Origin of the sequence: Roseovarius salis (assembly GCF_044472985.1) — a bacterium.
Taxonomy (GTDB): Bacteria; Pseudomonadota; Alphaproteobacteria; order Rhodobacterales; family Rhodobacteraceae; genus Roseovarius; species Roseovarius salis.
Genome location: NZ_JBISDG010000033.1, coordinates 1 through 43174 on the forward strand (window position 1 = coordinate 1; position 43174 = coordinate 43174).

General features: G+C 65.6%; 43 protein-coding genes and 1 pseudogene. 12 read left to right on the forward strand and 32 right to left on the reverse strand.

What is annotated here, in order from left to right; genetic code table 11:
• Positions 1 to 861, reverse strand: an 861-nt coding sequence (locus ACH13J_RS13460) for a P-loop NTPase (protein ID WP_397543858.1), incomplete at its 3' end; no start/stop codon positions are given.
• Positions 848 to 1447, reverse strand: coding sequence for a MarR family transcriptional regulator (locus ACH13J_RS13465; RefSeq protein WP_397543859.1), 600 nt, complete (start codon positions 1445 to 1447; stop codon positions 848 to 850). The genes ACH13J_RS13460 and ACH13J_RS13465, both read right to left, overlap by 14 nt.
• A gap of 85 nt (positions 1448 to 1532) precedes the next feature.
• Here ACH13J_RS13465 and ACH13J_RS13470 point away from each other — a divergent pair, with 85 nt between their 5' ends.
• Positions 1533 to 2393 carry a sigma-70 family RNA polymerase sigma factor gene (locus tag ACH13J_RS13470; protein WP_397543860.1) on the forward strand — a complete coding sequence of 287 codons (861 nt, stop codon included), beginning with the start codon at positions 1533 to 1535 and terminating at the stop codon, positions 2391 to 2393.
• Between the two features lie 9 nt (positions 2394 to 2402).
• On the opposite strand, the gene ACH13J_RS13475 is transcribed toward ACH13J_RS13470, so the two are convergent.
• Positions 2403 to 3206: a cobalamin-dependent protein gene (locus ACH13J_RS13475; RefSeq protein ID WP_397543861.1), complete on the reverse strand. Its 804-nt coding sequence runs from the start codon at positions 3204 to 3206 to the stop codon at positions 2403 to 2405.
• A gap of 197 nt (positions 3207 to 3403) precedes the next feature.
• On the opposite strand from ACH13J_RS13475, the gene tspO reads away from it, so the two are divergent.
• Positions 3404 to 3862 carry a tryptophan-rich sensory protein TspO gene (gene tspO / locus ACH13J_RS13480; protein WP_397543862.1) on the forward strand — a complete coding sequence of 153 codons (459 nt, stop codon included), beginning with the start codon at positions 3404 to 3406 and terminating at the stop codon, positions 3860 to 3862.
• Positions 3863 to 3884: 22 nt separating this feature from the next.
• Here tspO and ACH13J_RS13485 read toward each other — a convergent pair whose 3' ends face one another.
• From ACH13J_RS13485 to ACH13J_RS13520, 8 genes are all read right to left on the reverse strand, one after another.
• Positions 3885 to 4625 (reverse strand): CbiQ family ECF transporter T component, encoded by a 741-nt coding sequence (locus tag ACH13J_RS13485; protein ID WP_397543863.1) that lies wholly within the window; start codon positions 4623 to 4625, stop codon positions 3885 to 3887.
• Positions 4619 to 6199, reverse strand: a complete 1581-nt coding sequence (locus tag ACH13J_RS13490) for an ATP-binding cassette domain-containing protein (protein WP_397543864.1) — start codon at positions 6197 to 6199, stop codon at positions 4619 to 4621. The genes ACH13J_RS13485 and ACH13J_RS13490 overlap by 7 nt, the downstream gene beginning before the upstream one ends.
• Entirely contained in the window at positions 6183 to 6767 is a 585-nt protein-coding gene (locus ACH13J_RS13495) for an ECF transporter S component (protein ID WP_397543865.1), read from the reverse strand. Before ACH13J_RS13495 ends, ACH13J_RS13490 begins: the two co-directional genes overlap by 17 nt.
• A 63-nt stretch (positions 6768 to 6830) precedes the next feature.
• On the reverse strand, positions 6831 to 7421 hold the full coding sequence (locus ACH13J_RS13500; protein ID WP_397543866.1) for a YkoF family thiamine/hydroxymethylpyrimidine-binding protein: 591 nt from the start codon (positions 7419 to 7421) through the stop codon (positions 6831 to 6833).
• Between the two features lie 313 nt (positions 7422 to 7734).
• Positions 7735 to 8151, reverse strand: a complete 417-nt coding sequence (locus ACH13J_RS13505) for a hypothetical protein (protein WP_397543867.1) — start codon at positions 8149 to 8151, stop codon at positions 7735 to 7737.
• 66 nt (positions 8152 to 8217) lie between these two features.
• Complete coding sequence (locus ACH13J_RS13510) at positions 8218 to 8724, reverse strand: alpha/beta hydrolase family protein (protein ID WP_397543868.1); 507 nt, start codon at positions 8722 to 8724, stop codon at positions 8218 to 8220.
• Positions 8725 to 8766: 42 nt separating this feature from the next.
• Positions 8767 to 9975: a serine hydrolase gene (locus ACH13J_RS13515; protein WP_397543869.1), complete on the reverse strand. Its 1209-nt coding sequence runs from the start codon at positions 9973 to 9975 to the stop codon at positions 8767 to 8769.
• 35 nt (positions 9976 to 10010) lie between these two features.
• Positions 10011 to 10646 carry a hypothetical protein gene (locus ACH13J_RS13520; RefSeq protein ID WP_397543870.1) on the reverse strand — a complete coding sequence of 212 codons (636 nt, stop codon included), beginning with the start codon at positions 10644 to 10646 and terminating at the stop codon, positions 10011 to 10013.
• Positions 10647 to 10781: 135 nt separating this feature from the next.
• On the opposite strand from ACH13J_RS13520, the gene ACH13J_RS13525 reads away from it, so the two are divergent.
• Positions 10782 to 11585: a LytTR family transcriptional regulator DNA-binding domain-containing protein gene (locus ACH13J_RS13525; protein ID WP_397543871.1), complete on the forward strand. Its 804-nt coding sequence runs from the start codon at positions 10782 to 10784 to the stop codon at positions 11583 to 11585.
• Between the two features lie 308 nt (positions 11586 to 11893).
• On the opposite strand, the gene ACH13J_RS13530 is transcribed toward ACH13J_RS13525, so the two are convergent.
• Entirely contained in the window at positions 11894 to 12304 is a 411-nt protein-coding gene (locus ACH13J_RS13530) for an Rrf2 family transcriptional regulator (protein WP_397543872.1), read from the reverse strand.
• A 106-nt stretch (positions 12305 to 12410) separates the two neighbouring features.
• On the opposite strand from ACH13J_RS13530, the gene ACH13J_RS13535 reads away from it, so the two are divergent.
• From ACH13J_RS13535 to ACH13J_RS13555, 5 genes are all read left to right on the forward strand, one after another.
• Positions 12411 to 13619, forward strand: coding sequence for a GTP-binding protein (locus tag ACH13J_RS13535; RefSeq protein ID WP_397543873.1), 1209 nt, complete (start codon positions 12411 to 12413; stop codon positions 13617 to 13619).
• Positions 13616 to 14251, forward strand: coding sequence for a DUF1826 domain-containing protein (locus ACH13J_RS13540; protein ID WP_397543874.1), 636 nt, complete (start codon positions 13616 to 13618; stop codon positions 14249 to 14251). The genes ACH13J_RS13535 and ACH13J_RS13540 overlap by 4 nt, the downstream gene beginning before the upstream one ends.
• A complete protein-coding gene (locus ACH13J_RS13545) occupies positions 14251 to 14541 on the forward strand; it encodes a DUF6525 family protein (RefSeq protein WP_397543875.1) in 291 nt (96 codons plus the stop codon). The genes ACH13J_RS13540 and ACH13J_RS13545 overlap by 1 nt, the downstream gene beginning before the upstream one ends.
• Positions 14541 to 15620 carry a GTP-binding protein gene (locus tag ACH13J_RS13550; RefSeq protein ID WP_397543876.1) on the forward strand — a complete coding sequence of 360 codons (1080 nt, stop codon included), beginning with the start codon at positions 14541 to 14543 and terminating at the stop codon, positions 15618 to 15620. Before ACH13J_RS13545 ends, ACH13J_RS13550 begins: the two co-directional genes overlap by 1 nt.
• A 251-nt stretch (positions 15621 to 15871) precedes the next feature.
• Positions 15872 to 16807: a LysR substrate-binding domain-containing protein gene (locus ACH13J_RS13555; protein ID WP_397543877.1), complete on the forward strand. Its 936-nt coding sequence runs from the start codon at positions 15872 to 15874 to the stop codon at positions 16805 to 16807.
• Between the two features lie 2 nt (positions 16808 to 16809).
• Here the strand turns inward: ACH13J_RS13555 and ACH13J_RS13560 are convergent, their stop codons facing one another.
• Positions 16810 to 18126 carry an MmgE/PrpD family protein gene (locus tag ACH13J_RS13560; protein ID WP_397543878.1) on the reverse strand — a complete coding sequence of 439 codons (1317 nt, stop codon included), beginning with the start codon at positions 18124 to 18126 and terminating at the stop codon, positions 16810 to 16812.
• A gap of 203 nt (positions 18127 to 18329) precedes the next feature.
• On the opposite strand from ACH13J_RS13560, the gene ACH13J_RS13565 reads away from it, so the two are divergent.
• Positions 18330 to 18740, forward strand: coding sequence for a hotdog fold thioesterase (locus ACH13J_RS13565; protein ID WP_397543879.1), 411 nt, complete (start codon positions 18330 to 18332; stop codon positions 18738 to 18740).
• A gap of 9 nt (positions 18741 to 18749) precedes the next feature.
• Here the strand turns inward: ACH13J_RS13565 and ACH13J_RS13570 are convergent, their stop codons facing one another.
• The 12 genes from ACH13J_RS13570 to ACH13J_RS13625 all read right to left on the reverse strand — a co-directional run bounded on the left by ACH13J_RS13570 (position 18750) and on the right by ACH13J_RS13625 (position 34435).
• Entirely contained in the window at positions 18750 to 20609 is a 1860-nt protein-coding gene (locus ACH13J_RS13570) for a hypothetical protein (RefSeq protein WP_397543880.1), read from the reverse strand.
• Positions 20606 to 21073, reverse strand: coding sequence for a hypothetical protein (locus ACH13J_RS13575; RefSeq protein WP_397543881.1), 468 nt, complete (start codon positions 21071 to 21073; stop codon positions 20606 to 20608). The genes ACH13J_RS13570 and ACH13J_RS13575 overlap by 4 nt, the downstream gene beginning before the upstream one ends.
• 20 nt (positions 21074 to 21093) lie before the next feature.
• Positions 21094 to 23313, reverse strand: coding sequence for a flotillin family protein (locus ACH13J_RS13580; RefSeq protein WP_397543882.1), 2220 nt, complete (start codon positions 23311 to 23313; stop codon positions 21094 to 21096).
• 33 nt (positions 23314 to 23346) lie between these two features.
• A complete protein-coding gene (locus ACH13J_RS13585; protein ID WP_397543883.1) occupies positions 23347 to 24036 on the reverse strand; it encodes a bacteriorhodopsin in 690 nt (229 codons plus the stop codon).
• Between the two features lie 9 nt (positions 24037 to 24045).
• Complete coding sequence (locus ACH13J_RS13590; protein WP_397543884.1) at positions 24046 to 25464, reverse strand: ABC transporter permease subunit; 1419 nt, start codon at positions 25462 to 25464, stop codon at positions 24046 to 24048.
• On the reverse strand, positions 25461 to 26798 hold the full coding sequence (locus ACH13J_RS13595) for an ABC transporter permease subunit (protein ID WP_397543885.1): 1338 nt from the start codon (positions 26796 to 26798) through the stop codon (positions 25461 to 25463). The genes ACH13J_RS13590 and ACH13J_RS13595 overlap by 4 nt, the downstream gene beginning before the upstream one ends.
• A gap of 42 nt (positions 26799 to 26840) precedes the next feature.
• Entirely contained in the window at positions 26841 to 27794 is a 954-nt protein-coding gene (locus tag ACH13J_RS13600; protein ID WP_397543886.1) for an alpha/beta fold hydrolase, read from the reverse strand.
• A 12-nt stretch (positions 27795 to 27806) separates the two neighbouring features.
• Positions 27807 to 28211: a hypothetical protein gene (locus ACH13J_RS13605; protein WP_397543887.1), complete on the reverse strand. Its 405-nt coding sequence runs from the start codon at positions 28209 to 28211 to the stop codon at positions 27807 to 27809.
• Between the two features lie 13 nt (positions 28212 to 28224).
• Positions 28225 to 30390, reverse strand: coding sequence for a YbhB/YbcL family Raf kinase inhibitor-like protein (locus ACH13J_RS13610; protein ID WP_397543888.1), 2166 nt, complete (start codon positions 30388 to 30390; stop codon positions 28225 to 28227).
• Between the two features lie 103 nt (positions 30391 to 30493).
• Positions 30494 to 31690 carry an ABC transporter substrate-binding protein gene (locus ACH13J_RS13615; RefSeq protein WP_397543889.1) on the reverse strand — a complete coding sequence of 399 codons (1197 nt, stop codon included), beginning with the start codon at positions 31688 to 31690 and terminating at the stop codon, positions 30494 to 30496.
• 490 nt (positions 31691 to 32180) lie between these two features.
• Entirely contained in the window at positions 32181 to 33275 is a 1095-nt protein-coding gene (locus ACH13J_RS13620) for a CoA transferase (RefSeq protein WP_397543890.1), read from the reverse strand.
• Positions 33275 to 34435 carry an acyl-CoA dehydrogenase family protein gene (locus tag ACH13J_RS13625; RefSeq protein ID WP_397543891.1) on the reverse strand — a complete coding sequence of 387 codons (1161 nt, stop codon included), beginning with the start codon at positions 34433 to 34435 and terminating at the stop codon, positions 33275 to 33277. Before ACH13J_RS13625 ends, ACH13J_RS13620 begins: the two co-directional genes overlap by 1 nt.
• A gap of 278 nt (positions 34436 to 34713) precedes the next feature.
• Here ACH13J_RS13625 and ACH13J_RS13630 point away from each other — a divergent pair, with 278 nt between their 5' ends.
• Positions 34714 to 35496 (forward strand): ion channel, encoded by a 783-nt coding sequence (locus tag ACH13J_RS13630; RefSeq protein ID WP_397543892.1) that lies wholly within the window; start codon positions 34714 to 34716, stop codon positions 35494 to 35496.
• A 54-nt stretch (positions 35497 to 35550) separates the two neighbouring features.
• Here ACH13J_RS13630 and ACH13J_RS13635 read toward each other — a convergent pair whose 3' ends face one another.
• The 4 genes from ACH13J_RS13635 to ACH13J_RS13650 all read right to left on the reverse strand — a co-directional run bounded on the left by ACH13J_RS13635 (position 35551) and on the right by ACH13J_RS13650 (position 38467).
• Positions 35551 to 35832 carry a hypothetical protein gene (locus ACH13J_RS13635; protein WP_397543893.1) on the reverse strand — a complete coding sequence of 94 codons (282 nt, stop codon included), beginning with the start codon at positions 35830 to 35832 and terminating at the stop codon, positions 35551 to 35553.
• Positions 35833 to 36006: 174 nt separating this feature from the next.
• A complete protein-coding gene (locus ACH13J_RS13640; RefSeq protein ID WP_397543894.1) occupies positions 36007 to 36807 on the reverse strand; it encodes an enoyl-CoA hydratase in 801 nt (266 codons plus the stop codon).
• Positions 36808 to 36833: 26 nt separating this feature from the next.
• Positions 36834 to 37283: an OsmC family protein gene (locus tag ACH13J_RS13645; RefSeq protein ID WP_397543895.1), complete on the reverse strand. Its 450-nt coding sequence runs from the start codon at positions 37281 to 37283 to the stop codon at positions 36834 to 36836.
• A 41-nt stretch (positions 37284 to 37324) separates the two neighbouring features.
• A complete protein-coding gene (locus ACH13J_RS13650) occupies positions 37325 to 38467 on the reverse strand; it encodes a glycine cleavage T C-terminal barrel domain-containing protein (protein WP_397543896.1) in 1143 nt (380 codons plus the stop codon).
• Positions 38468 to 38742: 275 nt separating this feature from the next.
• Here ACH13J_RS13650 and ACH13J_RS13655 point away from each other — a divergent pair, with 275 nt between their 5' ends.
• Positions 38743 to 39795 carry a hypothetical protein gene (locus tag ACH13J_RS13655; RefSeq protein WP_397543897.1) on the forward strand — a complete coding sequence of 351 codons (1053 nt, stop codon included), beginning with the start codon at positions 38743 to 38745 and terminating at the stop codon, positions 39793 to 39795.
• Here the strand turns inward: ACH13J_RS13655 and ACH13J_RS13660 are convergent.
• The 3 genes from ACH13J_RS13660 to ACH13J_RS13670 all read right to left on the reverse strand — a co-directional run bounded on the left by ACH13J_RS13660 (position 39767) and on the right by ACH13J_RS13670 (position 42618).
• Positions 39767 to 40753, reverse strand: coding sequence for a ribose-phosphate diphosphokinase (locus ACH13J_RS13660; protein ID WP_397543898.1), 987 nt, complete (start codon positions 40751 to 40753; stop codon positions 39767 to 39769). The two genes, ACH13J_RS13655 and ACH13J_RS13660, sit on opposite strands and share 29 nt — an antisense overlap.
• Positions 40750 to 42114 carry a nicotinate phosphoribosyltransferase gene (locus ACH13J_RS13665; protein WP_397543899.1) on the reverse strand — a complete coding sequence of 455 codons (1365 nt, stop codon included), beginning with the start codon at positions 42112 to 42114 and terminating at the stop codon, positions 40750 to 40752. The genes ACH13J_RS13660 and ACH13J_RS13665 overlap by 4 nt, the downstream gene beginning before the upstream one ends.
• A gap of 81 nt (positions 42115 to 42195) precedes the next feature.
• The gene (locus ACH13J_RS13670; RefSeq protein ID WP_397543900.1) at positions 42196 to 42618 is read right to left on the reverse strand and encodes a DUF2267 domain-containing protein; all 423 of its coding nucleotides are present in this window, start codon (positions 42616 to 42618) and stop codon (positions 42196 to 42198) included.
• Between the two features lie 183 nt (positions 42619 to 42801).
• On the opposite strand from ACH13J_RS13670, the pseudogene ACH13J_RS13675 reads away from it, so the two are divergent.
• Positions 42802 to 43174, forward strand: a pseudogene (locus ACH13J_RS13675) (dienelactone hydrolase family protein); the annotation flags it as partial.

Here is a 43174-nt window from a genome sequence, read left to right on the forward strand (position 1 = left end):
CGGCCCGCCGGGGGCGGCCTGCGCAGGCGCGGGTCTGCCCGAGCCGTCCGAAAGCGTCCAGGCGAAGGGTGTCGCGATCCCGTCTGCCTGCTGTCCCTGTCCCCCCAGCGCGGCGGCGATCTGGCGATAGGCCGCCGCGGCGGGGCTGTCGGGCGCGTCGCGCACCAGCGGTCGCCCCTCGTCGCCGCAATCGACCACGTTCGGGTCGAGCGGCACCTTGCCGAGGAATTCGACGCCCAGGTCCCGCGCGATGGCCTCGCCGCCGCCTTCGTGGAAGATGTGGGTGACGGTGCCGCAGGAGGGGCAGGTGAAGCCGCTCATGTTCTCGATGACGCCGAGGACGGGGACGTTGACCTGCTCCATCATGCGCAGGCCGCGCCGGGCGATCTTCAGGCTCACATCCTGCGGCGTGGTGACCACCACGGCGCCCGACAGCGGAAACGCCTGCGCCAGCGTCAGCTGGATGTCGCCCGTGCCCGGCGGCAGATCCAGCAGCAGCACGTCGAGCGCGCCCCAATCCACCTGCCTCACGAACATCTGCAGGTACTTGGTGACCATCGGCCCGCGCAGGATCGCGGGCGCGTCGTCGTCGGTCAGCATCGCCATTGAGATGACCTTGACGCCCTGCGCCTCGGCCGGGATCACCTTCTGGTCCGGCGCCATGGCGGGCTTTCCCGCCGGAATACCCAGCATGCGCGGGATCGACGGGCCGTAGATATCGGCATCGACCACGCCGACGGACAGCCCGGCGTCCGCCATCGCCACGGCGATGTTGGCCGTGACTGTCGATTTTCCCACGCCGCCCTTGCCGCTGCTGATGGCGATCATGCGGGGCGCGTTGGCCGTCTCAGCCTGCGGCATCTCGATCTCCCTCGTTGTTATTCCCAGGCAACGGCGTGTAGCTCGCGCAGAGCTTGGTCGTTTCGTCGGCTGCCAGTTCCGCCGCCATGCAGGCGCAATAGGCGGCGTCTCCCGTCGTGCCGAAGTGACAGCAGTCCCGGCACGTTCCGAACGAGGGCACGTCTCGCTTCGCGGCGAGCGCGGAGGCGAGCCCGGACAGCGTGGTCAGGACCCGTGCGCTCTCGGAATCATCCAGACCGTCGATCAGACCGACCAGGACCCTCAGCGGATCGTGGTCGAGCATCGCGCGGCCCTTGTCGGTCAGGTTGAAACAGACGCTGCGCCGATCCCGTTCGGAGCGGGTGCGGGAAACCAGCCCCCGGTGCTCCAGCGACTTGATGATCTGCGAAGCGGTGCCGCGCGTCGTGGCCTGAAAGCTGGCGAAAGCCGATGGTGTCCGGGTGCTGCCATTGACCCGCGCGAAGAAGCGCAGGCAGGTCCATTGCGCCGCTGTCAGTTCGGAGCGCGTATCCTCGCTCTGGACCGCGCGCCCCAGATGCACGAGCAGCTCCGCAATCCGGTCCGGTGTGTGTGGCTCACTGATCATGCTCAACTGATAGCGAATCGAAACTGCTTTGACAATCGCTCGCGACCCAAACTAGTGTCGAAGCGACATCAAATGCATCATCGCAATGAACAAGCCATTCACGAACCGCGCCCATGGCGCCCGTCGCATACGCACTCCGGACATGCTGTCTGCCGAGGTGGAGCGCGACCTTGTGCGGGCCTGGCATAACCACGGCGACCGACGCGCTCGCGACCGCTTGCTCCGGGCCTTCACCCCGTTGGCCATATCGGTCGCGAGGCGTTTCAATCGCGGTACGCGCGAGCCCGATCCCGATCTGGTCCAGCAGGCCCATATCGGGCTGATGAAAGCCGCCGATCGCTTCGACCCCGAAAGGGACATCCGTTTCTCGACCTACGCGGTCTGGTGGGTGCGCGCCGAAGTGCAGGCTTATGCGCGCGCGAATATCTCGGTCGTGCGACGCCCGAACTCCGCCAAGGCGCGTGCGGCGGCGTCCAGGATCGCCGCGCTCGACGCCGAGATATCGGCCGATCCGGGGGTGGACCCTGGCGATGCGACGGGCCGGCTTGCGGATGCCCTCGGCGTGGATCGGGAGAAGGCGTTGGATCTACGTGCGCAGGTGACCGGAACGGACCAGTCCCTGAACATGCCGACGCTCGAGGAGGGGGGCGAAGAGCGCATCGCCCTGCTGGTCGACCCCGACAGCCTCGACGGGTCCGCACCGGTCAAACGCCTCGAGGCGGAAGCGCTTCGGCGCGTGCTTGTCGAGGTGCTTGCCACGCTGCCCGACCGGGAACGCGAGATCATCGTTGCCACGCAGGTGGCGGACCCACCAGCGACGCTCGAAGGCCTCGGGGCGAGATATGGTGTCTCTAAGGAGCGGATCCGTCAGCTTCGGGAGCGCGGGTTCGAACGGCTTCGCGCCGCGCTTCGTCGGCGCGGCCTCTCGTTGGAGAACCTTTTCTGAGGTGGGACGTCAGTCCCGAAGACGGATCAGGCGCTCCAACTCGCGGCATGCAGAGGGTGCGTCATCGAAGACCAGATCGATGTCCACGAGATCGTGCAGCCGGGCCGCATCGACGTTTTCTGCGGGAGCGATGCCGATGATCGCCGATGGCATTGCGATGCGCATCGCCACAACCAGACGCACCAGTGCATCCAGCCGCTGTTCCGTGCTGAGCGAGAGGCCGATGATGTGCGGCTGCGTGTCCTCGACATGTGCCACGAGCGCGTCATGGTCGGTGTCGGTCCGCAGATCGATCTCCCAGCCCGCCTCGCGAAAGAGGTCCGCGGCGACGGTGATCCCGATCCCGTGTTCCTCGCCGGGCACCGTCGCGAAGAGCGCACAGCGCCGGCCGTCGAATGCAGGACGCGCGCTTGGGGTTTCGGCCCGCAACGCCCGCATCAGGGCGTAGAGATGCCCAGTTCCGTAGGTGACATCGAGAAAGGAATACCTGTCCTCGTCCCATCCCTGGCCCAGCCTGCGCGCCGCCGCGATGATGTATCCGAGGTAGATCCCCTGTCGGGTCACGCCCTCGTCCCGCCGATCCTCGATGAACTGCAAGGCCGCGGCCGGGCTTGGCTGGACGAGCGTCTCACAGAAGGCGTCGATGCTTTCGTCGCTGATCTCGGGCGCCTCGAAGGTCGGATCGTTCGATCGTGCCGACGCCATTCGTCGCATGATGTCGGTGGCCAGGACTTCGACGGCGTCCTGTGCAAAGGCATCTCGCTTCGTGTCGAAAAGCGACACCGTGCGTGTAAATACTTCAGCATCGAACACGGGCGAACGCCCCTGGAACTCTATCGCTTCAACTCAGTGTACCTTGGCATGCGATTCGTTCAATAGAGCCAACGGCGTCCCGTCTTCTCTGCCTGCGCTCGCTTTGAGCTCCGCGTGCTGCTACGTCGGATATGCAACTCGGACGCTTGTCGGTTTCACAAGCCGCAGGCGTCAGGATTCGTGCTCACGGGGACCTCATGACGCTATTTCCACTTTACCTGGCGATCTGCGCCGTTCCGGCTGCGGCAGGTCTGCTGTTCAAGCCCGGAGCCTGGTATCGCGACCTCGACAAGCCCGGATGGACGCCGCCCGACAAGCTTTTCCCGGTGATATGGGCGGTCCTTTACATGCTGATGTCATGGGCGGCGGCACGGGTGGCGATGCAGCCCGGCAGCGCCTTCGCCCTCGGCCTCTGGTCCTTGCAGATCGCCATCAGCACGCTCTGGTCGGCGGTGTTCTTCGGGTTGCACCGCATTCGGGCCGGTGCGGTGATCATCGCGCTTCTCTGGGTGGCGGTTCTGGCCACGACGCTGGCGTTCCTGACGCATGACACAGTTGCCGCGCTGATGATGGTCCCGTATCTGGCTTGGGGCACTTTTGCGCTGGCGCTCAACATCTCGGTCATGCGGCGCAATCCGCAGGCCGCGACGGCCTAGCGGATGGTGCCGCGCTGCCCCGTCAGAAGGCCAGTCGACCGCTGACCCATACCATGAGCAGCAAGGCAACAAGCCCTGTCGCAAGGACGATGGCATCGCTGCGCGTCATCGGCGGCTGCGGCAGGGTGGTCCGGACGCGATCAAGCTGCAGACCGCGCGCCTCGAAAGACAGGGCGGCGCGCGTGGCGCGGCGGATGGCGTAGGCCAGAAGCGGGATCGCCAGCGCGATCGCCTCCGTCGGCACCGGGACCCGCCGCAGGGGCCGGCCCAGTCGCATCGCGCGCGCCATACGCAACTGCAACAGTTCGGCGCGGAGATCGGGCACCATGTGCATGGCCTGAAGCAGCGCGAACCCCATCGGCGCAGGCAGGCGCAAATGCTGCATCAGCGCGCGCACAAGCCGCCCGGGATCCGTCGTCAGCGCAAAGACGGCCGAGGCCATGCCACATGCGAGCACCCGGAAGAACAACACGAGCCCCGGTGCCACGTCGGGACCGCCACCCTGTTCCTGCGCCATCTGGATTGCGAAGCCGGACTCCGCGCGGAAAAGGACCGATGTGGTGAAAAAGCCGAAACCGAACAACGCGAACGGCACCATCAGAAGCAGCAGCCGCCGCAACGGGATGCGGGCGTCGATCAGCAGAAGAAGCGTAGCAAACATGAAAAGCAGGAGCTGAAAGGACAGGCGAAATACCACCAGAGAGGCGAGGATCAGCGCAAGGCAGAGCGCGAGCTTTGGCAGCGGATGAAGCGTACTCAGCATGTCGCGTCCAGCCAGTTGAGCACGGGAGCCGCTTCCGGCGGGAGGAGCCCCGCGCGCGTCAACCGGGCCGTGTCGCGCATCAGATCAGGGCATTTGCCGCAGAATTTGACGCCACCGCGATCCACGAGCACTGCGCGGTCCGCGACCGCCAGCGCGAAATCCATGTCATGCGTGATCACGGCGATCCCGCGGGCCTCGCGGGCCAGTGCCCTGATCCGCCGCGCGAGCGCTGCCTCGGTGCCGCCGTCCAGCCCGGCTGTCGGCTCGTCGAGGATCAGAAGCGGCCATCGCCCAGCCTCGGCGATCAGCGCCACAGCGAGGCGGCGCTTCTGGCCCTGCGACAGGGTGAAGGGGTGCTGGTCGGCGACCCGGTCCAGCGACCAGTCGGCAAGGATGCGCCCTGTCCGCTCGGGCCCGTGACCAAGCCCCTCGATCTCCGCGCGCACGGACTCCCGGCTGAAATGGGCCTCCGGGTTCTGGAACGCGACCGCGCCCGGTGGCCCCTTTCGCGTGCCCGCCCGCAGCGGAACAAGGCCCGCAAGACACCCTGCCAGCGTCGACTTCCCGGCGCCGTTGGGACCAAGAATCGCCAGGACCTCGCCCGCTAGCAGCGAAAGCGACACGTCGCGCAGCACCACGGGTCCGAAAGGCGGTGCGCAGGCCGTCCTGTCGAGGGTGACCAGCTCCGGCCCCGTTTCGATCGGGTCGGGCAGGATCGCCGCGCGGAGCCGGTCTGCATGGTCGGATGCGACGCGGCGCAATGCGCCCGAGAGCGGCGGGCTCGGGTCGATCAGGTCCGGCAATGCGATATGAAGCCGGGTTGCCAGCGGAAGGGCGATGCCGGCCTCGGCCAGCGCCGCGCCATGCCGCTCCACCACGGCGCGCGGTGGTCCTTCGACCATGACACGCCCGCCAGGGCCGAGGGCGATACAGCGGTCCACATGACCGAGGATCGGGCCGGGCTTGTGCTCCACCACCATGGCAGTGCAGCCCGGCGCCAGCAGGAGCTCGCCCATCCGGCGCGCCGCTTTCGGTGCGAGGCTGGCCGCAGGTTCGTCGGCCAGTGTGACCGGCGCGCCCTGCGCGAGCAGCGCGGCCAGCGCCACCAGTTGCCGTTCGCCGCCGGACAGCGCGGTGATACGGCGGTCCGCCCAGGCCTCCGGGATCCCGGCGCGCCGCATGCTCAGGGCTACGACCTCGTGAATACTGGCCGGGTCGACACCGCGGTTCTCCGGGCCAAACGCGATCTCGTCGCGCACGGTGAAGCCGGCCAGTGTTTGCGCCGCATCCTGGAACAGGTAGCCGCAGGTATCGGCCCAATCCGCCGGGCGCCGGCTGTCGACCGGGCGCCCTTCCAGCTGGATCGTGCCGTGCCGCTCGCCGCCGATAGAAGCGGGAAACAGCCCGGTCGCGGCATGCAGCAATGTGGATTTTCCTGCCCCCGACGGCCCCATCAACAGCACACGCTCACCCGCGCGCAGATGAAGAGACACCGGGCCCACCGCGGGCGCCTTCGCCGCGTCGTGCCGCAGAGAGACGTCGTGGTAGGCCAGCGCCTCAGGCACCGGCGGCACGCGCGTCGCGGTCGATGGCAAGGCCGGACAGGACGCCGGTGCGATACAGCGCCTTGACGATGACATGGGCCAGCAGGCCGCCCAGCAGCGCGCCCGAGGCGAGACGCAGCGTGAACATCGCGATCAGGAGTCCCGGCTCCAGGCTGCCATAGTCGAAGCGGATCCAGGTATAGGCGAAGGAAAAAACTGCGGCGCCCATGCCGGCGGCCATCAGGACGGTGACGGAATAGCGCCGCCAGCGTGTCGCAGCGAAGACCGCTTCGGCGCCAGCGCCCTGCACGAGCCCTGTCAGCAGCAAAAGCAGCCCCGCCGGACTGCCGAGCAGCACCTGCACCGCGGCCGCCATGACTTCAGAGATCAGGGCAACGCCGGGCTTGCGGATGATGGCCGCCGCGATCATCGACACGATGAACCAGAAGCCCATGACGACATCCATCGTCACCGGCCCGAAGATCGCCTGAAGCACGAGCCAGACCTGCACCCAGCCCAGATAAAGCACGCCGAACACAGCGCCCAGCACGGCGACGATCAGGGTTTCACGAAGAGTCCAGACGGATTGGTCGGGCATGGGAGCCTCCTTTGTCGTATCAGTTGGGATCGAGGAAGGCAGGCCGTCAGGCGGCCCGCGGGATCAGCGGTCGCTCGGCGAATTCGCCGAAACGGTCACGTCCATCGCCAGATGGCCGGCCTCGGCGCCGAAGCCCGTGAAGGCCTGGCCCAAGGTCTCGAAGACGGGGCCGGCGTCGCCGCGCAGGGCGGTGCAGAAGTTCTTGGACCGGTCGAACACGCCCGAATCCTTAAGGAACGCGATGCAGCCGTAGATCTCGTCCATGTGGTGGTCGATGCCGAGCGGATAGAGCGACAGCTGCGCTGCGACCGTCTGGTGCTGCAGCGGCGCGGCTGCGACGGCTTCGCGGCAGGCCGCGACACGGTCCGCAAGGCCCGCATCCCGCGGCGGTCCGGCAACAGGCGTGCACATGGGGTCGTCCGGTTCGCCCGGACAGCCACGTGAGACCGTCGCGTGCATCGTCGTGTGCACGCCCGACCGCGACGCCGCGCAGAACAGATCGCGCATCGCGGGAAACAGAATATCCGGAGGGCCGACCATCAGCGTCGACAGGGAATCCGTCTCGAGGCGCAACCGGTCGCGCCAGGGATCAAGCGACCCGATCGCCCCGAGGATGATGTCGACGAAGTCGTCCGACATCGGGTACAACGACAATTGTGCTCCGGAAAACATGCTCACCTCGCTCCGCTGGCATTACCCAGATCAGCTTGAGGGTCCGAGGACTTGCGCCCTGCATCTCAGCCCCGGCACTACGGAGCTCCCCTGTTGTTATTTGGCTATTGCAAATCCGCCATCTGAAGTCAACGGGCAGGCGCTGGAACGGCATGGCTTTCGATCTCAAAACAATCGGGCTCGGCGTATGGTCGACGAGAACTTGACGATCGTGGAGAGGTTGAGCGACCGCACGGTGATGCGGAGGCAGGCCCGGGTGCACCGTCGATCGCACGCGTCTTGCTTCCTCTGGCTGTCATCGCTTTGGAAGGCCGAGATTTTCAACGAGAAACTCGACGACCTCTTGGTTCAAGCGCGCGTGGAACGCGCCCCGGTCGAATTCCGGGGCGTCGGTGCAGGCCATCTGCCAGACGCGCGGGTTCGCCTGTTCTAGCGCGGGGTTGCAGGACGGGCGGAAGGCGAAATGTCCCGCCGCCGCGACGACATGGGCCTCGGACGGCGGCGTCAGCGTGGCGGCGAGCGGGCCGATATTGGTCTCCTCCGGCACGCGTGCGTCCTCTGCCGCGCCCCAAAGCTGGATCGCGACATCGAGGTCCACGACCTGGGCCGGATCGAACCCGAAGCCGAAGCCGGGCGCGGCGGCGACCACGGCTTGTAGCCCTGACAGGGGCGCAGGGAAGGCACCGGCGGCATCGACCACATCTGCTGCCATGCCGCTGTGGCAGACGAATTCTTCCAGTGTGGCGGCGCAGTGCGCGGCAATGCGGTCTTTTGAAGTCTACCCACCGGCGGCGGCCAGCACACTGTGGCCACCGGCGGAGAAACCGAAAGCGCCTATGCGCGTGCCATCGACATGGCCGGCGTCCGGCCAGCCGTCGCTCATGTAGTCCACGACGCGCGCGAGGTGTTGCGGGCGTTCGGTGATCCAGCGCGACGGCGGTGCTGTTTCGTCCCCGTCGGAGTTGCCAGGATGGTTAAGCGCCACGGCGATCATGCCCGCATTGGCCATGGCGCGGACCAGCGGGGCGTGACCGCCAAACCATCCGCCGTCGCCATGCGAGAGAACCACCAGCGGCAGGTCGCTGCCTGCGACGGGCGCGTGCATCGCGACGGCCTGTCCGAAGGGGGTGTTCGGTTCATCGGGAGTGGCGGCGTCGCTGGGATACCAGACCGCAGCCTCGATGGGCGGCATGTCGGCGGTGCCGCGGATCTCCACGAACTGGAAGCCGGTGGCCAGCGCCGGGAAGGCCGTGAAGATGAGAAGTGTGGCAAGACGAAGGGGCATGGGCTGTCCTTTCCGGTTGGTTGCGACGGGGTGCGGTCTGGCTCAATCGTCCGCGGCGGCCTGCGCGATGGCGCGGAAGGCGGCGACGCTCTCGTGGTCGTTGTCGTCGAAGAGTGGGTCGGCGCTGGTCTTGACGATCACCACCTCGCGGGCGGGATCGACGTAGATGTACTGCCCCCAGACGCCGATGGCGAGGAAGTCGCCCTGCGGCTCCTCCGGGATCCACCATTTATAGCCGTAGCCGAAGGTCCAGTGGCTGGCCGGGTTCTCGCCCGGTTGCAGGTGTGGCGCGGTGGGCGCGACCGAGGCCGCGACCCAGTCGGCCGGCACGATCTGCCGCCCCTCGCGTACGCCGCCGTCGAGGTAGAGGCGCCCGAAGCGGGCATAGTCGCGCAAGGTCGCGTTCACGCAGCAGAGCGCGAATTCGCGGCCCGCACGGTCGGTGCTCCAGGTCGCGTCGGCCTCGGCCCCCATCGGGCCCCAGAGGCGACTGGCGAGGTAGTCGGCGACGGGCATGCCGGTGGCCGCCTCCAGCACCAGCCCCAGCGCCATGGAATCGGAGCTGACGTAGTCGTTGTAGGTGCCGGGGTCGCGCACACGCTCGAGTCCTGCCAGCGTCTCCTCCGCTGGCACGCCCATCGCCATCGCGCGGATGAACAGCATGTTGATGTCGGACAGCGGGTTCTCGTAGTCCTCGTCGAAGGCAACGCCCGAGGACATTGTCAGCGCGTCCTCGATCGGAACGTCGTCGTAACCTGAGCCCGCGAGCGCCGGGACATAGGCGCCAATTGGGTCGCGGATGCTGGCGATGTGCCCTTCTTCCACCGCGATGCCGATCAGCGCCGAGAGCACCGATTTCGCCATCGACCAGGAGGTGAAGGGCGAGCTCGCGTCGGCGCCCTGCCGATACTCCTCGTGGGTGATCGCGCCCTCGCGGACGACCAGCAGGCCGGTGGTCTCGGTCCGGTCGAGGAAGGCGGCGAGGTCGTGGGCCGCGCCCTCGAAGGCATAGGTCTCGGGCAGCGGTGCCGGCGCACGGTCGAAGGTCCAGACATCCTCGCCGCGCGGCACGGGCCGGTCGGGGAAGACCCGGTCCATGGCGCGGAAGTTCTCCACCCGGTAGCCTTCCCAGAAGAGTGTGATGCCGGCCCAGGCCGGTGTTTGCCGCAGCCAGAGAAAGGCCGCGAGAATCAGGATGGCGAGCGTGGCGAAGGTCCACAGCGCGATGCGGGTCAGCCGGCGTGCAAGCATGGTCGTGTCTCCTTGCAAGGGGTGAGGTCTGCGGGTCAGGCGGCGACGGCGCCGCGCGTCACGCGGGCGCTCCACCAGAAGATGACGGGTGTGATCAGCGCGGTCGGCCCGAGCCACACCACCAGGTCCGGCAGGAAACCGAGGTTGACGACGCCCGCGGCGGTGATCGTGGCAATGGTACCGCCCAGCATCCGGCTCAGGTGCCGCGCGATGCGCGCCTTGCCGCTGACAGGCCCGCGCGCCCAGTCGCGCCAGTCCGCCAGCGCCAGGCTCAGCCCGATGGAGCCGAAGGCCAGCAGGATCACAGGCTGCGCGCCGCTGCCAGCTAGCACGCCCTGCGCGCCCCAGCCCAGCATCCCGATCCCGGCCAGAGCCATCACCGCGCCGCCCGCATGGTCGAGGCGCCGGGGCCGCCCGTCGCGCACCATCGCCGCGCGCCACCCGGTGAAGACGAGGTAGAGGCTGAACACCCCAACCGCGAAGAGGAACGGGTTCGGGTGCACGACCGCCAGCACCAGCGCGCTGACGCCGACGACCAGCATGGCCAGCGTGTAGATATTGCCCGAGCGCCGGTGCAGCCGGCCGCCCTTGGCGCTGCCGACGGCGATGCCGGCCGCGGCGAGCGCCGCGACGCCGGCCAGGATGTGCAGGAACAGGATCGTCTGGATCATGGGTCGATACCTCCGATGCGGGGATGTGCAGGCTTCATGATGTGACGGCGGTAGCGAAGCCGCGCCGGACCGGGCCAGCGAAGTTGCGGAAACGGTTGGGAAATTGCGCGAACGGCATGCTAGGGTCCGTTCACGATGCGCGAACGACTTGCCCGCCTTTCCCTGCGACTGGGCCCGCCGATCGGCGTGGGCCTCGTGCTGGGACTGATCGGGCCGTTCGGGACGTTCGACCTCATGCCGACGGCGCCAAGGCTGGCCTATTGGCTCGCGGTCATCTCCGTGAACTGGCTTCTGGCCGATGCCGTCCTGCGGCGGCTGGATGCGTTGGCGGGCGACCGGATGCCGATACCGCGGCTCACGGTGCCGCTTGTCGGCGCCTGCCTCGCTGCCGTGCCCGCGACCGGGGTGGTGGCGCTGGCAAACGGGCTGTCGGGGATCGGCTGGCCCGATAATGTCGCCGTCCTGTTCGGGCGGGTGCTGCTGCTGCTCGCCGCGATCTCGCTGCCGGCCTACACGTGGGAGGACATGCAGGAGCGGATCGCGGCCATGCCCGATCCCGCACCGCCCGAAGGCGCATCGTCAGGTGGCCAGCCTGAGGAGATCGAGGCCCGGCAACCGGGTGCGGACAGCCTCTCGCTGTTCGCGGCGCGCCTGTCCGCGCCGCTCGGGGGGCGGCTGCTCTGCCTCGAGATGCAGGACCACTACCTCAAGATCCATCATTCCGGCGGATCCGAGATGATCCTGTGCCGCATGGAGGACGCCACGCGCGAACTGGGAAGCCTCGGCCAGCGCGTCCACCGCTCATGGTGGGTGGCCGCCGATGCCGTGGAGGGCGTTGAGCGCGAGGGCCAGCGCATCCTCCTGCGCCTGACGGATGACCGACGCGTGCCTGTGGGTCGCTCGTTCCGCCCTGATCTCAAGGCCGCGGGCTGGCTGTAAAAGCCGCGGCTCTCCGCCCTTATTCTCGTTACGCTCTGGTCGAGCGGCTGCGCGACGGGCGCTTCTGACATCGGGGCATGGGGGCACGTCCGTCGGTCGTCGTGTACAGCCAGGAGTTCCAGGTGCGGGCTACCAGGTTACCGGTGAAGCTGCCGGAACGTTCGGCGATCACAAAAATGCGGGCGAACCGATTTGCGGTGCGGGTGCAAGCCACGTGCCGCTGGGCGCGAGAGCTACGCTTGCGCAGTACTCGAAAAGTGTCCCCTCACGCTATTCAATAAGTGTCTCGTGCTTCAGAATGATGAAAGTCATTCAGCGGTTTCGCGGATTTCGAAGATCGTCGTTTCCCCGAGCTTCTCGACAAGAGACCGCTCGACTTCCGCCATCACGCTGGAGACGCGGTGATGAAAGGCATGCGCTACCTTGCAGTCGTGAGTCGTGTCGTCGGCTTCCGCTGAAGCGAGGCGTTCGTCGAGCGCGAGGTAAACGTCTGCCAGAGTGATTTCCTTTGGCGACCGTGCGAGGCGCCAGCCGCCGGAATGGCCACCTTCCGACACGAGAAGACCGGCCTCGCGCAAGCTGCCCAGGACGCGACGCACGACGACCGGGTTTGTCCCCGCATGTGCGGCGATGTCGGCAGACTTTCGGACGCGATCCGGCTCTCCGGCCATGTGGCCCAGCGTGTGAAGGGCGAGTGACAGGCGACTGTTGCGTTTCATGGCTTGGCTTTCGATCTCATGGTTCTTCCGTAACTGTGACGGTTGCGCATATCCAGTAACTTGAGTAGTTACACAATCTGAATCAGTCACCCCGGAAAGCATGCCCATGTCCGACGACCGCCTTCCTGTCACCGTTCTCTCCGGCTTTCTCGGGGCCGGCAAGACGACGCTTCTGAACCGCGTGCTGAACAACCGCGAGGGGCGGCGCGTCGCGGTGATCGTCAACGACATGTCGGAGGTGAACATCGACGCCGATCTCGTGCGTGCCGACAGCCCGCTGTCGCGCACCGACGAGACGCTGGTGGAGATGTCGAACGGCTGCATCTGCTGCACGCTTCGCGATGATCTCCTGCAGGAGGTGCGCCGGCTCGCCTGCGAGGGGCGCTTCGACTACCTGCTGATCGAATCCACCGGCATTTCCGAGCCGCTCCCCGTCGCCGCCACTTTCGACTTCCGCGATCCCGAGGGCGAAAGCCTGTCGGACGTGGCGCGGCTCGACACGATGGTGACGGTCGTCGATGCGGTGAACCTGCTGCGCGACTACTCCAGCCACGATTTCCTGCGCGACCGCGGCGAGACGATGGGCGAGGAGGATGACCGCACCCTGGTCAACCTCTTGGTCGAGCAGATCGAGTTTGCCGACGTGGTGATCCTGAACAAGGTCGCCGACGCCGGCCCCGAGTGCACCGATGCCGCGCGCAAGATCATCCGCAGCCTGAACGCCGATGCGCGCATTATCGAGACCAACCATTCCGACGTTACCGCCGAGACGATCCTCGACACCGGTCTCTTCGATTTCGAGAAGGCAAATGAGCATCCGATGTGGGCGAAGGAGCTATACGGTTTCGCCGACCACGTGCCCGAGACCGAGGAATACGGCGTCGCCTCCTACGTCTATCGCGCGCGGCAACCGTTCGAGCCGGAGAAGATCCTCGCTGTCCTGAATGGCGACATGCCCGGCGTCATCCGCGCCAAGGGGCATTTCTGGATCGCGACGCGCCCCGAGTGGGTCGCGGAATTCTCGCTCGCCGGCGCGCTGTCGTCCGTGAAGCCGCTCGGCACATGGTGGGCCGCCGTCCCCCAAGAGCGCTGGCCCGACCACGACAGCGCGCGGGCCTATATCGCGCAGCACTGGGTGGAGCCCTGGGGCGACCGGCGGCAGGAGCTTGTCTTCATCGGCGCGGGTATCGACTGGCCGCGCCTGAAGGCCCGTCTCGATGCCTGCCTGCTGCCCGAGCTCCTGGCGCCAGCGCCGGATGCGCTCCCGGACCTGCCCGATCCCTTCCCGATCTGGCGGCGTGCGGAGGCGGCATGACCCTCGTTCGAGAGATCGTAAGTGATGTGGCGATTGGCGTTGGCGTCGCGGACAGGCCCGAGGGGCTCTCGGCGCTGCATCGCCCCGGCTGCGCCGCCGCGATCTGGCGACGGCAGCCCTTGCCGGGGTTCCAATCGTGGATCGACGGGCTCGATCCGGACGTCCTGCCAAGGGCCCGGGTGATCCTGCGGCCCGACGCCGTCCGCAACGCCGCGTCGGAGGTCTGCGAGGCGTGTGGCACCCCCGTCGGCGCGGAGCGAGACCGTCTCGTGGACGACATAGCGGCGCTCGCCGACATCTTTGCCGTGCTGATGCAGGCGCGCTGGCTGCGCCTGCGGCTCGACGTGGTGACGACGAATGCCTGCTGGAAGTTTCATATCGACGCCGTGACGGCGCGGCTGGTCTGCACCTACCGGGGCACCGGCACGCAATACGGCACCTCGACCGACGGAGCCGAGCCGCGCCGGATCTTCACCGTGCCGACAGGCGCCCCGATCGTGCTGCGCGGCACGCGCTGGCCCGAACGCCCGCGCTCGGGGCTACTGCACCGCTCGCCCCCGATCGAGGGTACCGGCGAGACGCGGGCGGTGCTTGTCCTCGACCCTGTCGACGATCCGGAGGAGGCGGTCTGATGCGCGGCAATCGCGGCCAGACAAGCCTCAAGCTCAAGCGTCGCACCGAAGACCCGATGCGGGACTATGACCGGCTGCCGCCCGAGCTGCGCGCCTGGCTCGCCGAGGCCGTCCTGCCTTGGCGGCCCCGATCCGTGCGCCGTGCCTTCGACCGCGCCGTCGCGCGGACGCGGAACCGCGCGCGCGCCCTCGAGGAGCTCGACCGGCTTCAAGAACGGCTGGTGGCGAAGGACGCGCGGGCGGTCTGGGGTGACGCGCATCCCTGTGTCTCGACCCCCGGTGGCCGATGATGCGCATCCCGGTCACCATCCTCACCGGCTTCCTCGGCGCCGGGAAGACCACGCTCTTGAACCGCCTGATGACGCAGCCGGGCTTTGGCGACACGGCCGTCATCGTCAACGAGTTCGGAGAGGCGGATCTCGACGGGCTGCTGGTCAACCATGTCGAGGACCGCGCCTTCGCCTCCACCACCGGATGCCTGTGCTGCACCGTCTCGGGGGATGTGCGGTTCACGCTCTTGCGCCTGCTAGACGAGGCGGATCGTGGCGTCGGACCGATGTTCAGCCGCGTCGTTATCGAGACGACGGGACTTGCGGATCCCGGTCCGATCCTGCGCACCTTCATGTCGACCCAGCGCATGCTGGACCGCTTCGCGATCAACGGCGTAGTGACGCTGGTCGATTCCGTGAACGGTGCTGATGCGATTGACCGGTTCGAGGAAGCGCAGCGCCAGGTCGCCGTCGCGGACCTGATGATCCTCACGAAAGGCGACCTGGCGGGGGACCACGATGCGCTGCGGCAAAGGCTCGCGACGCTGAACCCCAACGCGCGTCACCTGACGGCCGAGGAGACGACGGCGGGCGCCATGTTTTCTCTGGCCGCGTTCGACCCGGCCGGACAGCCGCCCGACGTGCGCGCCTGGCTGCGGTTCGACGCGTCCGAAGCGCATGGCCACGAGCACCATCACGATGACGAACACCACCACGATCACTCCCACGACGTGAACATCCACGGCGCGACAACGGCCTTTTGTTTTTCGGCGGAGGAGCCGATCGCGCCAGCTGCGCTAGAGACTGCCATCTCGGCGCTTCAGGCGTCGCTCGGCGCCGATCTGCTGCGTATGAAGGGGCTGATCGAAATCACCGATCATCCCGCCACACCCTGCGTGCTCCATGTCGTCGGACATGTCGCGAGCCCGCTGCGCAGGCTCGACGGCTGGCCCAAGGGGATCGATGCGACGCGCGTCGTGATGATCGTCGCCGGCCCCGGCCGCCATGCCGCCCCTGAGATGCTCACCCGCTTCCTGCCGGAACTGAGCCCCTTCAGTCCAAGCAAGTCGAGCCGACAGCTTGAGCCGTCGAAGAAATAAAAACAATGACTTAGGGTGGAGAACGTTGAATCCTAGTCCCGTCCCCTCCGCCATTCATCCCGACATCGAAAAAGTCGCGAGGTTCCTGCTGGTTTTCTGGCGCGCTGGACACGTTCGTCTTGCACGTGATCGAGGGCTTCGCGTCAAGTTTCTTCGTCATGCGCCGGGTTCCGGTGGCCACGTATCACTGGACAAAGTCATCCGCTGTTGCTTCGATAATTCCGGGCCATGGCCTTACCGGGGCAACGTGCGTGGACTCTCGACAACTCAGATACTTCCGCCAGATCGTCGAGCATGGCTCGATGAGCGCCGCCGCGCGCAATCTCGGGGTGGCGCAACCCTCGCTGTCCCAGCTCGTCCGGTCGCTGGAGTCGACCGTCGGCACGGAATTGCTGCTGCGCTCCTCCGGCGGGGTTTTCCCAACCGAAGCCGGCGAGCGGCTGAACGATTATGCCGCCCGGATCGAGCGTCTGCTCGAGGATGCCCGCTCGGAGGTGATGGGGATCGGGGCCGTCCCCGCCGGGCGGGTGACCTTCGGGATGCCGCCGTCGATCTGCATGGCACTGTCCATCCCCATGTCCGAAACGCTGCGGGTGGAGTTGCCCGATATCCAGTTCTGCGTCACCGAGGCGATGACCGGCCACCTGCGCGAATGGGTCATGAGCGGCGAGATAGACATGGCGATCCTTTACGACAACACCGGGCTTGGCGACTGCACCTCCTCGTTCCTGCTGACCGAGGATCTGTGGTTCTACTCGGCCGCCGATGACTGGCCGTTCGATACCCCGCCCGGCGCGCCGATTGACCTCAAGGACGCGATTTCCAAGGACCTCGTCCTGCCGTCAAAGCGCCACGGCTTGCGGATCTTCATAAACCGCGCGGCCCGGTCCGAATGCTCCGAGCCCATCACCGTGACGCTGGAAATGGATTCCCTGCCGCAGATCAAGTCACTCGTGGCGCGCGGCAGCGGATACACCATCATATCACCCGCCGCGGTTCTGGATCTGGTCGAGGACGGCAAGCTGCTTGGCAGCCCAATCCGCAACCCGCGGCTTAGCCGGAAACTCTACCTCGTCCGCTCGTCCGTGAGCCGCATCACGGCCGCAAGTCGCGCGACGGAAGAAAGCTGCCGGGAAGTGATCGGCGATCTCGTGACCCGGGGCATCTGGCAAGCCAACCTTGCCTGAGGCTATCCACGCGGCATGATGCGGCCGAGCGCGCGCGCGCGCAATCCGTCGAGACCGTCGAGAAGCGCCCAGATCTCGCGCCCTGTGTCCCCGAGCACTGCCTGCGCCTTGCCGCGCAGCCTCCGGGCGAGAACATCCTCGTCCAGCGGCACGTCAAGATCGTGGCGCAACCCTATCTCGCGGCCGTCCGCGAGCGTCAGCAAGACGTCCGCCTGTGCATCGCTCAGTGCCGGGTCGGCATCCACCGTTACCCTGTCCGCGAAAGCGGCAAGCGCGGGATCGGAAGCCAGCGCGTCGGAGTAGAGGCGATCGCTGCCGGTTTCGTCACCGCGCAGAACCATGCCGGCCAGCCACTTGTAGGAAAATTTCACCTCCAGCCCGGTCCGCGGCGACGGGTTGTTGCAGACCTTCAGCCATCGCGGCGCCGTCCGCAACCGCAACGATGCCACGTCGTCAAGGGTCACGCGATGATCGGCCCGGGCGCTTATCAGGGCTTCGATCATCGCGTGCAGGCCATGGCAGCAGGCATGCAGCTTGTACTTGTTGTCCTCGAACAGAAAGGTCGCGGGCGGCGGCGACGCCCAGCCGGCGTCCGGATCGGCCTTGGGCGTGTGTGTCTCGACAAAGCCCTGCATGCCCATCAGCCCGTCATCCGCCGATGTGAAGCCACCCCGCGCAAGCTGTGCGCATTCGACCCCGTTGGCGGCCGCGATCCCGGCGTTGTACGGCTTGCCCATCGTGCCGAACTGGGATTTCAGCCCGGATGCCCGCGTCGCGCAAAGCCCGAGGGCCGCGCGCAGTTCCGTTTCGGTCAAACCGTAAAGGCGGCCCGCCGCAAGCGTGGCGCCGAAGGCGCCTGCCGTCGCCGTCTGGTGAAAGCCCAGATTGTAATGCGCCGCACCCAGAACCATACCGATCCGTATTGCGGCCTCGGCACCGACAAGAAACGCCTCGATCACCGCCCGGGCATCGGCATCGATGTCCTCTCCCACCGCCAGCGCCGCGGGATAGATCCCCACGGAAAGGTGCCCGACATGGGCGAAATGGGTGTCGTCGTAATCGAGGGCATGACTGGTCGCCCCGTTGACCAGCGCCGCCATGCGCGGTGGGGCCTTTTGCGCCCCGCAGACCGACGCGACGGGCTTGCCGCCCTCCTCGGCCGCGAGCGCCCGCAATTTGCCTGCGACGGGTTCGTTGCGCCCGGCGACACAGCAGGTCGTCCAGTCCAGCAGCGAATAGCGGGCCAATTGCAAGGCGCGGCGCGGCATCTCTTCACCGGGCATGCGGGCCAGCCGGGCCAGATTGTCGATGAAACTCATGTGCAGGCTCCCGCGGTCAGTGTGGTACCGGGCAGGCAATAACACGGGGCCGCGGGGCGGAGAAGGCGCGGGACATGCCCCATTCGCGGACAACCGCATGGCATAGGCTGGTATTATGTCACGCCCCGCCGGAGCGTGTCGGCTCTGGCCGTCGGCCAAGCCGTGCGGCTATACAAGACGCAAACAGCTAGGAGATGACTTCGATGACGGCGCCCGATGATCCCGACCTGCTGCCCGCCTATCCAAGGGCGCTTGGGGTGGAACTCGGCGACTGCACGCCCGAGCGCGTCACTGGCAGCCTGCTCGTCACCGCCGATCACGGCAACCGCAACGGCGTGATGCATGGCGGCGCGATAATGGCTTTCGCCGACAGCCTCGGCGGCGTAGCAAGCGCCCTGTTGATGACCGGCGACGACAAGACCACGACGCTGGAGAGCAAGACGAACTTCCTGCGCCCCGTCGCCATCGGCGAGCGTATCACGGCCCGGTGCGAGCCAATCCATTCGGGACGCAAGACACAGGTCTGGAAGACCACCGTTTTCCGCCAGGACGGCAAGCCCGCCGCGGTAACGATCCAGACGCAGATGACGCTCAGCTGGCAAGGGCCGGCCTGAGACCGGCCCTTAAGAGGCCTTCTTCGTCACGCGCTCGAGCCCGGCCGCCAGCCAGTCCGGCGTGCGCCGGTCCTCGGGCTCGCCGAGGGTTATGGGCCTGATCCGCTCCGACGAGGTGCGTCCGAACCCGATGCGGTATGCGAACCACCAGACGAGCACGACCCCAAGCAACCAGAACAGGATCTGCCAGACCCAGAGCGACGGCACGCCCAGCTCTGCCTGCCGCTCGGTGAAAATAGGGTCACTGAAGAAAGTGTTGCCAAGAATCGCCCCCGGCCCGTAGGCAAGAAAGCCCCACAGCAACATGAGCGACCACAACAGCGCGCGTCCGCCGGTCTGTTTCGGCGGAAGCGCGGCGGCCATGGCATCGTGTAGCCGGTCGCGCTCGAACCTGTCGGGCGCGCGCAGGGTCGCGGCCGAGCTCAACAGGACGAAAGCAAGGTTGAACACCAACCCCCAGGCGGCCGAATGGATCGTGAGCGGCCAGCGCCCCCATGGCAGTTCGACGAAAAGCGCCTCGAACAAGACGAGCCCCAGAGGTTCGGTGAACACGACGACGAGACATCCTATGGCCAGTCCCGCCAGCACGGCGCCGCGGCTGATGATGCGAAGAAAGCTCAGCCCCAACAGCGCGGGCAGGAGTTGGACCGAAAGGGGCAGCGCCACGCTGCCGGCAATGGCGCAAACCAGGGGGGCGAAACCGGCCGCGAGCGCGACGAAGAAAAAGGCAAAGCCGAGTGCGATGCGGTGGCCCAGACGTGCACCACGCGCACCGAGATGCGGGAACAGATAGGTCAGCACGAGCTCTCGCATGATGAGTATGGCCCCGCTCGTGACGAAGAAACTGACCGCGAGCAGGGCACCGACCATCATCATCAGCAAGAGCCCCGCACCTGCCAGCGGCTCGACCTCGAACATCGATCCGGCCAGCGCAAGCGGTCCGTCGGGCATCCGCGCAGCCAATACCGGAGCGGCAAGAACGAAACAGCCCGCCATGAATCCCGCCAGCAGCCAGACGGTCGACACGCCCAGCCCCCTGCCCCCGGGCGCCGTCTGACCAAGATACAGCACCCCGGGGCTGAACACGATGCCCAGCAAGGCGACGATGGCCGAGACGATCCCGGCCGCGGTGAATATGCCGCCGGCTGGCATGGCCTTGCCCACGCAGGCAGAGTTCTGCAGCACGCCCGGTATGCGATCCCACAGCATGCCCTCGTCCACGGCAATCCGGCGGAAGGGGTATCCCGGCCCGGCCGAGGTCACCTCGTTGAACACCGCGAGGGACGGCAGAAGAAGTGCGAGAAGGATGGAATACATGGCAAGGATCATCACGGTCGCCCGCCAGCCCCCGATGATCGCGGGGAAAGCCAGCGCAATCGCGATCAACCAAACGCCTGCCGCCCGCGGAACGAGTCCCTCCGTGGAGGCGTCCAGCAGAACCGCCACCGAGGACAGGATATGCCCGGCAAAGGGCAGCGCGAATAGCAACGTGATCCCCATGACAACGACCCTGAGCGCCACGGAGTCGTAAAAACGGCCCAATGCCTCCCCGGGGGTCGAAAGCCCGGCCACCCGCGTGGCGAGCCATAGCCGGTTCCAGACCAGCAAGGCGGCAATGGCAACGAGCACGAACCCGGCAGCAACGTGCGAGGCCTGCAGACCAAACCGTCCGATCATGGCGAAATGCCGCTCTACCCCGAGCGCGGCCGCCGCCAACCCGGGCAAAAGGAACATGACGGCCCAGCCGGGCAAGCGATGCCCGGCGTCGGCAAATGCCTGCGGCGGCGCGCCGAGCCGCGCCGTGCGGGCGGCAAGATAAACGCCATAAAGTGCCAGCAGCACCAGGAGACTGAGAAGCAGCGGGGTCACCTCCGCCCTCCCCTGTGCGGCAGGCGCGAGGCAGGCCGCAGGTTGTTGTCGCGGATGACGTCGAACCGCTCGAAGGCCCCGCGCGGCCCGAAGGCGATCAAGAGATAGACGACCACCGTGACGACCAGAGACACCAGGCCAAGCCCGACCGGGAGCACGACACTCCGGGTGATCTCGGCGGGGGCAAGAAGCACCGTCAGCAGCAGCGTCACGATCGCCGCCGCAAACACCACGAGGCCGAGCGCCGTCTCGCCGCTGGTGAAGCGCGTCTTGAGGACGGTATTGATGATGACATGACCGACGAACCCGAGGATGATCCCTCCGAATCCCGCGCCGATCCACCAAGCGCCGCCGCCCGTGACGCCCTTGTGGAGCAAACCGGCGGCCAACAGGGCCGCCGGTGACCAGACCGCCATCACCAGCCCGTGCCGGTCGAGACGGTCATAGAGTTGGCTCTCGCTCATCGGGTCGTCACCTTGCGTTGTCAGTCATCCTTGGCCCCCGGTTTTTCAGCCCCGGGCTTCGTCTCGGGGAAGTTCCGGAACGACATGCCGCCGGCGGACCCGAGGTTCTTGAGCGGAAGCCCGATTTCCTCCATCAGGCCGTCCACGAACGCCACCTGCGTGCGATACTTCATGGCCGAGTTGACCACCGAGTCGGAGACGCTGCCGCCGCCGGCCGGGCCGCCCTCCCCGGTTCCCGCGCCGCCATGGGTCTCGGACGGGCTGTTGAGCCCGGGCAGGCCATCCACCTGCAGTATCTTGATCGAGTCGATGTTCTCCATCGGCTTGACCTGCTCGCGGATGATCTCGGGCAGTCGGTTGACCACGGATTCGAGGATCGCGCTGCGGCGCGCTTCGTCATTGCGCATGTTCTCCGCCTCGTTGAGCTTGCGGTGGCCCTCCGCGTCGACGCCGTAACGGCATTCGGCGGCGCGGGCCTCGGCCATTTCGCCCTCGGCCCTCTGTTCACTCGCGCTCTTTTCGGCCTCGGCCTGCTTCACCAGCCGGATCGTTTCGCGCTGCGCGCGTGCCTCGGCCTCGATGACCTCGATTGTCTTGGCGCGATTGGCCTTCTCCGAGGCGCGCGCGGTATCGACCTGTTCTTCCGTCTGGGCGAGGACCTTTTGCGCCTCTGCCTCGTTGGTGCGGGCCACCGCCTCGTCGATCGCCTTGTTGACCACCGCGATCAGACGCTCCTTCTCGGCCAGGTCGATCTCCATCTGGCGCTCGATGTCAAAGCGCTCGATATAGCGCCGCGCGGCCACGCGCAGCTCCTCCACTTCGCGGTCGGCAACGATGCGCGCGTCCTCCACCTCGCGGAAACTCGCCGTTTCGGCCAGCTTGATCTTGTGTTCGCGCTGGATTTCGCGCGCCCGGATGTTTTCCTCCGTCTGGACGCGCTCGCTTTCCACGGCCAGTTTCTTGGCCAGAACGGCCCGTTCCTGTTCGGTCTGCGACTCCTCGACGGAGATGCTGACCTCCTTTTCGCGGGCCACGCCGGCCAGTTCGATGAACTTTTCGGTATTGATCCGGGCATTCTCGATCTCTTGGCGGGACAGGTATTCCGCATTCTGGATCTCGGCGTTGCTCTTGGCCTCGTATGTCGCGACTTCCAGACGCGACTTGATCTCGGCCTGGCGCACCTCCTGCTCGCGCTCGATCCGTTCGGATTCCACTTGCCTGCGGGTCTGGATGCGTTCCGTCTCCAGCCGGGTCTTGGCGGTGATGTCCGCAAGCTCGGTATCGCGCTGGCGCTCGATCTCGAAGGACTTGATCTCGTTGTCACTGCGGATGCGCGCCTCGTCGATGGCGCGGGACTTGGCGATCTTGACGCGCTCGGCTTCTTCCTCGGCCCTGGTACGCGCCTGCGTGATCGCGATTTGCGAAGTGGAGCGTTCCGCCTCGATCTCGGCGGCCTGCTGAGATCTGCGGGTTTCAAGATCCCGGCTCTGGTCTAGCCGGACATATTCGAGGTCGCGGTCAATCTCGATAACGCGCTGTTCGGCCTCGAAATCGCGCGTCTTGATCTGAACCTTGGTTTCGTTCTCGATCTGGTTGCGCAACTTGCGGCGCTCCTCGGTTTCGCGCACGATGAGGGTAAGACCCTCGGAATCGAACGCGTTCGACGGGTCGAAAACGGAAATGTCGGACTGGTTGAGAGCGGTCAGCGACGCAGTCTCGAGTTCCAGCCCGTTCTTTTCGAGAACACCCTCGAGCAACCCTGTGACCTGCCGGACGAAACCGCCCCTGTCCTGGTGTATCTCGTCCATCGTCATCGACGCCGCCACCGAGGACATCGCGTCCACCAGCCGCCCCTGGATCACCTCCTTCAACGCCATGGGGTCCTGCGTGCGGGCCCCCAGCGTACGCGCCGCCGCCGACACCCCTTCCTCGGTCGCAACCACCCTGACGAAGAACTCGGTCGTTATGTCGATCCGCATCTTGTTCTTGGTGATGAGCGACTGTTCGCCTTGCCGGCGTATCTCGATCGGGATCGCGTTCATGTTGACGACGGTGATGTCGTGGATGATCGGGATCACGAGCGCCCCGCCGCCCATGACGACGCGCTCGCCGCCCGAGCCAGTACGGACGAAGCTCTGGTCCTTCGAGGAATGGCGGTAGAGCCAGTGCAGCAGGTATACCCCGACTGCGATCAGGATCGTGACGAGAATGACGATTGCGATGATATCGGCACCGGTCATGACGTTTTGTTCCTTCCTTAGCGCCGGAGGCGGTCAGTAACGGTCCTGGCCGGCCACGGCCACGACGATGAGAGACGGAATGATGAGGTTTACCATGTCGAAGGTACTGTAGAGCACGATGATGCCGCCGGACTGGCCGACCCCGATCACCACGTCGACGAAATGCAGTATCGGGTAGATCGCCCAGCCGACCGTCATCAGAAGCCGAATCCAGAAATAGCCGAGCTTGACCGCGCGCGACGCCTTGCGCACGGCCTCGGCCATCGCGCCGAAATACATCTCGCCGAGAATGTACAGCCAGAACCCGATCGACAGGAGCGCCCCGAGCGTGGGATTGAAGAAACCGGCATCGCCCAACCATCGCCCGAACACCATCAGGAGTGCCGCACCGGTTGTCCGCCAGAAGACACCGACCGGGACGCTGCCCTGCGTTCTCGCGTAGAAATACATGGCCGCGACCTGAAGCGGGTGCACGGTGTACCACGCCGAGAAGCGCACCCCCGCGCTGGCCTCTCCGCCGGACAGCCAGTAGCCCGCCGCACCGGCATAGTAGACCGCCGTCACGAGGCAGGCCGTCCCGACGAGGCCCTCGGGCACCCGCCATCGCTCGTTCGACCAACTGAGACCGACATAAGAGATCATGGCCGCGGAGAGGCTCATCAGCGCGAGGCCGGTCAGGGCGGTGGCGACCACGTCGGCCGAAGTGAAGAGTGAAGTGAACATCGCGATTCCTCAGACGGTGGCCCGGATGTGCGGTGACCGCCCGTAAAGGGCGACCATCGGCAGGATCAGCAGACCGAAGATGAACTGTTGCCATTCGTACTCGAGCCCGATGCCCTGCAGGAAAGACGTCAGGACCTGCAGCACGAGAACACCGATCACGGTGAAGCCGTAGCCCCCGCTTCCGCCGAGCAGCGACGTGCCCCCGATCACGACAGCGGCAAGGGTTGTGAAAAGATACGGATCCCCGACACCGATGAACGCGCCCCCGGACCATCCCAGTAGCAGCGAGCCGGTCAGAGCTGCGAACACCCCGGAGATGGTGTAGCATCCCACCCAGTACTTGAACTCGCTGACGCCGATCAGGCTGGCCGAGCGGCGGTTCCCGCCGAGCGCATAGAGGTTGCGCCCCCACGCCGTTGTCCGCAGACCGATGATCAGCACAACCGCGATGATGATCCAGATCGCGATGGTGGGCGGGAAATTCATGCCGATGAACCGCCCGTTCATCGCGGCGAGGTTGGACAACCATTTCGGCACCGTGCCAAACACGTTGCCGGCAAACTGGGAGCCGATCGATGTCATGATCTGGGTAAAGCCCGCCAGCGCGAAACCCGAGCCCAGCGTCACGATCAGGGCCTGTCCCTGCAGTCTGTAGCTCATGATGCCGTTGAGCAGCCCCACGACACCGCCCAGCACGAGGATGAAACCGAAGGCAACGAAAGATGGCACGCCAAGCGTGATGAGAAACAGAAGCGCGATGTTCGACGAGCCGATCACGAAGGGAATCGACAGGTCGAGCCCCCCGAGAAGGGCCACCATTGTCTGCCCGACGCTGGCGATCCCCAGAAAGGCGGCAAAGAGCAGGATCGCCTTGATGTTCGGACCCGAAAGAAAGCCCTCTATCGAGAACGCGGATATCACGATCAGGGCAAACAGAACGATTAGCCCGATGAAGGCGCTTCGGCCGGAGGCGAAAAAGCCCGAAACCTTGAACGCGAAGACCAGGATGAGTTCCAGCACGAGAAAACCGATCAGGTTCTTGATCGAACGGAACTCGGGGATCGCCGCAGTGACCAGCAGGTAGAGGACCAGCAGGCCGGACATGGCCAGGATCAGGACGCGGTTGTTGCGCCACAGCGTACGCACGCGCCCGCTGCGTTCCTCCTGCTCTGACTCTGTCTGCTCCGCTTTCGCGGCTGCCTGCGCCTCGAAAGACGCCGCGATGTAGTTGAGCAGCAGGAACAACACCATCGCCGTGACGATGGTGAACAGGATGACGCGCTGCGCCGCCATCTCCTGCGCGAACCCGACCCCGAGCCCGATTGCCGCCACCACTAAAGACACGCCGATGTTGAGCCAGATCAGGGCGATGGACTTCGGGATCGGCAGAGCCGAACCCCGTTCACGGGTTTGCGGTTTCGCGCTCATCGACCCCCTCCGAACAGGGTTGTCTCAGGTTGAACGATGATCGCGACGAAAAGCGCGATCAGCAACGCAGCCACGAACAGATAGAGAAACGGCCCCATCCGCCGCGCACCGGCCTCCGCGTCGGCCAGCCGGGCGGCGAAAACGAACGCGATGGCGGCGAGCCCCGCGACGAGCGCGAAGGCCTGCACCGGTGATATCGGGAAACCGTCGGCAGCGACCCGCGCCGGTTCTATCAGGAAATACCTGGTGGCGGTCGCGCCCTCGACAGCGGACGGGGCCACCTCGGCATACGTGTCGTAGGTCGCGACCTGGAGCATGATGCTGATGACGACGACGCCGAGCACGAGGAACGCGCTCCAAGGTGAAATGAAGCTCACGTAACGGGCGATAACGGGAACCAGCAGCGTCAGCAACAGCGACAGCACGAGGATGATCCCGTAAACCATCTCCGTCATGAAGGCCTGGATCGCCCCGAAGTTGAAGGTCGCCAGCACATAGCCGATCAGCCAGAGGCTGACCGCGCCAAGCAGCGCGCCCGTCACCCCGCCGCGCCCCCCAGAAAGCGCAACCCCCCCGAGCACGAGAGCGGTGATGGCGGTCAGCGTCATGTTCTGACCCTGCGTCGGGTCGCCCGAAGAGATCAGGGCGGTATAACAGATCGCCCCGAGCCCGACATAAATCCCGGCAATGAGATGGGCGCCGATGCGCACGATGTCGGTCCGCACCCCCGAGGTCCACGCTGCGCGCTCGTCGTAGCCCATCATCTTGAGGTTCGTGTAGAACGTGGAGGCGGTAAAAAGGTACCATCCCAGCGTCGCGATGACGAGGATCAGCAAGATGGGTGAAAAAATGGTGGTGCCGGCGCCCCAGCTCATCATGAATTCCGGCGCCACGCCGCCGGGCCGCGGCATGATCACGAGGTTAATGCCGGTCAGCGCCAAGAAGCCCGACAGCGCGACAATGATCGGCTGCACCCGGACCACGATCACGACAAGCGCGAACAGAAGCTGGTACAGCATCCCCAGCCCGATCGCCACGATGAAGGTCGCGATCGGGCTGGACAGATACCCCGCGGTGCTGAGCTGGACCACCACGACGTTTATGAAGGCCAGAAGCGGCCCCACGGCAAGATCGACCGTGCCGCGCCCGGCAACGGCCAGTACCATCAGCGCATAGGTGGCGAGGATCACCGGCGCGGCCACGATGATCGCGCTGCCGATGCCGGATTCCGACACCAGGCTCGGCCCCCGTATGACGGCCGTTCCCAGAAGTGTGGCCATCAGGACGATGGGCACCAACAGGTAAGCGTTGGATGATGATGCGCGTGATGCCATGTTTCTCGCAGCCGGTGTCTCGCGCCCTTCTCGGGCCGCCGATCAGAGGTCGATCACGCGGCGGTCGCTCTTGCTTTCCGCCGGACGGCCCCGCGTGCCGCCATCGGTCCCACGGGATGACCAGTCGCGTGCGCTGTTGCCCCGCCGTTCGGGATCGTTCTGCACGATCTTCTTGAGCACCGGCGTGATCACCTCCTTGAACTTGTCAGGGTCTTCCGATGTCGGGAAATGCCCCCCGCTGAAGATGATGCATTCGCTGTTCTTGACCTTCTCGGCGGTGCGTTGCGTCATCTCGGGCGTGCAGGCGAAATCGTATTCCCCCGTCAGGAAATAGATCGGTACCTTGCCCGAGATCTTGTGCACCTTGTCGCGGTAATCGCTGTCGACCGAATAGTAGTAAAGGTCACCCTTGAAGATGCCCGGACCGCCCTGCGCATAGTACCACCATGTCTCCCAGCGGTACTCATCCGGGCTGTCGGGCGCCATCAGGCCGAAAGTGGCCGTCGCGCATGCCTCGCCGCCATGGATGGCCGGATGGTGCAGCGGATCGATCCACCAGCCCGGCGAATGATCGCAACCTTCGAGCGCGATGAGCGCGGAATACTCGTTCTCGTAGCGCAGTGCCAGTTCAAGGCAGATGTTGCCACCCATCGACTGCCCCATCACGACCGGCTTGTGCAGGTCCAGCGCGCGGCAGAATTCGAGAATGAATTCCGAGTAGAAGCTCGTGGTCAGCTTGTACTCGTCCTCCATCAGGTGAAAACCTTCCGGTGGCAGGGACTTGCCATGCCACGGCAGGTCGAATGCGATCATGCGGAAATTGGAATTGATGTCGGGGTCGCTCAGCTGATGCCGGTACTCTCGGGCATCTGCCCCGGCGGTGTGCAGGCAGACCATCGGAATGCCCTCCCCGGCTTCTTCATAGTAGGTCCTGTACGTCTTGCCCTGACAGGTGATGTAGACGTAGCGGCCGACGATCGGATCATGCTTGTTCATGGCTCGCTCTCCTCAAACTTCGCGCATCAGCGCCAGCATCCATGTCAGCGCCCGCAGGTTCTGCCAAAAGGTCAGCTGGTTGCCTTCGATGTGAAGCTGCTTGTGCAGCGGGTGCGCCATCGCCCAGATGTCATTGAACATGGGCGGCGGCATCTTCTGGCTGAACTTGGACCACGCGGTCGACGGCGCGCGCAGCGCGAACTCGTAGCCGAGATCCGACGGCTCCAGCCCCTCGGAAATCTTCTCGATCTTCCCCTTGCGGACCTCCAGCAGGTAATCGGTGTAGTCCACGCCCAGAACGAACCGGGCATTGAAGAACCGTCCGATCCGGGGCAGGACGCGATCCTCGTTCACAAGACGCGCCCAACGTTCGACCCATTCCAGGTCGAAGGCGTTTCTGCTGCCAAATTTGCTCATTCTTCTCTCCTGTCTATGAGGCCGCGGGCAGCGCCGCTTTGGCCGGGCCGTAGGTTGCGGTGAAACTGGCGTGCTCGATGGTGAGTGGCAGGATCGCCTGCGCGAAGGCGGGCAAGTCGGCATCGGGCGCCAGATCGAGCGAGCGGGTCTTCAGCGCGTAGAGTGTGAAAACGTAGCGATGCGCGCGATCCGGGGGCCACGGCCCGCCGTAGCCGCGCCCGAACCCCGGGATGCCGAAGGTCACGAAATCCGAATTGAGCTCTTGCGACCCCGACGGCATCAACGCGGTCATCGACGCGCCTTCTGGCAGGCTGCGCAGGTCACCGGGAATGTTGTAAACCATCCAGTGCGCGAAACTGCGCGGAAACCCGAATTCGGGCGGCAGGTCGGGATCCGTGATCGCCAGGGCGAAGCTCTGCGTGCCTTCGGGCACCGACTCCCATTCAAGGGCCGGCGAGCGCCCGTTGCCCTCGCAGAACCGCTCCGGGATCGTGCTGCCCTGCGGGATGTCGGGAGCCAGGAGCAAGAAACCGGACTGGTTCATGGCGATCCTCTTGTTGATCTCGGGCCGGACGCGGACAGGACGCGCGGCGGGGCGGCCGGCCTCCTTGCGGGGGCGCCACTGGACGACCTTGCGTTCGTGGTGCGGCTGCTCGCCCGGCAGCGCCGCGTCGAGCCGCCGGCCGAACGTGGCGTTCAGGATGACATGGGTATCGAAGGGCGGCGTGAAGGTGGAAGAGATCACGCCGCCCCGGAAGACCAGGACACGGTTGCAAAGGTCCAGGAATTCCTCGATTTCGGAAGACAGGAAAACCACCGCGTTTCCGCGTTCTGCGAATGCGCGCAGGTTGCGGTACAGGTCCAGCTTGGCGCCCACGTCGATACCCCGCGCCGGATCATTCAGGACGAGGATTCTCGGCCGTTCGGCGAAGGATCGTGCAATCAGGATCTTCTGCTGGTTGCCGCCCGAAAGGGACGTGATCAGGTTACCGGGATCGCCCATCTTGGTGGCGAGGTTCCCGGTTTCGTGTTCGAAGATCGGATCGAGTTTCTGGCGATTGATGAAATTCAGCGCGCCGCCTGCCGCGTATTCCGGGTAGATCGACAGGCACATGTTCTCGTAGATCGAGAGGTTGGGAAATATGCCCTCTTTCTTGCGATCGCCCGACACGTAGGCGATGCCGTTTTGACGCGCACTGTGAAGGTCGAAGATCGGTTCGGCCACCCCGTGATGCACCGTGTAGATCGTGCCGCCAAGCGCCGGCGCAATCCCCGCGAGCGCCTGAACGAAGTCGGCCTGGCCCTGCCCGTCTAGACCCGTCACCCCGACGACCTCGCCCGGGTAGAGGTTGAAACCGAACGGTGCCGTATCCGGCCAGACCCTGATGTCGTTGACACGCATCACCGGGCGGTCGGCCTGCCGCTCCACCGGCTTGCTGCTCGACTGGGCGCCCTCGCGCTCCGGCCCGGCGATGAGGTGCAGGATTCTGTCCTCGGTGATGTCGTGCTTGTCCAGCGTGCCGACCGACATGCCGTCACGCAACACAGTGGCGCGATCCGCGATCTGGACCAACTCTGCGATGCGATGTGTCACGATGAAGATCGCGCAACCCTGCGCCGTCAATTCGCGCATCTTCCGGAACAGGCGCTGAGTGGACTCGAAATCAAGCGCCGCAGAACTCTCGTCGAGGATCAGTACGCGCGGATTGGTCAGCATGCCGCGGGCGATCGTGATCCACTGCTTTATCGAAAGCGGCAGTTCGGCAACGATGGTCTCGGGGTCCAGATCGAAGCCCAGCAGATCCTGCATGATCCTTTCGGCACGCTCATAGCGCTGCTCGTACGGCTCGGCTGTTCCGAACAGGCTGTCAGCGCCCAGGAACAGGTTGTCGATCACCGAGCACTCGTCGGCTACCAGAACCTCTTGGTAGACGTTGGCGATGCCGAGCGCCTTGGATTCCGACGGGTTGGACGCCGATTTTCCGAATATCGACACCTGACCCTGATCCGGCACGAGAACGCCGGAAATGACTTTCGCCAGTGTCGACTTGCCAGAGCCGTTGCCGCCTATGATCGCGTGCACCTCGCCGGTGAAGGCGCGCAGGCTGACCCGGTCCAGGGCAACGGTCGGGCCGAACGTCTTTCTGACGTCGATGATTTCTGCTGCAACGGTGGACACGGCACACTCTCCCACCGGGCCGGTTCGGCAAAACGGTCAGGTGATCGGGACGTTTCTTTGGCGCGGCCCGGCCATCGGGGAGCGACGGCCGGGACGGCGGCGTTCAGTTTGCGGCAGGATGCGAAGCCGGGTCATAGGCCTCGGGATCGGCCGGGCGGAGAAAGAAGTTATCGAGGAATTCCTTGCTCGCCCACTCCTCGATGCCGGGATGATACCACTGGTCGGACTGCTCCGAGCAATCCTCCGGGATCACCGCAAGCATCTGTTCCCTGTTCATCTTCACGGGCTCCGTCAGGATCGACTGGATCTTTGGCCCCTGACCTTGAAGCGTGCGCATCATGATGTTCCAGATCATCTCGAAATCGTCCCCCGGCGGCCAGGCGTGGATTGCCGCCGATACGTAATCGGGATTATTGCGCCAGTAGCACAGGGCACCGAGTTCGGAGCCAATCGTGATCGGGACCATCGGCCGACCCGACTGCTGCAACGCCCGCAGGGCGCCCAGCTCGGACGCGGACTGGATGATGATGCCGTCGAGCTTGCCGGGGTTGGTTGCAAGCCACCTCTGCACCTCTGCCTGGGCCACTTGGTCGGTCCACATGCCGGCGATGGGGCCTTCGACCTCGATCTCGGGATATTCGGACATGGCCGCCTCGATGCCGACGTTCTGGCTGTCCGACGCAGAGGCGCCCGGGATACCCTCGACGTTCAGCACCCGCCCCTCGCCGCCGATCTCCTCGGCCATCCATTCGCCCATCATGCGGCCGCCGACGACGAAGTTGGCCGACGAGTTCACCGAGTAGGGGCTGGTAAGGTAACCGATACCCGAGAACACCGCGACGTCGTTGTTATACGCATACTCCACCGAGGCATTCAGCGCGGTCGGGTTGGAGCAGCAAACCACCACCGCATCGACCCCCTGATCCACCAGCTGGCGGATCTGCTGGATCTGCGTGGCATCGTTCAGGTTCGACTGGGTGATGATCACCTCGTCGATCATCCCCAGATCCTTCCACTTCGGGATCAAGTCGTTCTGGAGCCGGTCCATCACCGCGGCCCGCCAGGTGTTGCCGGCATAGGAAGAGGCGTAGCCGATCGTCCAGGGGGGTGGATTCTTGGCGACGAAATCGCGATATGCGCTGTCACCGATCGGCTGGTTGGGATCAAGCAGGTCAGGATTGTAAAGCCTGTCCTGAATATCTTGCGGCAGTTCGTCGACACCCGCTGACGCGGCGGACGCCAGCGACACGGACGCCATCAACGTAACAGATCGCAGCATCGCTGCGGCATTCGAAATCATTGCTGTACCTCCCTTTATTCCAAGCCTTCGTGGCTTGTTATTCTTTAAATTGAACCATCATACCGGCATCATTAGAACTAAGAAAAACGAATGGGGGCTATAAGTCCGGCCTATGGCGCGGCGTGGTTTCCATACCCGGCGGCCACCGTTGCGCCCGCGCATGCAAAGCCACAAGACCCCGCCGCGTCCCGCGCAAGGGCTCAAGCAGCTGCCGCCGTCATCGTGACAATACGCTACAGTATCGATGCCTGGGACCGAGCTGAACCAAGTGCCCTCGACAATCGTTGACCGGATCGCACGGGGCGCCGCCTGCAGGCGTCAAGTCCGCGCAATCCGGAAGTAATGCGCATGGGGCAGCGCGGGAGCCATCGGGCAACATGCCGCGACGGCGTCGCGGATCACGTTGGAACTGCTTGGCGAGCACCCACGCCACCTTTGTGTCTGCGCTTACGCAGCGCCCCGTCCACCCCCGCAGGTGAAGGGTGTGCTTCTATGGCTTCCTTGGCTTCAGCGACGGAACGGGACCATAACGACGTGGCTCGCCGGCGAACTCGACCCCCGGCGCCGGCAGGCTTATGGGGCCGTGCGGGCTGTCGATCGTGATACGGCGCAACTGTGGATGCGCCGCCAGCGCGTCCATGTCGTTGACAGAGGCGAACGCGATGTGCTCGCGCGACAGGAGGGCCACCGCCTGCCCGGCATCGTATTGCGCAAAGGCCTGCGCAACCAGCCTGTCCGTCTCTTCACGGTGTCTTACCCGTTCGACATTGGTGGCAAAGCGGGGATCCGTGCCATAGGCTGACGCCCCGATGAACCCGTGGCAGAGCCTGACCCATTCCCGGTCGCTCTGGACCGAGATGAGGATCGGTCCGCCGCTTTTGGGGTGAAAGACCCCGTATGGCGCGATGGACGGGTGCGCCAGCCCCACGCGTTTGGGTGTTCGACCGCCTTCGTGATTGAGCAACGGCACCGATAGCCAATCGGCCATGACCCCGAACATCGACACGTTGATCTCCGCGCCTTGCCCGGTCTTTTGCCTCCGGATCAGCGCCTCGAGGATCGCCGAATGCGCAGTTGCCCCGCTGGCGATATCGACGATCGAGATCCCCACGCGCGCCGGTTCGGACGGGCCGCCGGTGATCGAGCACAAGCCCGATTCAGCCTGGATGAGCAAGTCATATGCCTTTCGGTCGGCCATCGGTCCCTCGCCGCCGTACCCGCTTATGGAACAGATGATGAGGTCAGGGTAATCGCGCCTGAGACGCGCGGGATCGAAGCCGAGCCGCGCGAGCGCACCGGGCTTGAGGTTCTGAATGAGGACATCCGCCTTTTTCAGAAGCTTTTCCAGGCAATGCTTGTCCGCGTCGGCGGCAAGATCGAGCGTGAGCGATTCCTTGCCCCGGTTCAGCCAGACGAAATAGCTCGACTGTCCCTGCGCCACGTCGTCGTAGCCCCGTGCGAAATCGCCACCCGGCCGCTCGATCTTGACAACGTGCGCCCCGGCATCCGCCAGTCGCGAAGAGGCGAAGGGCACCGCGACCGCCTGCTCTATCGCGACCACCTCCACTCCTTCCAACGGCATCATCAGAAGGACCTCGGCAGTCCGAGCACGTGCTCTGCCACGTAGGAAAGGATCAGGTTGGTCGAAACCGGCGCCACCTGGTAGAGCCGGGTTTCCCGGAACTTGCGCTCCACGTCGTAATCGGCGGCGAAGCCGAAGCCGCCATGGGTCTGGATGCAGGCGTTGGCCGCCTCCCAGCTGGCCTTGGCGGCGAGATACTTGCTCATGTTGGCCTCCGCCCCACAGGGCTCGCCCGAATCGTATAGCGCGCAAGCCTTGTAGCGCATGAGGCTCGCGGCCTCGATCTCGATGAAGGCCTCGGCGATGGGGAACTGCACCCCCTGGTTCTGCCCGATGGGCCGCCCGAACACCTCGCGATCACCGGCATAGGCGGAGGCCTTGTCGGTAAACCAGTAGCCATCCCCGATGCATTCCGCCGCGATAAGCGCGCGTTCGGCGTTGAGACCGGTGAGGATATACTTGAACCCCTTGCCTTCCTCGCCGATCAGGTTCTCCTCGGGGATCTCCAGATCATCGAAGAACAGTTCGTTGGTCTCGTGATTGACCATGTTGTCGATGGGCTTGACGGTCAGGCCCTTCTCCATCGCGTCGCGGATATCCACGAGAAAGATCGAAAGCCCGTCGGATTTCTCCCTGACCTCGGCAAGGGGCGTCGTGCGCGCAAGCAGGATCATGTAATCGGAATGGCGCACCCGGGAGGTCCACACCTTCTGGCCGTTGACCACGTAGCGGTCGGCCGTCTTCACGGCGCTGGTCTTGATCTTTGTGGTGTCCGTTCCGGTGGTCGGCTCCGTCACGCCCATGGATTGCAGCCTCAACTCGCCCGCGGCGATGCGCGGCAGGAACGCCTTTCGCTGTTCCTCGGACCCATGCCGCGCCAGCGTGGTCATGTTGTACATCTGCCCGTGGCAAGCGCCGGAATTGCCGCCCGCCCTGTTGATTTCTTCCATTATGACCGATGCCTCGGTCAGCCCCAGCCTCGCGCCGCCATATCCCTCGGGAATGAGCGCGGCCATCCAGCCATCGCGCGTGAGCGCATCGACGAACGCATCCGGGTAAGCCTTCTGCGCGTCAACTTCTCGGTGGTATTCCGGCGGAAACTGCGCGCACAACGCGCGCACGCCTTCGCGGATATCCCGGTAACTATCGTCGGCCACAAGCATCGCAAGGTCTTCGGTTGGTCGGTTTTCCGCACCAGTCTAAGAAGACCCCGCACCATCGCCGTAATATATGTTTTGAATATTCTCCATTGCTAGAATGTATGGCCCTGCCCTGACGGGCCAGTGGAATGGCCGGGGCCGGTATGCGCGAGTTGACGGCCTTAGGCCCGCCCCGGAAACCGCCGCCACCCCACCGCGACAGGGCCGAGAAGAATTCCTCTGACAGGGCTGCCCCGATTTGTATAGGCTTTGTCGCGTGAGGTTACGCAAACGGTGCGGGCATGGCGGAAAGCAGGTCGTCGCGGGACAGGGTCAGGCTGCTCTACGAGGGGCGCAGCAAGCGCGCCACGCGTTTCCGTTACGGATTGCTGGCGTTCGATCTCGCCTCGATCCTCTTTTTCATCGTGACCGCGACGATGGCGTTCGCGCCGTGGATTCTGGCCGCCGACATCGTCATTGGCGCGCTGATCCTGCTGGATCTCTCGATGCGGTTCTGGATCGCCACCGACCGGCTGAGGCTGTTGCGGCGGGTCTATATCCTCGTCGACCTGGTTGTTCTGGCATCTCTTGTCGCGGCGCCCTTCTTCGGGCAGGGGCTGACGGTGCTGCGGGTGTTGCGCTCCCTGCGGCTGATCCATTCCTACCATTTGTTGCGCGATCTGCGGCGGGACGCCCTTTTCTTTCGCCGCCACGAGGACACGATCCTGGCGGCGATCAATCTGACGGTCTTCATCTTCGCGATGTCCGCGCTTGTCTTCGCGCTCCGCGGCGGCGAGGAACCGGGGTTGAACAGCTACCTGGACGCGCTGTATTTCACCGTCGCCACGCTGACGACCACCGGCTTCGGCGACATCGCCATGACCACGCCCGCCGGACGGGTGTTGTCGGTGGGGATCATGGTGGTGGGGGTGGGGCTGTTCCTGCAACTCGCGCGGGCCATATTCTCACCCGCCAAGGTCAAGCACAAATGCCCCGAATGCGGGCTGCTCAAGCATGACGCGGATGCGATCCACTGCAAGCATTGCGGCCACGAACTGAAGATCGAAACCGAGGGCGCGACATGACACCCAATGCCCGGAGGTAGGGCGGGCCGCACGTCAGGCAGCCCGCCTTGCGGGTCATTTTATCTTCGTGGCGCCCTCGACACGCTTCTGGTAGTACTTGCCGCCCTTCTTGTGGGTAAAGCCGAGCTTTTTCGCCTCGGTGTCATTGTCGGGATTGTAGTTGCCGACCAGCGTGCGGGCCTCGGACCATTTCAGTCCTTTCTCCATCGCCAGCGCGGCCACGTCCTTGACGAAATCCGTCTTGTAGGCGTTCTTTTCTTCTTCTTCTGCCTGCCGGATATCCTCCAGCAGCTTGGCGCGCTCTTCCGGGGTGAGCTTCTTGACGTCGATGGCCATGTATTTCCTCCTCTGGCGGCCCCGCAAGGCCCGGTATGGCCGTGCTCTTAAACATCCCGAGGGTAACCGTCCAGACGTTCCGGTTCAATCACGCACTGCGGATCGGTATCAGAGATGCGTCGCAAGACCATGGAATTGCCCGCGCAGAACGCGCGATGAGCGGCGGTCAGCGCCTCACTGGTCCAGCCATTGCGCGGGGCGTTTTTCGATGAACGCGCCAATGCCCTCCTCGGCATCATGGGCGAGCATGTTTTCCACCATCACGTTCGACGCGTAATCATAGGCCTCGGCAAGCGGCATCTCTCGTTGCGCGTAGTAGGCATGCTTGCCGATCGACAGCGTCAAAGAGGATTTCGAGGCGATCTTGCGCGCCATCTCCATCGTCGCGTCCTGCAACTCGTGCGATGGCACGGCGCGGTTGACCAACCCGATCTCGGCGGCGCGGTCGGCCGGTGTCATGTCGCCGGTCAGCAACATCTCCATCGCGTGCTTGTTGCCGGTGTTGCGCGACAGGGCCACCATGGGGGTTGAGCAGAACAGCCCGATATGCACGCCCGGCGTGCTGAACTGCGCAGTTTCCGCCGCGATCGCCAGGTCGCAGCTGGCCACGAGTTGGCAGCCTGCCGCCGTGGCAACGCCCGCGACCTCGGCAATCACGGGCTTGGGATGGTTCACGATGGCCTGCATGACGCTGGAACACCGCGACATGATCCTTGCGAAATAGGCTCGACCGCGGTCGGGCGCGGCGCGGCCGGCGGTCAATTCCTTGAGATCGTGACCCGCGCAGAATGCCGGGCCGTTCGCGGCGAGAACGATCACGCGCACCGCCGCATCCGACCCTGCATCGGCAAGTGCCGCGTCCAGTTCGGACAGCATCGCCTCGGACAGCGCATTGCGCCGCGCGGTGTCGTTCAGGGTCAGACGCAGGATACCCTCCGCGTCCAGATCGCGCAGCAGGATGGGACTGTCTTGCACGGCTTGGCTCCTTTCCTGTCCTCGCCCTAGAGAATGTTGATCTCGACGCTTTCGGCCAGTGTATTGGCGATGAAGCAGTACCGGTGCGCCCGGTGCTGCATCTCCTCCAGTTCGCGCGCCCCGATCTCGAACCCGGTATCGAACCGCACCACTGGATGCAGGTCGATGCGCGTCACCGACATCTGCCCCCTTTCGTTCTTGCCCAGATGGGCCACGGCGTGGTCGTGATAGCTGGCGACCGGCCAACCGGCCTTGGCCGACAGGGCGAGAAACGTCATCATGTGGCAACTCGACAGGGCCGATGCGAGCGCCTGTTCGGGGTTGGTATTGGCGGGGTCGCCGCCCCAGTCGGGGGCGGCATCCGCCACGAGCTCGTGACTGCCGTTGTATTGCACGGTATGCGCGTTGGAATACTTGCCTGTCTGCAATACCGGTTCGGCGCGCTGCCAGTGCAGCTCGATGGAAAGATCGGACATGTCGTGGCCTGTGATCCTGTTCTGGGTGCAGCGTGCCTGGCTCAGGCGGCGGCGAGCCTCTTCCGGGGGTCGAAGAACGGGGTCTGGACCACCGTTGCCGGCGCCGGACCCGACGGCAGCGTGACCTCGACCTCGGTGCCCAGATTGGCATGCTCGGTTGCCACCATCGCCAAGGCGATGTTGCGCTCCAGCCGCGGAGAGTAAACGGCGGACGTGACCTTGCCGACGGTCTGCCCCCCGGCCGAGACCGGCCAGAAGGTGGTGTTCGGCCCGGCCAGCGGGGGAACGTCGATCACCAGGCCGACCTGGCGGCGGCGAACGCCCTCCTCGCGGATGCGCCGCAGGGCGGCCTTGCCGATGAATTCGGCCTCCATCTCGGTGTCCACCAGACGGTCGAGGCCGAGTTCGAAGGGGTTGGTGTGGATGTCCGCGTCGGCGTGATAGGACAGCATGGCCCCCTCGATACGCCGTATGGTCGATGTATGGCCGGGCTTCAGCCCGAATGGCGCCCCGGCGGCCATGATGCGCTCCCACAGGGAGTCGCCGCGCGAACCGTCCCGAAGGTAGAGTTCGTAGCCAAGCTCGCTCGACCATCCGGTGCGCGACACCACCAGCGGGATACCGTCCAGCTCGACCTCGCGCAGCCAGTAGTAGCGCAGGTCCATGATGTCATCGCCAAACAGCGACCGCATGATCTCGCCGGACTGGGGCCCCTGCAGCTGCAGCGGCGACACGTCGGGCTCGCGGATGGTGACATCCATGCCCGAATGCACGGCCACGCCCTGCGCCCACAGCAATATGTCGCTGTCGGCAAGCGAGAGCCAGAAATGGTTTTCGCCAAGCCGCAGCAGGATCGGGTCGTTCAGGATACCGCCCTCCGCGTTGGTGATCAGCACGTACTTGCACTGCCCCACCGCCATGTTGGACAGGTTGCGCGGCGTCAGCATCTGGGTGAAGCGCGCCGCATCCGGCCCGGTGATCTCGACCTGCCGTTCAACGGCGACGTCGCACAGGATCGCGTCGTTGACGAGGTTCCAGAAATTCTGGACCGGGTCACCGAAATCGCGCGGGATATACATGTGGTTGTAAACCGAGAACCCCTGCGCGCCCCAGCGTACGGTCGCGTCGAAATAAGGGGACTTGCGGATCTGCGTGCCGAAGCCGAAACCGTCTGCCTGAGTCATGATCTCCACCCTGGTCAAGCCACGCGGCCCGGTGCCCGTGGACTGTTTCACTACCTCGGAACAATACTGGTTATCGCCACCGAACGTGCGCTGAAAACGGGGTCGTGACGAGACCGTCCGGGCCTTTTTTCAGCCATGCGGCAGTCCAATCGGGCGCATGTGGCAAGGGCATGGGGCGACGCCGCCGGGGCACGGCGGAACCTTGACGCGGATCAATGACATCGCGCACCTGTTGGCGTGAAGTATGTTCGCGGCTTCCGAACCGACAGGTGCCCATGACCCGACAGGCCGACCAGTCCACCGCCCAAGCCTGGACCACCAGCGACAAGGTCGCGTTCCTGTCCGATCCGCGCAACTATCGGCACGCCCCCAAGGACGTGCAGGTGGTAGAGACGCACATGTCATGGGTCTTTCTCGCCGGCGGGCTGGTCTACAAGCTCAAGAAGCCCGTGACATACGATTTCCTCGACTTCGGCACGCCCGAGAAAAGGCGCAAGGCAGTGCAGGACGAGGTCCGGCTGAACCGGCGGCTGGCGCGCGGCGTCTACCACGATCCGTGCCGGTTGGTTGCCGGGGCCGACGGCCGGCTGGCGCTCGGCATCACGGGTCACGTCGTCGACTGGCTCGTGGTGATGCGCCGCCTGCCCGAGGATCACAACCTTGAAACCGTGATCGCGGCCGGCGGGCCGCGACAGGCCCAGCTTGCGGCGGTGTCCGAACGGCTCGCCGGATTTTACGGGCGGCTGCCGGCCGAGGACGTGACACCGGACGACTACGCGGCCGGTTTCGAGGCGGAATACCGGATCACGCGCGACGCGTTGATTGAGCCGTCTCTTGGACTGGACGGCGCACGCCTGCAAGGCGCGCTTTCGGGTTTCGAACAGCGGTTCGAGGCGATCCGCCCCGTGCTGCACCGCCGGGCCGAGCAGCGCCGGATCGTCGAGGGCCACGGAGACCTGCGGCCGCAGCACGTCTTTCTCACCGATCCGCCCGCCATCATCGACTGCCTCGAGTTCAACCGGCGGCTTCGGCTCGTCGACCCGTTCGACGAGGTCGCCTTCCTGGGGATGGAGGCCGCGTCGCTCGGCGCGCGTCAACTTTTCCCGGCCCTGGCATCGCGGTTGAGCGAGGCGCTGGACGACCGGCCGCCGGCCGCGCTGCTGGCCTTCTACTGGAGCTACCGTGCGCTTTTGCGTGCAAGGCTTGCGCTGCTGCATCTCGCCGAGCCGCATCCGCGAACGCCGGAAAAATGGCGGCCGCTGGCATGGCGCTACATCGCTCTGGCAGAAAAAGCGGACGTCATGACCCGGCTGCCGGTAGATCCGTGACATCCCCCTCGTCCCGCAACCGCAGGATCGCACGGGCAAAAAGCGGCGCAGCGCTGACGATCTCCAGCCTGGCGGCCGCGCCGGCACGCTCCAACCGGAAAGGTGGCACGCTGTCGGTGACGATCCACCCGGCAAGCGCATCGCTCTTCAACGCCTCCGGCGCGTTGCCGGTGAAAAGGCCGTGCGCGGCCAGCGCCCAGACGTCGCGCGCGCCCGCGCCGCGCAGCGCGTCCGCGGCCCGCACCATCGTGCCGCCCGAGGCGATCATGTCGTCGATGACCAGCACCCGTGCGCCCTGCACCTCGCCCGCCATCAACTCGCCGGTCACGACCCCCGCGCTGCGGCGTTTTTCCAACACGGCAAAGCCGACCTCGCGGTCCAGCCGCGTCTCCAGCGCCTCGCGGAAAAGCTGGGCGCGTTTCACCCCGCCCGGATCGGGCGAGGCGACACAGACCGCCCCCTCGCCAGCCAGCCCGGCCGCGCGGTCCAGCAGGACACCACGCAGGTCCAGCGCCAACGCCTCGCAGCGGAACGCGTTCTGGAAGGCGGCGAGGTTGTGCACCTCCAGCGCGACCACCCGGTCGGTGCCCACCGCCTCGACCAGCTGCGCGACGTAGCGCGCCGTCAGAGGATCGCGCGGCTTGGTCTGGCGGTCCTTGCGGGCATAGGCCAGATAGGGAATCACGGCCGTCACGCGCGCCGCGCCGCCGGTCCGCAACGCGCCGATGAAAAACAGCAGGCGGCAAAGCCGGTCATTGGGGCTCTGGCCCGCATCGCCGTGCAGCCCGGCGATCACGTAGACGTCGTCGCCGCGCACCTCCTCCAGCGGTCGGGCCTTGTGCTCGCCATCCTCGAAGTCGCGTTCCTCCAGCGCAGCCAGCGGCCACCCCAGCTCCGCGGCCACGCCCTCCGCGATACCGCCGCGGCCCCCCGACAGGGCGAAAAGCTTCAGCGTCATGCGTCCGTCCCTCCCCTTGGCGGGGCCGACAGGCGACGGTCGACCGCGCGGGCCAGTTCCGTCACGGGCGCCGCGACCCGGACGGGATAGGCAGGGCCCCGCTCCAGACCGCGCAAACCGTCCGGCAGACACGCGATCCCGGCAGCCGCGCCGGCACGCACGTCCTCCAGCGCGGGCGCAGGATACAGCCGCTTGCCCCCCTCCATCACCTTGCGCAAAAGCGGCGTGCCCTCCTGCGCGTCATCCTCAAGCGACAGCACGTCACCCTGCATGCGGCCATCCCCGCCATGGCGGCGCCAAACCTGCTTGCGCCCGGGCCACGTCGCCTTGCCGGTCGACAGCTTGCGCCGGGCGAGGCCCGCATATTCCTGCAGCTTGTAGGCACAGTCCAGCACCGGCGCGTCGGACGACGTGGTAAGGCTGGAGCCAACGCCAAACCCGTCGATCGGCGCCCCGTCCGCAACCAGCGCGGCGATGCGGTCCTCGTCCAGCCCGCCACTGGCGAAGATGGCGACATCCTGCAGACCAGCCTCATCGAGAATGCGGCGCACGCGCCACGCCAGCGCGCCGAGATCCCCGCTGTCGAGGCGCACCGCGCTGATGGTTATCCCCTCGGAGCTGAGCCGCGGCGCAAGACGGGCGACCCGTTCCGCCCCCCGCGCCGTGTCGTAGGTGTCGATCAGCAGCACGAGGTTCTCCGGCCGCGCCCGGGCAAAGCGCAGGAACGCCTCGACCTCGTCCTCGTGCGCCTGCACGAAGGAGTGCGCCATCGTTCCGTAGATGGGGACGCCGAACTGCCGGCCCGCCAGAACCGTGGCGGTGCCGGTGAACCCGGCGATGTGCGCGGCCCGCGCGGCCAGCAGGCCGGCCTCGGCCCCGTGCGACCGGCGCAGGCCGAAATCCACCAGCTGCCGTGCGCCCGCCGCCAGCGTCATGCGCGCCGCCCGGGATGCCACGATGGACTGGAACTGCAACAGGTTGATGATCCGCGACTCCACGTACTGTGCCTCGGGCAGCGGCGCGGTGACGCGGATGATCGGCTCGTCGGGAAAGAAAACCGTGCCCTCGGGCATCGCATGGACATCGCCGGAAAACCGGAAGCGCGACAGGTAGTCGAGAAACGCTTTGCCGAACCGGCCGCTTTGGTCCAGCCAGTCGAGCTCCGGCTGCGGCACGTGCAGGTCCTGCAGGAAATCCAGAACCTGCTCCAGCCCCGCCGCGACGAGAAAGTTGCGCCGTTCCGGCAGCTTGCGCACGAAGAACTCGAACACCGCCTCGCCGGTGTCGCCGTCCGCGACGTAAGCCTCCATCATCGCGAGCTGGTAAAGGTCCGTCAGCAGAAAACTTTTCCCCGGGTCCATGGCATCTGGCCTTTCCCGCTGGTCAATCGATCGGCCGTGCAACCATGATGACAAGACCGGGGGGCGCGGGTCCAGCCCGGATCAGAACATCGCCCGGATTTCCTTGGAAAAGGTGCCCTTCACGTCGTCCATCTCTCCTTCGGAGACATGGGCCGACAGGACGTCGAATACCGCCTGAATCGCCTGGGGCGCATCGCCGAGCGGATCGGGCTCGAACGCTTCTTGCACCTTGGCCACGAAGCCTTCGGCACTGCGCTCGCGCACCGGCGTCTTGGACGGGTCCCATGCCTCGAAGAAGATCCCGCGGATCAGCAGCGGCAACTGCGCAGAGAGCTGCGCCGCCTCGTCCGCATTCAGGTGATCGCGGATGACATGCAGCACCTGCCGCAACAGGCGATAGGCACGCTGCTTGTCGTCCCATCCGGCGCGCTCGTTGACCTCGTTGATCCACAGATTCGCCGCTTCGACGGCGGTGTCGATGATTTTCAACCCAAGTGCACTCATGTCTTTCTCCTCGCTGCCGCAGGGAGTCTGGCCACGCGGGCGGCCAGACGCCTTAACATGCGTCAGTCCCCACCGTAGATGCCGCCACGGCACGGCGCGTTGACCAAGGTTAAGGCATGGTTGAAGCGTGAAAGTGATGGTGCCGACGGATCAACAGGCAATTTCTGAAAGCGGGGCCCCTCGATGCGCATGGAATCCGACGCCGCCAAACAGCCCGTTACCGTGGGCGAGCGATACCTCGAGGGATTTCTCCAGGTTCCGGCCAACGCGCGGGGCCTCGTGGTGTTCGCGCACGGGGCCGGGAGCAGCCACCTGAGCAAGCGGAACAACCACGTGGCCGAGGCGCTTGGCGCTCATGGCCTCGCAACCCTGCTGTTCGACCTGTTGACAGAGGTGGAGTCCTACGACCGTGCCAACGTGTTCGATATCGGGCTTCTGAGCCGCCGGATGTCCGAGGCTGTCACGTGGGCGCGTGGACGGGCGGAGGTCGCCGGCCTTCCCATCGGCCTGTTCGGGGCCAGCACGGGGGCCGCGGCGGCGCTGGTCGCCGCCGCCG

Excerpts from the sequence above, each read along its gene's own strand:
- ACH13J_RS13485 (WP_397543863.1), bottom strand. The coding sequence starts at position 4,625 with ATGCTGAGTACGCTTCATCCGCTGCCAAAGCTCGCGCTCTGCCTTGCG.
- ACH13J_RS13580 (WP_397543882.1), bottom strand. The coding sequence starts at position 23,313 with ATGACCGGTGCCGATATCATCGCAATCGTCATTCTCGTCACGATCCTG.
- ACH13J_RS13625 (WP_397543891.1), bottom strand. The coding sequence starts at position 34,435 with ATGCTTGTGGCCGACGATAGTTACCGGGATATCCGCGAAGGCGTGCGC.
- ACH13J_RS13590 (WP_397543884.1), bottom strand. The coding sequence starts at position 25,464 with ATGAGCGCGAAACCGCAAACCCGTGAACGGGGTTCGGCTCTGCCGATC.
- ACH13J_RS13470 (WP_397543860.1), top strand. The coding sequence starts at position 1,533 with ATGAACAAGCCATTCACGAACCGCGCCCATGGCGCCCGTCGCATACGC.
- ACH13J_RS13510 (WP_397543868.1), bottom strand. The coding sequence starts at position 8,724 with ATGCCCCTTCGTCTTGCCACACTTCTCATCTTCACGGCCTTCCCGGCG.
- ACH13J_RS13650 (WP_397543896.1), bottom strand. The coding sequence starts at position 38,467 with ATGACTCAGGCAGACGGTTTCGGCTTCGGCACGCAGATCCGCAAGTCC.
- ACH13J_RS13645 (WP_397543895.1), bottom strand. The coding sequence starts at position 37,283 with ATGTCCGATCTTTCCATCGAGCTGCACTGGCAGCGCGCCGAACCGGTA.
- ACH13J_RS13530 (WP_397543872.1), bottom strand. The coding sequence starts at position 12,304 with ATGAAACGCAACAGTCGCCTGTCACTCGCCCTTCACACGCTGGGCCAC.
- ACH13J_RS13535 (WP_397543873.1), top strand. The coding sequence starts at position 12,411 with ATGTCCGACGACCGCCTTCCTGTCACCGTTCTCTCCGGCTTTCTCGGG.
- ACH13J_RS13670 (WP_397543900.1), bottom strand. The coding sequence starts at position 42,618 with ATGAGTGCACTTGGGTTGAAAATCATCGACACCGCCGTCGAAGCGGCG.
- ACH13J_RS13630 (WP_397543892.1), top strand. The coding sequence starts at position 34,714 with ATGGCGGAAAGCAGGTCGTCGCGGGACAGGGTCAGGCTGCTCTACGAG.
- ACH13J_RS13575 (WP_397543881.1), bottom strand. The coding sequence starts at position 21,073 with ATGAGCGAGAGCCAACTCTATGACCGTCTCGACCGGCACGGGCTGGTG.
- ACH13J_RS13635 (WP_397543893.1), bottom strand. The coding sequence starts at position 35,832 with ATGGCCATCGACGTCAAGAAGCTCACCCCGGAAGAGCGCGCCAAGCTG.
- ACH13J_RS13655 (WP_397543897.1), top strand. The coding sequence starts at position 38,743 with ATGACCCGACAGGCCGACCAGTCCACCGCCCAAGCCTGGACCACCAGC.
- ACH13J_RS13465 (WP_397543859.1), bottom strand. The coding sequence starts at position 1,447 with ATGATCAGTGAGCCACACACACCGGACCGGATTGCGGAGCTGCTCGTG.
- ACH13J_RS13605 (WP_397543887.1), bottom strand. The coding sequence starts at position 28,211 with ATGAGCAAATTTGGCAGCAGAAACGCCTTCGACCTGGAATGGGTCGAA.
- ACH13J_RS13550 (WP_397543876.1), top strand. The coding sequence starts at position 14,541 with ATGCGCATCCCGGTCACCATCCTCACCGGCTTCCTCGGCGCCGGGAAG.
- ACH13J_RS13505 (WP_397543867.1), bottom strand. The coding sequence starts at position 8,151 with ATGGCAGCAGATGTGGTCGATGCCGCCGGTGCCTTCCCTGCGCCCCTG.
- ACH13J_RS13665 (WP_397543899.1), bottom strand. The coding sequence starts at position 42,114 with ATGGACCCGGGGAAAAGTTTTCTGCTGACGGACCTTTACCAGCTCGCG.
- ACH13J_RS13660 (WP_397543898.1), bottom strand. The coding sequence starts at position 40,753 with ATGACGCTGAAGCTTTTCGCCCTGTCGGGGGGCCGCGGCGGTATCGCG.
- ACH13J_RS13600 (WP_397543886.1), bottom strand. The coding sequence starts at position 27,794 with ATGAACAAGCATGATCCGATCGTCGGCCGCTACGTCTACATCACCTGT.
- ACH13J_RS13515 (WP_397543869.1), bottom strand. The coding sequence starts at position 9,975 with ATGCTTGCACGCCGGCTGACCCGCATCGCGCTGTGGACCTTCGCCACG.
- ACH13J_RS13585 (WP_397543883.1), bottom strand. The coding sequence starts at position 24,036 with ATGTTCACTTCACTCTTCACTTCGGCCGACGTGGTCGCCACCGCCCTG.
- ACH13J_RS13595 (WP_397543885.1), bottom strand. The coding sequence starts at position 26,798 with ATGGCATCACGCGCATCATCATCCAACGCTTACCTGTTGGTGCCCATC.
- ACH13J_RS13540 (WP_397543874.1), top strand. The coding sequence starts at position 13,616 with ATGACCCTCGTTCGAGAGATCGTAAGTGATGTGGCGATTGGCGTTGGC.
- ACH13J_RS13545 (WP_397543875.1), top strand. The coding sequence starts at position 14,251 with ATGCGCGGCAATCGCGGCCAGACAAGCCTCAAGCTCAAGCGTCGCACC.
- ACH13J_RS13565 (WP_397543879.1), top strand. The coding sequence starts at position 18,330 with ATGACGGCGCCCGATGATCCCGACCTGCTGCCCGCCTATCCAAGGGCG.
- ACH13J_RS13520 (WP_397543870.1), bottom strand. The coding sequence starts at position 10,646 with ATGATCCAGACGATCCTGTTCCTGCACATCCTGGCCGGCGTCGCGGCG.
- ACH13J_RS13615 (WP_397543889.1), bottom strand. The coding sequence starts at position 31,690 with ATGATTTCGAATGCCGCAGCGATGCTGCGATCTGTTACGTTGATGGCG.
- tspO (WP_397543862.1), top strand. The coding sequence starts at position 3,404 with ATGACGCTATTTCCACTTTACCTGGCGATCTGCGCCGTTCCGGCTGCG.
- ACH13J_RS13495 (WP_397543865.1), bottom strand. The coding sequence starts at position 6,767 with ATGCCCGACCAATCCGTCTGGACTCTTCGTGAAACCCTGATCGTCGCC.
- ACH13J_RS13620 (WP_397543890.1), bottom strand. The coding sequence starts at position 33,275 with ATGATGCCGTTGGAAGGAGTGGAGGTGGTCGCGATAGAGCAGGCGGTC.
- ACH13J_RS13525 (WP_397543871.1), top strand. The coding sequence starts at position 10,782 with ATGCGCGAACGACTTGCCCGCCTTTCCCTGCGACTGGGCCCGCCGATC.
- ACH13J_RS13560 (WP_397543878.1), bottom strand. The coding sequence starts at position 18,126 with ATGAGTTTCATCGACAATCTGGCCCGGCTGGCCCGCATGCCCGGTGAA.